Origin of the sequence: Legionella lytica, from assembly GCF_044626755.1 — a bacterium.
GTDB classification, from domain to species: domain Bacteria; phylum Pseudomonadota; class Gammaproteobacteria; order Legionellales; family Legionellaceae; genus Legionella; species Legionella lytica_A.
The window spans coordinates 1,671,224-1,728,894 of the sequence record NZ_JBGORX010000001.1 but is presented as its reverse complement, the minus strand read 5'-3'; the positions used below and the strand labels follow the sequence as shown (position 1 = coordinate 1,728,894).

Sequence of the window (57,671 nt, the reverse complement as noted above, 5' to 3'; positions counted from 1 at the left end):
CGCGAATTTTACCATAAGAGTCACTTTTTATCCATTATTTGCTCGTATTTTTTCCGAATCGCTTTTTTTCTGCCTTTTTATTGTTTTCGGAAAATGGCTTTCTATTTTTCGGAGGACCTTTTCTCAGTGGTGTTGGCAATGAGGAACTAGGAAGACGATGATTGGGTTCAAAATCATCAATCTCAATACGATCTAACTTGGATTTAATTAATTTTTCAATTGCTTGTAATTGCCCAACTTCATCAGCGCAAACTAGAGAGACCGCCATGCCAGATGCTCCGGCACGACCTGTACGGCCGATACGATGCACGTAGTCTTCTGCTACCTGTGGCAAATCAAAATTGACAACACAAGGCAGTTGGTCAATATCAATACCGCGCGCAGCAATGTCTGTCGCGACCAGGATATGTAATTCACCTGATTTAAAATCCGCTAAAGCTTTAGTTCGTTGCGATTGTGATTTATTGCCATGAATGGCTGCCGCATAGATATGTTCTTCAGACAATTGTTTTACCAGTTTATTTGCACCGTGTTTGGTTTTGGCAAAAACTAAGGTTTGTCCCCATTTATTTTTATGAATTAAATGGCTTAACAAGGCTGCCTTACGGCCCTTATCGACTGGGTGTACGGTTTGTTTGATTTTAATGGCAGTCGTATTACGCGGCGATACATCAATTTCCACGGGACTGTTTAGCAATCCTTTCGCTAAGGCACGAATACCATCAGAGAAGGTGGCGGAAAATAATAAATTCTGGCGGTTTCTTGGCAGCAGGCTAATGATACGTTTGATGTCATGGATAAATCCCATGTCTAACATGCGATCAGCTTCATCTAAAACCAGGGTTTTTATTTCATTGAATTGGATGGCTCGTTGCTGATGCAGATCCAATAAACGACCGGGGGTGGCTACTAAAATTTCAACACCACTGCGAAGTTTTATCATTTGCGGATTAATTTTTACCCCACCAAAAACTACGGTAGAACGTAGAGGCGTATAACCGCCATATTGCTTCACACTGTCATGTACTTGGGCTGCGAGTTCACGAGTAGGGGTGAGAATTAATACTTTAGCATGATTGCCTTTGGCTCGGGGTTGATCGTGGAGTTTTTGTAAAATAGGCAATACGAAACTTGCGGTTTTACCTGTTCCTGTTTGTGCCGAGGCAAGAAGGTCATGGCCACGTAAAATGGCGGGAATGGATTGCGCTTGAATAGGGGAGGGCTCGGTGTATCCGGATTCATTAATGGCGCGCAGCAAAGGTTCGATTAAACCTAAGGATGTAAAACTCATGGTATTTCCTTAAATAAAAATGGAGAGATAGTTCAAATCGTGTTTTAATGGGGCAATGTGAATAAAATATGAGTAATTGTACCATAGATAGGGGTGTTTAGGTAATTAATTTTATGTGCATCACATTTCTATGAGGTCCGATGCTGGGCTTACAGCCCAGCCTACCCTCAGTGTTTTTAATATAGCGTTAATCCCAAGCAACAAAGGCGTCAATATCCTTGGTATTTTTCCCAAGTTTAGGTTGGGGTTGGGGGTGAAGCTGGGGCTTGGAGCAGTGCATTGATGATTTAAACGTTTTCAATGCGCGCTCCAGGCTGACAAAAGTATAGCCATTTTCTTTATATAACTTAATAATATCCGGTAATACATAGGCATTAAGCAGATTCGCGTGAATTAATAAAATCTGCGCTTGCTGATTGTGGTGATTCTCTTCAGCACGTAAAGTTTGTTGCCAAATAAAATCCAAATAAAATGGTTTTAACTCTTCAAGGTAAGCGCGTCGATTTAACTCAGGCACCGCGAGTAATCTTTGGTTGAAGACAAAGTCTTTAGAATCTACGGTGATGGGGGCTACTTGGTAATTCTTTTTCGCGAGAAAACAAAGTATAGCCTCTTTCTTTTGTCCGGAGCTCATTGATAAATAAGGATAACGGAAATATTTAGGCTCTGTTAACACAGGGGATAGAATCGCATCAGCTTCACCAATTTCACGAATCGCCTCTTTCGTTCCAAGTCGGCCAAGATTGGCATGTGTTAAGGTATGATTACCTAAGCCAAAACCCGCATCACGAAACTTACGCAAGATTTCCCAGTTATCTTTACGTACCTCACCGGCAATAATAAAGCCTGTGGCGGGGACCCGCTGTTTATTCATGGTTTCAATCATCATATTTAAATGAAAGTTTCGATATTCGCCAACAAAGGGCAAATCATCGATGGTAATTGAGATGAGCTTTTTGGTGGAATGTGGTGCCTTATGGCTGCTTAGTTTTTTAGACTCATCAGCTGAGGTTTGCATTGAAGGCTGTGCAAAACTTACTGTGGGGAGGACTGAAAAAAGCATCAAAGCGGGAATTATATTTTTAATTATTAATTTAATTTTCATTAGTGCAAGATACAACAATATTAAAGAAAGCGGCATTGTAACAAAATTTAAGAACTTAATCTAAAGGGTAAAACAGGGACAGCATGTTAAATGAAATATGAGTAGTCCCCAAACAGCGACTACTCAGAAAACGAACGACTTATTTATTGGTGTAAGCTGGTCGAGGGGGCATCTAAAGGTAGGCTATCAGTGCTCGCTGTATCTGGGATGTCTGCTTTTTTGCTATCAGTAAATCTAAACAGACGAACGCCACTAGTAGCGTACGACGCCAAAGAAGCCAAATAACTTGTACCCGAACTTGTCGGTTGTTCCACTTGTTCACTTCTTTTCATCGCAATAAACATTTGCTTGCATGCGTTGTCACGACAAGAACAAATCGTTTCAAAGAACAAATTCAGTATTGCTGGTAAATTAAATCCTTCAATCTCGGTAAATGAATGAGCTTGATTGATTACTTTTACAGTAGATGTTTTTTGTTCAGGATTTTTGTTTTCCAGGGTAGCGTAGCGAATAAAATTATTTGCTGCCTGCAATAAAGCTTCATGATCATGAGAAGATATGTTTGCTGCATCAAGTAAGCCGCCGAATGCTTTATGGACTATAGAATTATCCGGAGAACGCATGCAGTGAATGATACTCTCTTCGTAGCTTTTTTGAATTTGTCTACGGACCAAATACATTGCCCCTGCCAGAATAGCAGTTTTTTCTGTATCCTTAATGGTTAAACTTTCCACTAGGTCGCCTAGTTTTTTTAGGAAATTAAGTTGGGGGGCGCGAGATTCTATCTCATTGACAGTTCCCTTCTTTTTGTCGTTTAACTCTTCAACTATTATTGAGTTGAGATTTTTCTTTAGTTCTTCAAAAGATTTGAATCGCTCTGTCGCGGAGGCAGGAGTTTCCATTTCTTCCGGAACTGTATACGCTGAAAGATTAATTACACTCTTTCCTTCGGCAGTGAGACCACCAACTACAGCCATACGTGCATTTTTTTCACATTCATAAGCCTTGGTGAGGATCCTTTCTAGATCTTCTTTAGGTAAGGCGGACAGCATATGTTCTTCTTTAAAACCTTTACGTGCACCAGTAGCAGGGAAGAGGTGAGTGTGCATTGCTACATTGAACGATACATAAAACGCTTCGTAGTCATTCGCACTTGGTTGGTTCTCAATAGCAGTAAACTTATCTATGCCAATAGCTTCAGCTAGCGCGGAGACGAGTTTGTAGGCGCGGTTACGCTTAATCCCACTAATATCTTGTTGAGCAATTAACATAGCTCCGTAGTATGCCATTATTTGACATTCTACTTTTTCGTTAAACTTCTCTTCGACTAGTTTTTTTACTTTTTCAGCTTCATCGTTGAGTTTGCTGGGAGTGTATTTGGGTTTTTCGCCATCGTTATGCTTTGTTTTGTCAATTTCTACTTTTAGCTTTTCATTTATTCTAGCGATTTTTACATCTCTATCCTTAGCTAAAATGTTAATTTGTTCTTCTATCTTCAGTAAAACAGCCTCCAGTAGTTTCATGGCCGAACGCATTTTTGATTCATCGAGTTTATCAAAAGCTAAGGCCGATTCGTAATTTAGTACCTGTTCCTTTGTACTGTTGAAATGATCTTTTAATTCCTTCAAAGTTTTTAACTTAAACGTCATGTTTTTCTCCCAAAATCCATTAAAAGTCATGTAAGTTTATCTTACAGGTACCCAGTGTAAACTAAACTAAACCGCTCGTCATGTCTTTTCATTATACAAATTATACATTTACAAAAAGTACAATAAATACAGTTATTTATTGATCAAAAAAGAAAGAATTTTACTCCATAAAACAGAAAAAATTATGAAAAAAATTTGTATTAATTTTAATAACGGGTAATATTCTCCTTCATTCTTTCAGAGGCTATTTACTTTTCTTCTGGTTTACGCTAAAGGAAATGCAAATAGCATTTTATGGTAAAATTTTTTTGTAGATCAGTTATTTTGACTACTATGCACTATCGAGTGGGGGGCAGTTTTGAATATAGAAACCGATAAACTATTGCAAAGGCAATTTTTTAATCATGCATTATTTGTCTTGTCTTTCCTGCTAATCTGTCGTGTTATTTCCATGTATTTTATTCCGCTTAATGATGTTTCTGAAGCGCGTTACGCTGAAATTGCACGTAAAATGCTGGAAACGGGAAATTGGGTCACCTTACTCCATGATTATGGAGTTCCCTTTTGGGCTAAACCCCCTTTGTCTACTTGGCTTTCTGCTTTATCCATGAAGCTCTTTGGCGTGAATGAGCTTGCAGTACGCTTACCTGGGTTGTTGTTATCTATCGGAACCTTATGGTTAGTCTGGGATCTAGCCAAGAAACATAGCGGCCATACCGTGGCCACCTTAACGGCTCTGATTCTTGCCGGCACGCTGTATTTCTTTTTGGATGCGGGAACCGTAATGACGGATCCGGCTTTAATTTTTTGCACCACCCTGGTTTTGGTTGCTTTTTGGCGTGCAGTGGTTGATGATCACAAACTCTGGTCCTATGCCTTTTTCGTAGGGGTGGGGTTGGGTTTATTAGCAAAAGGTCCTGTTGCTACAGTATTAGCCGGGATGCCCATTTTTTGTTGGGTTGTAGTGCGCAACCAATGGTGTAATTTATGGAAGAGATTACCGTGGTTCAAAGGAACTCTTCTGGTCTTAGCCATTGCACTTCCTTGGTATATCTTAGCTGAAATGCGTACCCCAGGTTTTTTAAAATACTTTATTGCGGGAGAGCATTTTCACCGCTTTGTTACACCGGGATGGACTGGCGATAAATACGGCTATGCCCATAAAGAGCATTGGGGAATGATCTGGGTTTTTGCTGCAGTAGGTAGTTTTCCCTGGGGATTGCTTGGTGCTACTTGGTTTGTAAGCTATCGCAAAACCTTGCCTTCTTTATTTCGTGATGAAGATGGATGGCTAGGGTTCCTATTTTTATGTACCGTAGTTCCCTTATTATTTTTTACTTTTTCTAGCAATATTATTTACACCTATGTATTTCCTTCACTACCCGCCTTTGCTTTGTTTTTCACTGAGTATTGGGTCAGGGCTGGAGCGATGTTACGTGCTAAGAAATTAGTGCTCGGTTTATCCTTAAGTTGCGGGATGCTGTTTTTAGCCGCTACCCTTGCATTTAATACCGTTCCGGAAGTCGTTTCTAAAACACAAAAAGCAGTTGTAGCGGCATGGCAAGCGCAAAATCCTGCAACTAACAGCAAACTTATTTATTGGGATTATAAAACGGAATATTCTGCTCAGTTTTATGCTGGAGGGAAGGTTGATTCTGTTTTTAAGCATAAGCAACTTTGCAAGTTACTTGCCAACAATCAGGAAAATTATATTGTGGTTAGCCCCAAAAAAATATCGCAAATAGAGCCTGATTTGTTAGCACGTATGCAAGAAGTAGAGAAAATTGTTAGTAATGGACAGTCTTTAGTATTGTTGCGTAGTGCAGCAGGAGTACACTGTTCGTAATCGGACTTAACTTAATGAATTATTACATTTTTTAGATAAATACATGCAGAATCCACTTCCAACAGAAAGCCGTTGGAGGTGGGGTGCGATGGATGTTTGGTTTAAGTAAGTGCTAGTCAGGGCAGGGCTTTGAGCTTGCAGAGCGTTGCTTCGTTACATATAAAGATACCAATTTGATTTGAATTTTGTTATACTATTGCGCAATTTTTAAGCCATAATGTGAGGAGTATTTGTGTCGCATTCTGTAGCAATGGATTCGAGAACTTTTGTACCTCGTGGTGATCTGATGGCTTGGGTTGTATGCCTTTCCGCCGGACTGTTTTTTTTATACGAGTTTTTTCAGCTCAATATTTTTGACGTCATTAATCAGCCCTTGCGTAATGATTTCAACATTGATGCGACGCAATTAAGCTGGATGTCTAGTGCTTATTTATGGGCTGACATATTATTTCTTCTTCCCGCCGGCGTCATCTTAGACCGCTTTTCTACTCGCACCGTTATTTTATCCGCTATGCTGGTCTGCATTTTTGGCACGGTTGGTTTTGCTCTCACGCACTCATTTATTCTGGCTTCATTCTTCCATTTCCTTTCTGGAGTCGGTAATGCCTTTTGTTTCTTATCCTGTGTCGTGCTAGTTGCTCGCTGGTTTCCACCTCGACGACAAGCTTTAGTTGTTGGGTCTTTAGTTACCATGGCCTTTATTGGCGGCATGATGGCGCATACTCCATTTGCATACCTTAATGAGCTCTTTGGCTGGCGCCAGGCCTTGCTTATTGATGGTGCTGTGGGTATTGCTATATGGCTATGGATTTACTGGATTGTGCAAGATAGGCCTCATGATGCTCCGTCGAAAACACAGAGTAATGAAGGGAATATCCTGGCACCCTTTATGAATGCCTTATCCAACTCTCAAAATTGGTTGGCAGGATTATACACGTCCTTTTTGAATTTGCCGATTATGGTGTTGTGTGCCTTATGGGGTGCCAGTTATCTGCAAGTGGTTCATCAATTGCCTGAAATGGCGGCGAGTAATGTAGTCAGTTTAATTTTGATGGGCAGTGTGGTTGGTTGCCCCTTGGCTGGTTGGTTGTCTGATTCACAGGGTCGACGTAAACCGTTAATGATTATTGGTGCACTGGCTACCTTATTGACCGTACTTCCCTTGTTTTTAAATATCGCTCTTTCTCAGCTGACCTTAAGTATTATCTTTTTTGCGCTGGGCTTTTTTACCAGCACGCAAGTCATTTCATATCCTTTAATTGCAGAAAGTAATTCTGCAGACACTACCGGCGCCTCTACAGGAATTGCCTCAGTAATTATTATGGGTGGTGCCGGCATAGGACAAGTATTATTTGGCTCGTTAATGGCTCATCATGCAAATGCAGCAACCACGTATACGGTTGCTGATTTTCAATTTGCTATGTGGATGTTTCCCATAACTGCGGTTGCGGCACTAATCGCCGTATTATTAACCCGTGAGACGTATTGCAAGCGTTAAATTCTGAGGAGTAAAAATGCACATGGTGGATGAATTTCAAGGATATGATGACGCAAAATCATCATTCCTACCCTGGATGGTATGTTTTGCTGCCACATTATTCTTTTTTTATGAGTTTATCCAAGGAAACATGTTTGCTTCCCTCGCGGAAACCATCATGCAAGACTACCAAATTCAAGCCGATAAAATGGCTTGGTTATCCAGTATTTACTATGTATCTAATGTGCTTTTTCTCTTTGTAGCGGGAATGGTCCTAGATCGATTTTCGATTAAAAATACGTTACTCGTCGCGATGTTTTTATGTGTTGCCAGTACCTTTTTATTAGCTCACTCTCATTCTTTTGCCATTGCCCTACTTTCTCGTTTTATCACGGGTATTGGTAGTGCCTTTTGCTTTTTAGGCCCTGTGCGTTTGGCATCTCACTGGTTTCCCCCTAAACGTATGGCTTTAGTAACAGGAGCTATTGTGACGATGGCAATGGCTGGTGGTATGTTGGCTCAGTATCCTTTAGCTAAATTGGTCAGTTTGGTGGGATGGCGTCAAGCAGTGCAAGATGTAGGGATTTTAGGATTTGCCATGCTGGTGGTGATGTTTTTCTGGGTTAAAGAAAGACCTCAGGTGGCAGTTAAAAAGTCTGCGCCTGCTATGGATGTAATGACCGCCGCCAAGAAAGCTTATCTTAATCCTCAGTACATCCGTGCTGCATTTTATGCAAGCTTAATGAACATGGCGATTGCTGTGTTTGGGGCGATGATGGGTTCTTTATACCTGCAGCAACGTTTGGAAATTAGCGGAGAGCAGGCGTCAATTATTAATACGATGCTTTTTTTAGGCGCGATTATTGGTTCTCCTTTAGCTGGATGGATCTCCGATAAAGTGGGATTACGCGTTTTGCCTATGAAAGTAGGTGTTCTGGTGTCCTTGCTCACTTTATTAGTTATTCTTTACGCCCCCGTATCTTTTGGTACCATGATCGTCTTATTTTTCTTCTTGGGATTATTCACCTCCACTCAAGTGATTAGCTATGCTTTAGTGGCTGAAAGCAGTTCTCCGGCAATGACCGCAACTGCTGTGAGTGTGGTTTCCATTTTGACTCAAGGCGGTTACATTGTTTATCAAAACATTTTTAGCAATTTATTAATCAATCATAGTGGGATGCACTTGGTAAACGGTGCCCCAGTTTATTCATTAAATGCCTATCAACATGCCGCAATTATTTTACCAATTGGTTTATTAATTGCGTTTCTCATGCTATTTGGTTTAAAAGAAACACGTTGTCAACAAATTGAGGAATAAGCATGGCTGGACGAGTTTGTATTTTACTTATGGATTCTTTTGGTATTGGGGCAAGCCTTGATGCCGCACGTTATGGTGATGAAGGCGCGAATACTTTTGTGCATATCCATGAAACCTGCGAGCAGGGTGGGTGCGATAAAGCGGGCTTACGCCATGGCCCATTAACATTGCCTAATTTAGCTAAATTAGGTCTTTATCATGCAGCACTTGCTAGTTCTGGATTAAGGTTTGTTGAGCTCTCGACCTTTGCAGACCCAATTGGTTATTATGGCTATGCCGTTGAACAGAGCTTAGGTAAAGATACCCCCAGCGGGCATTGGGAGATTGCGGGTGTCCCTGTAACCTTTGATTGGGGCTATTTTCCTGACCAACCCTCTTGTTTCCCTAAGCAATTAATTGATGCCTTCATTCAACGTACCGGTCTTCCTGGCGTTTTGGGCGAGAAGCATGCTTCCGGAACTACGATTCTCGATGAACTCGGCGAAGAGCATGTGCGTACGGGCAAACCCATTGTATATACCTCCGCGGATAGCGTATTTCAAATCGCAGCGCATGAAGAAAGCTTTGGTCTAGAGCGTCTATATGAGATTTGCGAGATAGCCCGCGAATTAGTTGATGAATATCAAATTGGCCGTGTTATTGCGCGCCCGTTTATCGGCAGTCCGGGCTCTTTTAAGCGCACTGCTAATCGCAAAGATTACGCAACCTTACCTCCTGCAAAAACCTTACTTGACTATTTAAAAGATGCAGGTCAAGAAGTTATTGCCATAGGTAAAATTGCGGATATTTATGCACATCAGGGCGTAACACAAACAATCAAAGCTGATGGTAATATGGCCTTGTTTGATGCGACTTTAGAGGCGATGAAAACAGCCCCGCAAGGGAGTTTAGTCTTCACCAATTTCGTCGATTTTGATTCTTCTTATGGACATCGTCGTGATGTGATTGGTTATGCACATGCTCTTGAAGAATTTGATGCACGCTTGCCAGAATTAGATGCTTTATTACAACCAGATGATTTAGTTGTTATTGCCGCAGACCATGGTTGTGATCCAACCCGTCCTGGTTCTGATCATACCCGCGAACATATTCCGGTTCTGGTTTATGGGCCTAGCTTAAAAGGACGGCCTATTGGTCGTCGCGATACTTTCGCGGACATTGGCCAGAGTATTGCTCAACATTTGGGATTGGATAGCTTACCTCATGGCCTATCTTTTTTAATTTAATCCCATTGTTTTTTTCTTTTTCATCCCCATTTATGTCTTAAGTATTTTTGTCATTCCCGCGCAAGTGGGGATGGCATGCCAACGTATAGTTAACCTAAATTCGAGGATTTTATTTTGGAACAGTTTCGTGGGACAACCATTCTTTCAGTAAGGCGTGGGAACCAGGTCGTTATTGGTGGAGATGGTCAGGTTACTTTGGGTAATACCGTGATGAAAGGGAATGCGCGCAAGGTTCGCCGTCTTTACAAAGATCAGGTCATTGCCGGTTTTGCTGGAGGTACTGCGGATGCATTCACGCTTTTTGAACGTTTTGAAAGCAAGTTGGAAATGCATCAGGGGCATCTGGTGCGTGCTGCGGTTGAACTAGCTAAAGATTGGCGAACCGATAGAATGTTACGACGCCTGGAGGCCGTGCTCGCGGTCGCTGACAGTAAGTCTTCTTTGATTATTACGGGTAATGGTGATGTCATTGAGCCTGAAGAGAGTTTGATTGCGATTGGTTCTGGTGGTCCATTTGCTCAAGCTGCTGCGCGTGCCTTAATGCAAAATACTGAATTATCTGCTGTAGATATCGTCCGTAAAGCACTGACTATTGCCGGTGAGATTTGTATTTATACCAACAACAATTTAACCATAGAAGAGTTAAACAATGTCAGCAAATAATAGTATGGTAATGACTCCGCGCGAGATCGTTCAAGAATTAGATAAGCACATTATTGGGCAAGATGATGCCAAAAGAGCGGTAGCAATTGCATTACGTAACCGTTGGCGCCGTATGAAGATTCAAGATGCAACTTTGCGTAATGAAATTATGCCGAAAAACATTTTGATGATTGGCCCTACCGGGGTAGGAAAGACTGAAATTGCGCGCCGTTTGGCTAAGTTAGCTCATGCACCCTTTATTAAAGTTGAAGCGACTAAGTTTACTGAGGTAGGCTATGTGGGGCGCGATGTTGATTCAATTTTGCGTGATTTGGCGGATATTGCGATTAAGCAAGAACGTGAATTAGCAATGAAAAAAGTCGAACACTTGGCTGAAGAAGCAGCTGAAGAACGTATTCTTGATGTTCTATTACCACCGGCTCGTGGTAGTTTAACTCCAAATGAAAAAGACTCTACTGCTCGACAAGTATTCCGTAAGCAATTACGCGAAGGCTTATTGGATGAAAATGAAATTGAAATTGAAGTCTCGTCAACTCCTGTTGGTATCGAAATTATGGCACCTCCAGGTATGGAAGAAATGACGAGCCAGTTACAGTCGATGTTTCAACAAGTAGGAACTCACCGTACCAAAACACGGAAAATGATGATTGGTAAGGCAATGAAACTGTTGCGTGAAGAAGAGGCAACTAAACTAATTAATGAAGATGATATTAAAATTCGTGCTATTGAGAGCGTGGAGCAAAATGGTATTGTCTTTATCGATGAATTAGATAAGGTCGCTAAGCGCTCAGAAAGCGGTGGCGGTGATGTTTCACGTGAAGGGGTGCAAAGGGATCTTCTACCTTTAGTAGAGGGCACCACGGTATCGACCAAATACGGAATGATTAAATCCGATCATATTCTCTTTATCGCTTCGGGTGCATTCCACGTAGCGAAGCCTTCTGATTTAATTGCTGAGTTGCAAGGACGTTTACCGATTCGTGTAGAACTGTCTGCATTATCAGTTGATGACTTTGTGCGTATTCTTACTGAGCCCACTGCTTCATTAACATTGCAATATACGGCATTGATGGCAACTGAAGGCTTGACGTTAAGTTTTGATGAATCTGGAATTCGCCGCATTGCTGAGGTTGCATGGCAGGTTAATGAGCGTATGGAAAATATTGGTGCTCGTCGCTTATATACGGTAATGGAGCGTTTGTTAGAAGTGGTTTCTTTTGAAGCTACTGATAAATCAGGCGAATCAGTGCACGTGGATAAAGCATACGTTGATAAGAACCTAGGTCAATTAGTTGCTGACGAGGATTTAGCACGTTATATTCTTTAATGTTCAAGCAATTCTTGCTTATTGGCATGAACAATTGCCGTCATTTCGAATAAAGGGAAGCAACCCAGAATTCTGTGCCCCGTAATTCTTGGTTGCTTCGCCACTTTGTTCTTCACAATGACGAGCTAATCGCTTAAGCACAAATTTTAATTTAAACTCTAATGCCGTCATTGCGAATGCAGTGAGCAAACAGGCGTGAATTCTTTGTTTACTCATTCCCATTCTAATGTATGATCCACCTCCTAGAAGAAAATCATGGAGTTATTGATGTCTGATCCTTATATTCTCATATTGTACTATTCACGAACTGGCTCCGTGGCTCAGTTAGCTCAATATATTGCCCGCGGAGTTGAGCGAGCTTCTGGAATTGAAGCACGCTTAAGAACCGTTCCTCCAGTGTCCACCACCTGTGAAGCCGTTGATAGTCCGGTTCCTGATAGCGGGGCACCTTACGCAACTTTAGATGATCTGCGTCACTGTCAGGGATTGGCCTTAGGTAGTCCCACCCGTTTTGGTAATATGGCTGCTCCCTTGAAATATTTTCTCGATAGCACTTCCTCTTTATGGTTAGCCGGAGATTTAATTGATAAACCTGCTTGTGTTTTTTCTTCATCCGCAAGCATGCACGGGGGGCAGGAAAGCACCTTATTGAGTATGATGCTACCCTTATTACATCAGGGGATGGTTCTCTTAGGTGTGCCTTACTCCGAACCATCACTAAACAATACAACGACGGGTGGAACTCCTTATGGGGTAACTCATGTTTCTGGTGTGGCTAATGATCGTGCTCTGAGCGAGGATGAAATTACATTGGCTAAGAATTTAGGTGAGCGCTTGGCACAGGCCGCTCTTAAAATGAGTAAATAAGATGAAAGTAATTTGTTTTAATGCCAATGGTATTCGTGCCGCTGCACGAAATGGGTTTTACGAGTGGTTGGCTGCTCAAAATGCTGATTTTGTCTGCATTCAAGAAACTAAGGCTCATGTAGAACAGTTAGTACCCGAAGAACAGTTTTTCCCCCGTGATTACTTCTGTGATTATTATTCAGCCGAAAAAAAAGGCTACAGTGGGGTGGCGATTTATGCTCGTCATAGACCCACTCGCGTCGTCAAAGGCATTGGTTATGATTATTGCGATAATGAAGGACGTTATATTCAATTTGATTATCCTAAATTAAGCATAATTTCCCTTTATCTGCCTTCAGGGACCAGTGGTGATGGGCGTCAGGAAGTTAAATACGCGTTTTTGGAGCAATTTGCAAAGCACTTAATGCAGTTAAAAAATGAAGGACGTGAATTGATTATTTGTGGGGATTACAATATTGCCCATAAAAAAATTGATTTAAAGAACTGGCGCTCGAACCAGAAAAACTCTGGATTTTTACCCGAAGAGCGTGCTTGGATGGATGAATTATTTGGTTCCATGGGCTTTGTGGATGCGTTTCGGGTACACAACCAGGAAGAGGAACAATATACGTGGTGGTCCTACCGTAGTAGAGCTTGGGAAAAGAATGTTGGGTGGAGGATCGATTACCAGGTGATTACCCCAGGGTTAACGGAAAGTGTGGTTGATAGCCGCATATTTCGTGAAGCTCGGTTGTCCGATCATGCACCATTCATGATTGAATACAAAGGAGATTGGCATGCTTAAATTAGCCAGTTGGAATGTCAACTCACTAAAAATCAGGCTAGAACAGGTACTGGCCTGGATGGATTCCTCACAGATGGATGTTTTGGCGGTGCAGGAAACCAAATTAACTGATGAAAACTTCCCAGAGTCCTCATTTACCGAAATGGGGTACCATGTTGTGTTTGCTGGGCAAAAAACCTATAACGGTGTTGCTGTAATTAGTCGCTATCCTATTACCGAGGTAATAACGGATATTCCCGATTTAGACGATCCGCAACGACGTATTCTAGCGGTAACGGTTGCCGGCATACGTTTAATTAATTTATATGTGCCTAATGGTTCTGAACTCACCTCGGATAAATACGAATATAAATTAAATTGGTTACAGAAAGTAACTACTTTTATTCAGCAACAATTAAGTACGTATTCGCACGTTGCGGTAGTAGGGGATTTTAATATTGCACCAGAAGACCGCGATGTACATGACCCAGTGGAATGGGAAGGTTGCGTATTGGTAAGCCCCCCAGAGCGAGAAGCTTTTGTTGGATTGTTAGCACTTGGTTTACATGACAGTTTTAGAAATTTTGAACAACCCGAAAAAACATTCAGCTGGTGGGATTATCGTGCTGCGGGTTTTAGGCGTAATAGAGGCTTACGTATTGACCATGTTTTGTTAAATCAGAGCTTGAATGCAGTGTGTCGAAGTTCGAATATTGATGTCGAACCCCGTAAAGCGGAAAGGCCCTCGGATCATGCACCCGCTTGGGTTGAGTTGGATGTGGCGGGGATAGGACAATAATATACTCGCGCAGTAGCGTGCTAGTCCATGTGGAAGTAACCTACCTGTATTAGCCCAATCCCCTGCACAAATACATTTCTATGCTATAGTAAATGATTGGGCACCGTTCCCATGCGAGCCAATACTAGAAAAAATTGCTTTACCAAAGTTTTTCTGCTATTGTTTCGCGTCATTTGTATAGAATATGGTGCTTGGCAATAGGGTCCAGGTGGCGATATTCATTTGAACTATAAGAGAGTAGTATTATGAAAGCAACGATTCATCCAAATTATGAAGTTGTTAAGGTTACTTGTAGCTGTGGCGAGACCTTTGAGACTCGTTCAACTTTATGTAAAGATTTAAGCATTGAAGTTTGTTCACAATGCCATCCTTTCTATACTGGAAAGCAAAAGTTAGTTGATACTGGTGGTCGTGTTCAGAAGTTCCGTGATCGTTACAGCCAACGTGCTGCTGCGGCTGCATCAAAAGAATAGTTGTAAAGCGCGCATTTTTTGCGCGCATTTAATTTAACTTATTGAAAAATTATTATCATCATGGTAGTTTTTTGTTAAGTTGTCAGGGCTTTGACGCTCAAATCTCCTCTCAATTCGTGTTTCCTCCGCGACTTCCTCCCCGGAAACTAGAAGTTCAGTAGCTAGTCTTGCTGCTTTAACTCATCTTTCGGAATAGTCGTGACAACTCGATAATGGCTGGAGTATTGAGTAAACCCTATTTTGTATTGGTTTTTATTTAAGAGAGTAAGTACCTTGGATAATGAAGTTTTAAAACAGTCAGCATTGGATTATCACGAGTTTCCCATTCCAGGAAAACTTAGTGTTCACCTAACTAAGCCAACTAACTCTCAGCATGATTTATCTTTGGCCTATACACCAGGCGTAGCCGCCCCTGTATTGGCTATAGCAGAAAATCCTGAAGCTGCTTATCGTTATACTAATAAAGGTAATTTAGTTGCTGTAATGACTAATGGTACCGCGGTACTTGGTTTGGGTGACTTGGGTCCTCTTGCCAGTAAGCCGGTAATGGAAGGCAAAGCGGTTTTATTTAAGCGTTTTGCGGATATCGATGTATTTGATATTGAAATTGATGCCCATGACCCCCAAGCATTTATTGCTACTGCAAAAAACATTGCTCCTACCTTTGGTGGAATTAACTTGGAAGACCTTAAAGCCCCAGAGTGCTTTGAAATCGAACAAGCGTTAATTGAGCAGTTAAACATTCCTGTATTTCATGATGATCAACATGGGACTGCCATTGTTGTTGCTGCAGGCTTGTTAAATGCATTAGATTTACAAAAGAAAACTTTGTCTGATGCAAAAATTGTATGTATTGGAGCAGGGGCTGCAGGTATTGCATCCATGCGTTTACTTGCTGCTTTGGGAGCAAATAAAGAAAATATGACGCTTTTGGATACCAAAGGTGTTATTCATTCAGAGCGTACCGATCTTAATCCTTATAAATTTGCTTTTTCCCGTACTACATCATGCCGTACGTTAGCGGATGCTTTGGTTGATGCGGATGTATTCATCGGTGTTGCCAAACCTAATTTATTAGATGGCGATTTATTAAATTTAATGGCCCCTAATGCTGTTATTTTTGCTTTATCAAATCCTGATCCGGAAATAAGACCGGAGGTTGCTCATCAAGTACGTAATGATGTAATCATTGCAACGGGTCGTAGTGACTATCCTAATCAGGTAAATAATGTGTTATGTTTTCCATATATTTTCCGTGGTGCACTGGATGTGCGCGCAACATGCATTAACCAAGCTATGCAAATTGCTGCAGTTGAGGCAATACGCCAATTGGTGCATGAGCCGGTTCCCCAGGTAGTGAAGGATAATTACCCAGGCGTTACAGATTGGGAATTTGGGCCTAATTACATTATTCCTAAGCCCATTGATCCTCGTTTAAAAGAGCGAGTTCCTGCAGCTGTTGCTCAAGCGGCAATTGCTAGCGGTGTGAGTCAAAAATAATCATTATTTAAAATAACGGTAACTTCTTGGTAGTTATCCTGGCTGCAGTATGAGATTTACAGGATGAAGCGTTCTGCTTAATCAACGAAGTACTTTGCTGTACCTGGGATAAAACCTTGGAGTTAATATAAAGAAAAGGCGTGGCTGTTTTGGGGCGCACGCTTTTACTTAACCCAATAGTTAAGGAGATGACTTTGCTTTCTGAGAATCGTAAGAATTACACCCTCATGGGGTGGTTTATTTGTGCTCTTGGGGCAATATTCTACAGTTATGAATATTTACTAAGAATTGCGCCTAGCGCGATGGAATCGTCTTTACGTACGCACTTTGATTTATCGGCGACAGGTTTTGGCCATATTTCTTCTATTTATTATTATGCCTATGTTCCTATGCAATTACCTGTGGGTTTGTTGCTTGACCGTTATGGTCCCCGTCGTTTATTAACTCTAGCCTGTGTTATTTGCGTACTTGGTACTTTCCTGTTCACAGGAACTGCAAATTTCTGGGTGGCTGCTTCAGGTCGTTTCTTAGTCGGTCTAGGCTCGGCATTTGCTTTTGTGGGTGTATTAAAGCTGGCAACGATTTGGTTACCTGAAAATCGCTTAGCCATGGTTTCAGGAATGACGGCAGCATTAGGTACTATTGGTGCGATGCTCGGTGATAACTTCTTAGAGATTTTTGTAGAAAAGTTAGGTTGGGTGAGAACACTTAATACGACTGCCGCTTTCGGTATTGTTTTAACGTTCATCTTGTGGGCAGGTATTCAAGATAAGAAAGGACGTCATAGACAAAGCGGAACGGTTTCTTCTTTCAAAAAAGGCTTTACTGATTTAGCAATTATTGCTCGTAACAAGCAAATTTGGGTTAACGGTCTGTATGGTTGTTTAGTTTATCTGCCAACGACTGTTTTTGCTGAATTATGGGGTATTCCTTATTTAAGACACGCTCACGGTTTATCTCCTCATGCAGCAGGTCTAGCCAACTCATTGCTGTTCCTTGGTTTCACCATCGGAGCCCCATTGATGGGTTATATTTCAGATCGCTTTGAGCGTAGAAAGTTCCCCATGCTTATTGGTGCTACTGGTGCCATGATCATGATGTTAATTATTTTGTATGTTCCTGGTTTAACCGAAACTAACGTACAAATCTTAATGTTTTTATTAGGTTTATTGTATAGTGCACAAGCAATTGTATTTGCTGTGGGGCGCGAATTAAGTCCTGGTGAAGCTGCAGGTACGGCGATGGCAATTACGAATATGATTGTGATGTTAGGGGCTATGTTGTTGCAACCATTGGTCGGACATTTATTAGATTTTAGTTTTTCAGCACGAACCGAAGCTAGCGGAGCTATTGTAGAAAACGTCCACAAGTTGTACACTGTGGCTGATTATCAGTTCGCACTATCGGTTATACCTTTAGGTATCTTTATTGCGGCCTTATTAACGTTCTTCTTACGAGAAACTTACGCTGTAGTAGATAAATAAATATGAATGCTAAAAAACAATTGATATTTGGTTCGTTCATCTGCTTTGTTGGGGCAGTGTTCTATTGTTATGAATTTATCCTGCGGATCATTCCAGGAGTGTTGCAGGCTGAACTCAGTACTGCGCTGGGGCATATTTCAGCGACTACATTTGGCCAAATATCGGCACTCTACTATTTTGCATATTCACCCATGCAAATGCCGGTGGGGATGCTTATGGATAGATACGGACCTAGAAGGTTGCTTACCTTTGCATGTATTTGCTGTACAGTAGGCTCATGGATGTTTACTTTAACTTCATCCATGTTTTTAGTTGGGGCCGGCCGCTTTTTAGTTGGGTTTGGCTCGTCCTTTGCGTTTGTTGGAGTTTTATCCTTAGCATTGCATTGGCTACCCCGACGTTATTTTTCGCTGGTCGCCGGCTTAATGACTACCCTTGGAATGTTGGGGCTGGTTTATGGTGAAGTAAAAATTACTGAATGGTCGCAACGTGTTGGTTGGGAACAAGTCTTATTGTTCATCGCCATTATTGGTTCTGGCTTGAGTGTTTTGATGTTATTAGTGATACGTGATGGGCCTACAGGCCATCAATCCAATAAACATCCTTTACCTGAATTTTTCCATAATGTTCTTAAAGTTTTAATGGCTCCTGAGGTATGGTTAATTGGTTTTGTGGGGGCTTGTCTTTATACTTCCTTATCAGTATTTGGGGAATTATGGGGTAAGACCTATTTAGAGCAGGCGCATCATTTAACTAAACTTGAGGCTGCGAGGACCGTATCTTCGGTATTCTTAGGCTGGGCGGTTGGTGCCCCAATAGCAGGTTACCTTTCTGACCGTACGGGAAGAAGACTATTGCCTTTGGTAGTGGGAGCAATTCTTTCGTTAATTTGTATTAGCTTAGTATTGTACATGCCTGGATTATCTTATACGTCACTGAATATCCTATTGTTCTTGTATGGTGTATTTAGTGCGACAGAAATCATTGTATTTATCATGGCTAAAGAATGTAGTGGGGCTCAGTTATCAGGTACTGTCTTTGCTGCGACGAATATGATTGTGACTTTAGGAGGCGTTGTTTTCCAACCCTTAGTTGGTAAGTTATTAGATTCCTTTGGTGACAGTGGTATCGTTGGCGGTGAGCACATTTATACGGTTGTGGACTATCAAGTAGCCTTATCGATATTACCGATTTCCCTTTTATTCGTTACTATTCTTGCGTTCTTTATTAAAGATCATTCCGCTAATTAAAGCATAGCCTGCTTGCAAGCAAGCAGGCTATGCTTTTATCCCTTAACTAAAAATAGCCAATAACTCTTTAACTGGTCGGCGTAATTCTGTTCGACAATTGATATACCGCGATACAGGAAAGCTTTTAATATGGGCTTTACGGTAATGATAGCGGGTAAATTCGGTATCATGATTGGATAAGATAACCGGAATGCCTTTGGCCGCAGTTTCTTTGGCCAACTCAGTCAACTCAATTTGATCCTCTGTAGTAAATAGCTTTTGGTTATAAGGTAAGAGCTTTGTTTTTTCTGAAAGCGGCACATAAGGTGGATCACAGTAAATTACATCACCGCGCTCTGCTTGCTCAAACGTTTGTCGAAAATCCTGATGAACAAATTGGGTGCTTTGGCATTTTTCATGAAACAGTTGCATTTCTTTACAGGGGAAATACGGTCGGGTATAAAGCCCAAAGGGAACGTTATATATTCCTTGGGAGTTATAACGACAAAGCCCATTATAGCCATGGCGATTTAGGTATAGGAATAAAGCTGCTCGTTGCGAGGAATAGGACGCTTGATTAAACTCGCCGCGGAAGGGATAATATTTTTCTTTGCAATTAAATTCAGGGATAAAATAGTTGCGGCACAACTCAATAAATTCGTCACCTTCCTGCTGCAAATAGGTAAAAAGATGCACTAAATCCAAATTACTTTCTGCTAATACATAAGACGAATAAGCTGTATTCATAAAGATAACCCCTGAGCCAGCGAAGGGTTCAATTAAACGCTTACCGGGAGGTAGAAAGGGGATAATTTTATCCAGACAATTATATTTACTACCTGCCCACTTTAGAAAAGGTCTTATTTTGATCATAATTTTATGGGGGATTAATTCAGAAGCAAGTATTGCTCATTTTGGAGAAAAAAAACAGGAATTTTATCCCGTGGCTTAATGTTTTTTTTAACCAGGTTTAAAGCTTTTAAGTTACTTAGTGTAAAGCGCTCTATTTTTGCTTTGCAGCCATACAACTAATCCTTCATAAAAGCGGTTCTCCTCCAAGGAAAAAACACACGAAGTGCTTTTTATGCGCATTTGATGTATAATTTAGTCTGTCGCTTGGGTTTGGAGATTACCAATTATGCATTTGATTGTTTATTTTTGTGGCACTGGTGATACGGGTTATACATTTTCCAGAGATCATGCAACTTATGCTGATGAATTAAAAGAGAACAATACCTATACCTTAGTAGTCAATGGTTGTCACCATCCCGAAGTATGCAATGACGGCACTATGCCTAATTTAGAGGCCTTCACTAATCGTTTCATTAAAACCGTATTTAAGAAGAACGAGCGCGGTGAACTCGTTTTAAGCAAACCAAATTCTACCGAACTTGCGCAACTTGGAGTGGGTATTCAAGAGCCGAGGAATCTATGGGTATTTGATTATGCAACGAATGAAGCAGTACAAATTCCTCCTCACCAAGAATTAACACCCTCCCAACAATACATGCGCACTGCAGATAGCAGATATAAGGCAAAACCTGATAATAGTTTTGAAGATATGGATGAAGCCATTGAGAGCATCACTTTTGCAGGTTACAGCCGTGGGGCCGTAACCTGCTTTAATGCTGCCCGAGCAAAAGAGCAACAGTTTCCCGATGTGGATGTACCCGTACGTATCGTTGCGGATCAGCCCGTACCCGGGACCGCGTATGCACTTCCAGGGACTAATGCCGCCAGAATTGCGGATTGCAGTGATTTGAAACAAGTAAAAAGAGTTGATTTAACCATTGCCGCCTACACTGGTGTTAATGCACTCAATGGAATTGTAGGTAAACTAAAACAGCTCATACATAATATATTTTTTTCCCAAATTATCCCTAAATTACCCAAAGAGCAATGTAAGCTCAATCTTATGGTGATGCCTCGTGCTAATCATTGGGAAGGACAGCTGAACGGCTCGCAGCATTTACATATGAATTTAACCCAACAATTAGTCGATGAAAAATTGCTTAATCCTTATGTTGCGGTGCAAAAAAGACGGGTAGTGATGGACTATTACCGTTTAAATAAACCATTATTTCCTAAGGCGGCTGAGGTACAAGGCACATTTGGAGCTACTGTTGCTGAGATGTATGATAATATTGACCCAAGTTATCTTACTGCATTAGAGCCTAAAGAATATCAAGAGTTTTTATATAAATGGTGGCAAGCCCAAGAAACTAAGGCCTCGTATTTTTCTACTCAATTAACCAAAGAATTAGATGCAGCGATCAAAGATACACCCGGGACAAGCTTATTAGATATTTTTAGAAAAGCCGATACGTGGCTTTTGATGAAAGAAGGACTTGGTAGTTCTCGATATGAGCAAGTAATAAAATTAAGAGAAAAGGTGCGTGCTGTTTTAATAAAAACGGTGGATATGGACGAACAGTTAAATGATATTCATAAAGAAGCTGTTCATTCCACACGCTATTTTCAACAACGATGGCAACGAGAAAGTAGTGCCGCATCTTGGTTTAAGACTAATGATACCGTGCAATTGGGCAAAGCGTTTACTGAGCATGCTAATGCACGTGAGCCGAGTAAAGAGAATGATGAAAAATTACTGGCGGCAATTGATAAATGGTTGGTGGTTAAGATGCCCATTAAAGGAGACTTGAAAAGCAAAAGCAGTCGTTTTGATTTGGTTCAGGGAATTAGGGAACGCTTAGTAGCGGAAATTCAACAATATCCTCAGCACAAATTAACGGATGAATTGATGGTTAATCTAAGGTGAGTACTACCTAAGCTGGGCTGCTATACGGCCCAGCAATCGCTATTATTGGTTATTCCCAGCACCTCGTTCCAATGCTTCATTAGGGTCTTCGTCAATACGCTTGGCAATGTCCTCTGCTGTTTTGGAGAACATACCCAAGGTAGAATATATTCCTTGAGCAATACGCGTTCCTGCAAGGCTACTTAGAAATTTAAATACCCTATCTTCAGGTGGAAATGTAGAATGAGCCAAGGTTTTTAATTGAGCCATTTGTTGATTTGTATTTTTACCATTAAAGAGAATGTCTAATGCTCCCTCATGGAATTTCCTAATCGCTTCTTTTTCTTGAGGTTCTCGTGCGTGATTCATTCTATCGACGGCATAATTATGTATTTGATTGATTAAATGACATTCCCTTGTGAATTTTTCTTGATCTTTGATAAATTTTACTTCATCGCTATGAAATTTTTTCTCATTAGTTGTTCTTTCTTTTTCTTTCGGTGGGGGAGCAAGCTGTTCCACCCGATGAACCAATTTCACCAGTAAGCTTTCCGTTTGACGGGAAAAATCAATTTCTCCGTAAAAACTAATATTATCGCGCTCGAAAATTATGTTCATAATATGAGATACATTGGCGCTGGGAACCTTATTATTTATTATATTGTGAACTTGGATACGCGCATTGTCATGATTCAGCGTGTCCATAGAGAGTGTTTTACCGCCAAAGCCATATTCTGGTTTTGGCGTTGCCAGGGGTTTATTTTTTAATTCTTCTATCAGGCGCTCAGCTAGCTCGGCTTGTTCTTGATAATGTTTTTTGATGTTTACTAAGGTTTCTTCATCCTCCGCATTTTGTGCATGTACTTTGCCGAAGTTAGGGTTTTTTATCAGCTCTCCTTCATAGATAAATTGGACTGGTGTAAATGCATCTTCAAATGCTGATAAGCGTTTACACAAGATGGCCCCGATAATATTTTCGGTTTGTACTTGTTGGGTCATTGCTTCATAAGCCCACAAGCCAAACCCTGCGGCGATATTGTCTTTGCTGATCTCTCGAGTGATATTATCGGTTTGGTGCGTTTGCAATGAGTGCGTATCCACCGTCATACCCGCTATTTGTTGGGGAGAGAGGTTATTGGTTTCTATGCGCATTGAACCATCTGTTCCTGCATATTCAATTTTGGTTTCTGGAGGAAGTGCGACGAGATAAACATACGAGTATTGATTTGGTTGGATTGATGTAGGAAAAAATGGGGCTACGTGCGGATGGGACGTAAAACATACGGCTTTCTCTTGATTGATTCCTGTACATGAACGGCTGTCACCATCAGTGATGTTGCCTAAATTATCTTTAGAACTTACCGATTCAATTGCATTGAAATACCATTCGGGATCGCTGGTCATGTGCCTGGGAGTGAATCCATGCCTGAATATGGTGCCCGGGGGGCGACTATCCCCGCGGAAATAAATTTTATCTTCATCAGAATAGACTCTGCCATTAGTACACTCAACGTGATTACTCATATTTTCATTAGACATTATTAAAACTCTTAAAATAGATGCCCTTAAGATTAGTGTAGTACATTAGGACGCACTGAGCTTTTTTTAAACGACCGGTTGATAAAAAACCATGCTAACCGGAACACTGGGGCGAAATTATATTTACACGATGAGCGGGGGCAGCTAAAATTGATTTTTGAAACAAAAATCAAATGAGGCTAAAATGAATCAACGTGGCGGCAAAAGAGCTGGTTCTGGTAGGCCTGTGGGGCAAGGTAAATATGGAGCGGAACCTACCAAGACTATACGGGTACCTATTTTTCGTATTGCTGAAATCCATGAGTTATTAAATAACGAATCTAAAAGCCATGCCGTGCCCGTTTATTCCAGTAAGGTGCAAGCGGGTTTTCCTTCTCCGGGAGATGACTACATCGAGCGATACTTAGATTTAAACCAACAATTAATAAAACATCCTGCCGCGACCTTTATTGTAATTGCTACCGGTGATTCAATGACGGATGCCGGTATTCATTCGGGTGATATGCTGGTTGTTGATAAAAGCCTCGAGGCGCAGAATGGGGCAATTGTGATTGCGGCATTAAATGGGGAATTAACAGTTAAGCGTTTATCTAAAGCATTCAATAAGGTTCAGTTGCTCCCCGCAAATCCCCGCTATAAGGCAATTGATATTACTGAGGGCCAGGATCTGGTGATTTGGGGCGTGGTAACGCATGTCATTCATAGCTTTATATAGGCTCGATTGCAGAGGCTTTATCTTATGTTTGCTCTAATTGATTGCAATAATTTTTATGCCTCCTGTGAGCGTCTTTTTAGGCCAGATTTGCGCTATAAGCCGATACTTGTACTTTCAAACAATGATGGCTGTGTGATCGCACGCTCTAATGAAGCGAAGGCATTAGGAATTGCTATGGGAGTACCGTATTTTAAGGTTAAAGCGCTGTGTCAACGAGCAGGGGTGCATGTCTTCTCATCGAATTTTGCTTTATACGGTGATTTATCTCATCGCGTGATGACAACGATTGAGCAGGAGTGGCCGGAAGTTGAAATTTACTCAATTGATGAAGCTTTTCTAAACTTAAGTAGTCTTCCTATAGAGCGGCATGAGGCTTTTTGCGCAGACCTCCAGCGAAAAATTTTAAAGGATACTGGTATTCCTACCTCTATTGGCATGGGCAAAAGCAAGACCTTGGCTAAGGCCGCTAATTATTTATGCAAGAAAACACTAAAAGTACCTACATTTAATTTAGTGCATGCAGACGCATGGTTAAAGCAAATTCCTATAGAAGAGGTCTGGGGTGTTGGTAGGAAATGGAGTAAGAAATTTATCCAACAAGGTATTTATACCGCTTATGATTTGTCTGTAATGGATATAAATTTATTAAAAATGCGCTTTAATGTGATGATCATACGTACGGCTATGGAATTACGTGGTATTTCTTGTGGGGATTTTGGACGAGATGAATCCAGGCAAAGTATTTTATCTTCTAAGAGCTTTGGTTCCTTGCAATCGGAATATGCAGCGGTGGCAGAATCTTTAAGTAGTCATTGTGCTCGCGCGGTTGAGAAACTGCGAGAGCAGAATTCTTTAGTACAGCAAATGTCAGTGTTCGTACAAACAAATCGATTTCGTGATGATTTAGCTCAGCATTTCCAATCTATTGAATTGCGCTTTCCTTATCCCACGGATGATGTGCGCACCATTACCCATTTAGCAAAACAGGGTTTATTGCGAATTTTTAAGGCAGGGCATTATTATAAAAAAACAGGTGTTTGTTTGGAGTTGTTATTGCCTAAAGCATCTGCTCAAATGGATTTATTCCATCAGCCTAGTGAGGAGAGTTTACAAAAATCTGAGGATCTGATGTTGGTTCTCGATAAAATTAATCGGCGTTTTGGCCGCCATACTCTTCATCTCGCGGCAGAAGGGAGCACTAAGCCATGGGATTCGCGCATGCAATTGCGTTCGCCCCGTTATACCACTCAATGGTCGGAATTGCTTAAGGTGAATAATGGAACCTAGGTGGAGTTCACCCTGAATGGGTTGGGGTTGTAAGTCCCGCAGTTGAATCGAATACATTTGCTGGGCCCCTACATGCTTAAGAATGCTTCGGTGGGGGGCTCTGACTCAAGCTCTGCCAGGAGATTTTTTTGCAGGGAATCCACTGCCGTTAATGTTTTTTTTAGTACAGAAGACAATGGGCTTAGGGTTAGAGTATTCCAAATAGGATGTTTTCTTGCAAAAAGAGCATTTGCTTTGTCTATTAGGTTGGATGTTTTTTGATGAAAATCGATTAGTTCATCCAGGCTTGTCGCACGTAATAACTGCCCCAAGAGAAGCTTATACTCTTCTTTTAATGCGATTTCTTTTTTTGAAATGGGGTTTGGAGGATTATTGGCATAATCATTGAAATACCTTTCTAAGGTAGGGCTCACCTGATTAAGCATGCGCGCAAAGAACATGCGTTGCGTGATCTGCATGAATGCCTCATTAACATTCTTTTTTTTAAGTCCCGAGGTTTCTAAAGATGCAATTTCGAGTTTTTGTGCCACTTGTTGAACTTGCTCTTGGGTGACCATGCGCTTTTGAGCTAAATCTGTTTTACAAGCGATGAGCATGATGGGGAGATTCGGTTGTACTTCCCGCAGGCTTTCGACGTAATTGTTTACTCTTGTCAATGAAAATGGATTGGTTACATCAAAGCAGACTAGGGCGCCATGGGTTTCTGGGAGGTATCTTTTTACCAGAGGCCAAAGCTTTAGGTCTCCCCCAGCATCCCAAATTCTTAAATCAATGGGCTGGTTAAACAGAACGATGGGGCATATTTTTTGGTCAACGCCGCAGGTTGCATAATAGCAATCAGGGTCAAGCTCCTTGACAAATTTTTGCACCAAAGTTGTTTTGCCAACGGCGCGATCACCAAGGAGCAGGAGCTTAAAAAAACGATGCTGTTCTTGCTTTTGCTGCATAGTACACCTCACACATTTTATGGGGGCGATTTTTTAGCGAGCAATAACCGCCGCAGTCATTCGCACAATGCACGTTTTTTTCCCGGCCTCGTTATAAATAATAACTTCCCAAACTTGAGTCGTTTTGCCGATATGAATGGGGGTGGTCACCGCGGTAACAATGCCTTCTTTGACGGCACGCAAATGATTGGCATTAATTTCCAGCCCGACACAGTAGTAGTGTTGTAAATCAACAACGCCATTCGCCGCAGTACTGGCAATGGTTTCAGCTAAGGCAACATTTGCTCCGCCATGTAAAAGACCAAGCGGTTGTTTGGTCCGTTCAGTTACTGGCATGGTGGCCTTTAAAAAATTATCTCCTAGTTCAATGAATTGAATACCAAGAAATTCAGACATGGTGTTTTTCCCAAATTCATTCAACTTTTCGAGAGAAACTTCTTTAAACCAAATAGCCATTTTGATCTCCTTTCTTCCTTAAGATAAGATAAACTGTATTATAGATAAAACCAATAAGAATATTTTATGAATAATCAATCGTGCATGCGTTGCTTTGTTTCAGGTAAGGTGCAAGGGGTTTGGTATCGCGCCTCGACAAAAGAACAAGCAATACACTTGGGAATTAATGGTTGGGCTCGCAATTTGCCCGATGGTCGAGTGGAGGTTTTTGCTTGCGGAGCGCAGGACAAGTTGGAGCAGTTGTATCTTTGGCTGCAGAAAGGACCACGCTTGGCTCTGGTGAATGACTGTTCTCGGGAGGATTTGCCTTGGGAGGAGTGTGAGGGGTTTGATACTTTTTAAGTGAGGGATCAGGCTACGTCATCCAATACCGTGAGGGCTCTCCTGAAGAGGGTAGCAATTAGCACGAGCCTTATTCAGGAGTTCTTTAATTAACGTAAAGCAATTCCGGCAATATCCACGAAATAGACATTTTGGCTGGCTAAGCCGATTTCATGTTTATTGATAATAAACCATAGTGCTTTTTGGGTCTGATAGATATTGCGGATAGAAAAGCCATTATCCCAGCAGGAGTCCGGTTTTTGTTTTAAGGTTAATTTGCTAACACCATTGAACCAAAACTCCAGATCTATTGAATTGGGGTTCTCTGAGCAATATTCAGAGGGAATGCTTTTTACCATGAATTTTTTAGTACCCCCATTGATAATATCAACCCAACCGGCAACTGATTCAGAGCGATTATCCGTAATCGCCATATGGGCTTCGGAGATGTATTGGTTTTCTATATCAATTTCATATTCTTTTAAAACAGAATTGTTTTTTTCCAGCAGATGGTCTACCAAATCGGCCAGTTCTTTTTCTCCACCGTCCATCCGATAAGCACCATCTTGGAATAAGGGTTCTTCAACGCCTGCTTTTTTTATGATTAAGCTTGCAAATGGAGCATGTGAGGAGGGGCCAAAATGGGTCAGCATAAATGCCGCGACAGTACCTTCTCGCGTGGTGCCAACAAGCGCGTAGCGGGCGATTGATGGGGGCACAGCATAAGCGTGATTAATTAAGAGAAATAAAACCAATAATAAATAAAATCGTATCACTTGAATCATATATCATCCATAACTGATTATCCTACGTAGCCAACCCTGAATTTTAGCCATTATCGCTCTGAGGTCAAGAGCAGTGTTTCCCTATCATTATCCAAAAAATAAACATTTGTCTATAATTAACTCATAATGATTGGGGGTATTTGATAGATGACCCAAGGATGGTGGAGGCATATACCATCATTAAGAAAACCAATGAGTTTCTACGCAGAATGCCAATCGCTTTAGGATAATATTGTTATGGACTCAAATTTTCTCACTCTATTTTTGGGCTTTATTGAGGGATTTGGTTTAATTATTTCCCCATGTATTTTACCGATTTTACCTGTATTTCTTGCTACCTCATTAACAGGCTCAAAAAAGCGACCTGTGGGTATGATCCTTGGTTTTACTTTCTTTTTTGCCCTATTAATTTTTTTTTCGCGTCAATTAGTACATTATTTAGGAATTAATTTTGAGCTCTTGCGTACTCTTGGTTACTTTGTTCTAGTGCTCTTAGGTTTGATTATGCTTTCGGATTACCTCACCGAGCAATTCAGCAGGGTTACCCAAAAATTTGCTCAGGCAGGCTCTGCTTTTTCTTCTTTGAATAAGGCTGAGGGGGGCTTTTTAAATGGGATTCTATTGGGTGGATTGATCGCCCTAATCTGGACTCCTTGCGCAGGTCCCATTCTCGCTGCGATTATTGTACAGACGGTGGTGCAAAAAACGACGCTATTGAGCTTTTTCACTTTACTCGCTTTTGCGTTAGGGGCTGTTATTCCCATGTTCATTATTTCTCTTTATGGGAAAAAAATAATAAGTACCTTTACTTTTTTTAAAACACGCACAGCTTTGTTCCGGAAAGTACTAGGGGCCATTGTGATTGCCAGCGTGGTGTATATGGTCTATTTCGAAAATACCTCCACATCATCGATTACTGTTCAGACGGGAATTAAAACGTCTAATGCGTTAATTAATGGCCTATGGCGCCCATATCCTGCCCCTCCGATTGAGGGAATTACTTCGTGGGTTAACTCTGCTCCTTTGAAGTTAAATGATTTGCAGGGAAAGGTGGTGTTGGTTGATTTCTGGACCTATTCTTGTATCAATTGTTTACGCACTTTGCCCTATGTTAAAGCCTGGCATGACCGATATCATGACAAAGGGCTGGTTATTATTGGAATACACACCCCTGAATTTGATTTTGAAAAGGATATAGGTAATGTCCGTGCGGCAGTTCAACGCAATGATATCTTGTATCCGGTAGCACTTGATAATCAATACGATACATGGATTAACTTTAAAAATCATTATTGGCCTGCCCACTATTTAATAAATAAAAAAGGTGAGGTGGTGTATGAGCATTTTGGTGAGGGAGATTATGACATCACCGAAAATAATATTCGTTATCTATTAGGTATTAACGACTTGACTACCTTAAAAAATGGCCTTGCGCAAACGAGCCCTGCATCGCAAACCCCAGAAACTTATTTAGGATATGAGCGCGCAGATCCTAATTTTAGTCCTAAACTAATACATGATAAGGTTTTTCAATATCAATTTCCGTTGCAATTAGCCGAGAATAGTTGGGCTTTAGATGGAGCATGGCTAGCCAATGCAGACAGTATTACCGCGACAAACGCAGCGGCCGTGTTGAAAATACACTTTAATGCTCGTAAGGTATTTTTAGTGATGGGAACGAGTACTGGCAAAGCAATTAAAGTGAAGGTAGTGCTTAATCATAAGCGGGTAAAAAATATTTTAGTTGATAAATATTCAATTTATGAGGCACTAAGCCAAGCACGATTTTCTAGCGGGGATTTGGAAATTATTGCTACAGAACCGGGTATTAAAATATATACGTTTACGTTTGGTAATTGATTTTAAGGAAGATGCTTATGCCTCATATGAAAGTTAATGATATTTCTATGTATTATGAAATTCATGGCCAGGGAGAGCCTATTGTATTTATAGGTGGATTTACCGCAGATCATGTTGTGTGGAGCGCGACCCTAGGCTATTTCAAGGACTACCAGGTTATTTTATTTGACAATCGAGGGGCAGGGCAAACAGATGCCCCTGGTGGGCCATACAGCATTGAGCAAATGGCGGACGATGTTGCCGCATTATGTGAATCATTAGGGATTTTGCGTGCGCATTTTGTGGGTAACTCCATGGGCGGCTTTATTTTACAAACATTGATGATGCGTCATCGCGACTTGGTCAAATCCGCGACCATCACTAATTCAGTTTTGAGTCCGCGTGCTCCTTTTCAAATTTATCTGGAGGCACTACGGGAGCTACGAAAAAGCAACGTCTCTGAAGAAGTATTAATCAAAATTGCCTGCAGTTGGTTTTTCTCATATCAGTTTATCGTGCAGCCTGGGATGCTCGAAGTATTAACGCAGATGGGTATGAAAAACCCCTATCCAATTACGGAGAAAGGCTTTGAGGGGCAGTATGCTGCTTTAGATAAATTTGATTCCAGTCTATGGGCGCAGAAAATTAATGTACCGACTTTGGTATTAGCAGGAGATCAAGATTTGGTCTTTAGGGAAAGTTTGGTAAAACAGCTTGCTGCTAATATTCCTAATGCCCGCTATTACTGTTTTGCGGATTGTGGTCATTTGCCCCAAATAGAATATCCAGAAAAATTTGCTGAATTTGTGGATATTTTTATTAAAAGCTTGGATTAAAAGAGGTGCCGCGAGGTAGTTAAACTGGTAACATAAAGGAGCTACCTTGGCCAAATTCCCGCGAGAGCCAGAATTTACTCGATGCATTCAACTATATCTTCTGCTTCCCCTATGTATCTTGGCAAAGTTTTGATTTTTATTTGCTTATCTTATTGATTTAAAAATTAATTTAAAATGGTTTGACGTGTATGGTCCAATACTAAGGTGTTTTTTATGGTATTACTTGAGCTTATTATTTAAAGCTCAGAGATTAGCACTTTGGCCATCATTTGCGACTTTACTATTCTTGATGGAGAGGGCAATTCTGTGCTTGCTCTGGTAAAAGCAACTCTACAGGCAGAGAAGAAAATTTAATGACGCAATTTTCCTACATTGCGGCGCATCATCTATTAAGAATGTAAATAATGCTCAAAACCGCAGTTCACCCCGGGAATCTCTATGCAGGAATGCTACCTTTCTGCTTTTTTGCCTCTTTTTTAGCAATAAAGATAACTTTAGTTACTTCAGCAACGACTTCCCCTGCTTCATTAGTAATCTCGACTAGAAACTCGGGGTGAATCTTTTTCTTTTCTTCTACCTCTTGGCGAATTTGTTCCACTTGCTCTAAGGATAATGAGAATTTGGCATAAATAGGGCCTTTTGCTGGTATTTTATAACGTATTGAGGCTGATTTATCCCAGACAATATATCCCTTACCCAATAATTGCATAAACATGAGCATGTAAAATGGATCTGTCATGGAATACATCGAGCCACCGTAATGGGTGCCTACATAATTTTTATTCCAAAAGCGCATTTTCATCTGTACAACAATGTTAGTGAAATCAGGGCTAAAACTTTTAACACTGATTCCTGCCCCAAAAAAAGGCGGCCATATCCACATCAATTTTAATATGGTTGAGAATTTCATAAGGGACTCATTGGGTAGTGATATTTTCTTAAATTATTAATTATAGAGTACCACGGCAAGGAATATATTTATAACTTGTATTTTTAGGCCTATGTCCAAAAATAAGTTTTTACGGAGAGAAGGGGATTGCAATTATAAGCTATTAATATCGTTATTAAGCTCTTTAATAATCTGCATCACCGAATCATCCATAATCGTTTTTTTGGTGTCACTGTAGATAAGATCAAACAAAGGACAGGAGCTTTCACTAATATGGCCCATTGGTTCTATAGAGCTGATATCCCTTTTGATTTTCGCAAGGATGTTCTTTTTATCAAATGAGAGATGTTCCAGGCCGATAAGCTTATCTATGGTATTAATTAAGGCGGAGGATTCAAAGGCCATGAAAATGCGTTCTTCTTTGAGTTTTTCTTTAATCAGTTGCAACATTTCGGGAGAAGCTTCATTTTGGAAAAAAAAGTATTTAGAATAAACAGTTCCTTCCGTATCCTCCTTGATTTTACTTGATATTCTTATTGCCTCAGCGGTACTTTGGTTTCTTAGGAAATCGCCTATGCGTTTAATCAATATGCTATTAAACTGATGGTAATTGTTATCTAATTCACTGGTAATTGAGCTAATCGTCAGCAGTTTCGCGCGCACATCAATAATACAATAGAAGATAAGAACTACTGCGGCATTAATAAACGTTTCCGAGATGATGGTCAAAAAATTTTCATTCAATGTGAAGAGGGGGAAACTATTTTTAAATAAGCTAAAGGTCAAGCTTGGTTTCGATGTCTCGGTCACAATAAAAATGAAATAAAAAACAAGACCTAATATAAAATATTTATGTCGAACTATTTTTTTCCAGAGCATTTCTTAGATATTACTTCTTAAAAAGGTTGAAAAGCATAGAGGAGTAAACTCACCCAACAACCTGCTAATTATAATTTAATGTGGCGCATACATCCAGCACTTAGCAACATCAAGGCCTACTTTCAACGTAATCCCCCAACAGATAGAGAAATTTTAGAACGTCTGAATTCTTTTTGTACAACGAAAAGATGTGCTATTATTTTATCATAATGAAATAATTAAGGCCTTTATGTATATTAAGAAGGATGGCGAGGAGATTAGCCTAGAGGTAAATGAAGAGGGCATCGTCAAAGATAGCGAGGGTACTTCATACTATATTACTGGCAATAACCATATCTCTCCGGCCTTAGCGGTATTTGCCGGGAACATTTTTAAAAAATTATTAGGTGACTATCAACCTGATTATTATTTCACCTCAGATAATGAGAGAGCCTGTAATTTACTAGACGATTTTGCGCATTTCCAGTTATCGCAAAGTTCTCCTCTTAGCGTTGAATATAAGGGGAGTGATTATCCTTTTGACCGAATTAAAAATTTTTCTGCCATCATTATAGCAGGTTATTATTTGGGCGAAATTGATTGGGATTTTACTAATATTGGACTTGTCCCGGCCCAGGGGAATGATGCTAACCGCTATGATTTAGTCGCTGTAAGAGTTGACCCTGGTCATAGTTTTCAGTTTAGGCGAGTAGTTGCCTTTAATATTGAGCACTTTGAAGAGGTTTTGAATGACCCGTTTCGCATGGTTATCGGTGGTATTAATTACCAAGCATTTAGAGATGGGCACACCGAAGGAATAAATGAGTATTATTTTAGTGATTTATTTGAAGATTTGTCAGCGACGAGTGATGAGTTAGAAAGCTCCGATGAGAGTGCTCAATGGGATAGTTTTACTACCACGGGAGCATTAGCTCCTTTAAATTATCTTGGTTATAAAATTCCTGAGCTTAAAGAGCTACTTAATAATGATGATGAAATTAAAGAACTAATGAAGAAAATTTTATATTTACCCGATGAATTACTTATAGAGCTTGCAAAGAAATCAGGTGTGGGTCAAAAGGAAATGGCCCCCATAATTAGCGTTCTTTCTCACCGACGCTCGCGTTTTGAAGATATTTTGAAAGATAATTATAGTTATTCCTTTTCTATGCAAGATTGGGATATTTATTTTCCTGAGGGAAAAACTAGTGATGAGCGGGGGAATGAACCTGCGACACTATCGTCTATTTCACCGTTCACCCCTATGATTGAATTCAGTACATCGAATGTTGAACCCATGGAGTTAGATGAAGTGTCAGCAGCCCCTGGGGCGTTCCAATTACTCAACGCAGGAGATTCAGGGGAAAATGAACATCCGCAGCCGCCTTTAGTTAAGCAATTAATATCTACTGAACGAATGAAGGAGAAGCATGTTAATTTAGAAGAAGTTCCAAGTAGACCCAAGAGAGCGAGGAATGAAAAAGAAAGCGAGGAGGAGTTGGCAGAAGAGGGGCCTGCAGTTAAAAAAAGAAAGCCTCAGTCACTTGGATTTTTTGTTAAAGCTCCTGAATCTGATGAGGATAGTGCCCAAAATGATATGGTACCGGATACTTCCTATAAAAATCCTTAATGGCCTGATTTAAGTGCGTTTATAAATGGGGGCAATAGGACCAAGATGCGCTAAAGCCAGAGTCACTTGCCTGGTGTTGGGATTTGCTTATGTAAGGTATTCGAGGTTCCTGCATCGTCGATTTGCTGTTCATAAATGAGCACCAGAACACTTCCTTGATGTACCTCTAAATGAATTTCTGCGGCTTTACTCCGATTAAAGCAAGAGCTTGTTCCTGGGAAGCTTAAATGGGTGGCATTGAGCTCCCATTGCAATCCTTTGGAGGAGAGAGTGGCTTGGGGGATACCCATTAGTGAAATTTTGGTTTGCATGGGCAATATACAATTTAATTGCGCGTCCTTATTCAGCACCAAACCAGTTATGGGTGGGGAATATAAAAGACAATTAGTTTCTAGAAAAATATTAATATTATTTAATATGTGATCTAAGTAGCCCCCATTAACTCCGACGACAATCGCCGGCAATAAGTCTTTTCCTTTTAGGTAGGCCAAGGCTTTTTGATAATCATTGCTGTTTTGCTCTGGAAGGCGTATGTGGGGATAGTTTTCCAATAGTTCAGGTAAAACCGAATCCAAATCACCGATGATTAACTCAGGATGAACTCCCAATTCATGCAGGCTATTTGCCGCACCGTCAGTGGCAATTATGGGTAGCTGCAGGTGCATGAAGAAGGATGAGGCAGGTAAGTCCCCATTAAGGCATAGTATAGAGCGATAGCTGGCTAAATTAAGGGCGTTGAGCATCATAGCGTTTCTTTAATAAGATTAGTAGGAGGCTAATCAGCAAACCGGCAATATTGGAGCTAATGACGAAAAAGGAATTGGTGCCACTGCCGTATATAATCCAGGCTATAGAGCAAATCAGATAGTTAATGAGCATTACCATCGATAAATCTTGGGTGGATTTGGTTTTAATGGATTTAATAATTTGTGGTAATAAGCCAATAAACGAAGTAACAAAAGCAACAATACCAGAACACATAATAAGAGACACATTTTCCTCCGCTCAGACGAATGAGATCAGGTTCTAAGGGTTGGTTTATCCTCTCAGCCAGATTGTTAATGGCACCCCTAATGTATAAATATTATTCTATCATGAATGATGTGGCCTGCCAATATGAGAGCAGCGCGGCGGAGATAGAGGGGACATTATTGACTGGTTAATCTTATTTGCAAGAAAATGCTTTAACTTGTTAGACTAGAGAAACGAAAGTTTTTATCCAGGAGGAACCTATATGATAACGATTGATCTGCTTAAAAATCATCAGCATACTTTGCCCGATTTAGCAAAAATATGGTATGAAGGCTTAGGACGTATCTGGTTACCTGAGGTGTCTCTAGAGCAAGCTGCAGAGCGCTTTCGAGATCACGCAAACTCGGATGCAATGCCATTGACTTATGTGGCGCTGCATGAAGGCAAAGCGGTAGGTATGTGCAGTTTACGTGAAAACGATGGTATTCGTCCTGATTTAACACCTTGGTTAGGTTCTCTGGGGGTTGATGAAGCGTATCGTGGCCAAGGTATTGCGCGTCAATTAGTGGAAGTTATCAAACAAGAGGCAAAGGAATTTGGTTTTAGCACGCTGTACCTCTTTGCCTTGGATCATACCATTCCTGAGTACTATCAATCGTTAGGGTGGGAAATCATTGGCACCGATAAATTCAGAGAACATCCCGTGACGGTCATGAAAATATCTGCATTTTAATCAGCTGATTTTATTCATATTTTGATTGTTTTGTATTAATTTTTTGTAGTTGGATTATATCCTAAGTTTACTTGCACTAGCGAAAATTAGTTCACTAGTTCGAAATATAATTTAGGAGAAACTCTAATGAATAAGGATATTTTTGACGGAAGTTGGAATGAGGTCAGTGGTAAAATGAAACAAATGTGGGGTAAGCTGACTGATGATGATCTCAAAAAAATCGAAGGTAATCACGAAGAGATCTATGGTAAATTGCAAAAGCACTATGGCTATACCATGGATGGGGCTAGAAAATTAGTACGTGATTTCCAAAAAAGTAAATTTCATTAAGAGTTTTAATGAAACAAGCAAAAAAGCCCACACCACGGTGGGCTTTTTTGTTTTAATACATCAGCGCAATAATCAGCAAACCCGTTGCGATAAATCCGATTAAGGCTAAACTCGAATTTCCGCCAGGAATAAGATGGCTTTCTGCTGCCATCACACAAGTTTTTCTCCCCTTCCACGCCATAATTGCTGGCAAGAGTAATAATAAAATCACACAGCAAACCCCTGCATAGCTCAATGCATGTAAATAGATTCCTGGATTTAACAGCACCACCGCTAGGGGAGGAAGAAAGGTTAAGGCTAGGATGTATTTGCCTTGGTTCCCTGATTTTTTTAGCTTTAAGCCATCAGCAAGAAAATCAAAGAGTCCTAAAGAAACGCCTAAAAAGGCAGTAAGCATGCAGATGGAGGTGAAAAATCCAAAAAAGCCACTAATCCATTGGCTTTGCACGGATTGACTTAGTGCTTCGGTTAAGCCACTGGTGGCATGTTCTGAACTCATAAGAGCGATAAGTCCCTTGTCTCCTTCACGAGCAACTACGCCCATGATCACCGCATCCCAAACAATGTAACACGCCAGCGGGATTAATGAGCCTAAAAGTATTACGCGTCTTAATGAACGGATATCATCGCCAAAATAATCTCTTAAGCTGGGGATAATGGATGCATAACCAAAGGAGGTAATTAAGATCATCAATGTTCCAGTAAATGCGCGAGCAGACCCACCGGTTAATCCTTCAGATGAGGCATGGGGACTAATGATTACCACTAATAGGGCATAAATGCCCAGCTTACCAAACATTAATCCACGATTGACGTAATCTACGGAGCGAATCCCTTTGTATACAATTAAACTAAAAAGAATGGTGAAGAGGATGGAGGTAAGGCTGGTGGGTAAATTAATACCTACCTTATGCAGTAAGTCGTTAAAAACATCACTTCCTCCGGAAATGTAGGCAGAAAGTAAGGTGTAGAGTAAAAACAGGTAGGTGATCCAGGCAATAATTTGTCCGGGCAGACCTAAAGTTGATTTTGCCATAGAAATCATATTACTGCCCGCAGGAAGACGCAGATTGACTTCGAGAACTAACAGAGCGCCTGCCGTCATGACTAACCAGCAAAAAAATAAGAAGAAAATAGAATTAGTAAAACCTACTTCAGCTGTTGATACTGGCAAGGCCAGCATTCCACCACCTATCGAGGTACCTACAATGAGTAATATCCCACCGATTAATTTTGAATTGGTCATGTGATATACGCCAGAAATGCTCAAATATAGAGCAATATGCTACTTTATTTTTCAATTAAAGTCAAGATTAGACCTTTTACTGGCCTACTTAACCTCCCCATAATCCCCAGAGTTCATGTGCTAAAAGTAATATGGAAATTAGGAGCACGGCAATCTGAGTTATTTTACCACCAGGAACAATAAAGGTTGAGCTGTGGTTTTTCCTTCCAAAATAACACATTAATGCCGGTAAAAATAGTAGCAAGATAATGCAGAAAATGCCGGCATAACCTAGGGCATGAATATAGGCGCCAGGATAATAGATTACGATTAATAATGGTGGCACAAAGGTTAATAAAAACAATCCAACGCCATGACCACCATGGGTACGTAATTTCAAGCCATCAGCGAGAAAGCTGTATAAACATAAAGAGACCCCTAAGAAAGCAGTAAGCATACAGATGGAGGTAAAGAAATTAAATAAGGCACTAATGGTAGGGCTTTGCACTCGGTTTGACAGCAGGGAGGCTAGGGCGCTGGTCGTGTGCGGGTTTTGCATCAAGCTCTCAAGGTTTTGACTGCCTTCAGCAGGAATCGCACCCATAATTACCGCATCCCAGGCTAAATAACAAAATAAAGGGATTAAGGAGCCAATAAGAATAACTTTTTTTAGCTGTTTGATGTCGTCATCAAAATACTCTCTTAGATTGGGGACGATAATCGCAAAGCCAAAGGAGGTGATTAAAATCATTAGGGTGCCACCAATATAACGTATATCCCCATGCTGGAAATTATGTACGTCAATGTAGGGTGCAATCAGAACAATTAATAAAAAATAGACGGCTAATTTACCAAACATCAGGGCACGGTTGGCATAATCGACATAACGAATTCCACCATACACAATAAGCCCAAACAAAAAAGTAAATAAACAACTGGCTTGCCAATCGCTAAGGTGCAAACCGATTTTATCGAGTAAGCTATTTAAAACATCAGCACCCCCTGAAATATAGGCGGAGAGTAGGGTATAGAGTAAAAATAAATAGCTTATCCAGGCTGCGAGTAAACCATAGTTCCCTAAGGTGGCTGACGCCATAGAGACCATATTTTTACCTTTGGGTAGGTACAGATTGGCTTCCAGGATAAAAAATGCTCCTAAAGTCATAAAAACCCAGCATACGAATAAAAAAGCAGAGGACTGCCAAAAACCAGTGGCGGCATTGGCAACAGGAAGGGCGAGCATGCCACCTCCTATAGAGGTTCCAACAATTAAAAGAACTCCACCTAAGAATCGTGAATGCATTAGTACACCTTAAAACATCGTTGAATTGTAGCCCGTATTAGCGCAGCGTAATACGGTGATTTTGCTCTATCCTATCCCGTATTACCTGCTGTGAACAGAGGAAGATAGGTTTTTCTTATTTCATCGCGAAATTTACTTTATTGGGCCTCATAACACAGCATTTTTGCGGAGTTCTGCCAATAAACCATTGAATTTCAATGCGTCGATTAAATGCACTTCCATGGATAAATGCATTATCGCCGACGGAGTTCTTATCGCCATAGCCTTCCGGTTTTAAGCGAGTGGCCTGAACGCCATTAGCCCATAAGAAGGTCATCATACTTTCTGCCTGGGCCTGGGATAATCTGGTTTTACGGTATTCGGTGCCTACATCATCGGTAAATCCTGCAACATAAACGGGGTTATCAGGATAGAGTCTCAATAGGTCAATGATATGGTTAAGACCAACATAGCGTATTTCATTGAGACGAGGGCTTTCAAACATGAAATACTTATCGGTGGGGATAATCAAGGTCATGGTATCGCCGTATTGCACAAATTGAATATCGCATTTGGTCAAATTTCTGATAATACGGTGCCTGGGATTGGTGCCTGAACCCAAGATAGCACCTACAGTGCCCCCTACAGCGGTACCTGCCAGGGCTCCTGGAACGGTTCCTGTGGCCGCAGCCCCAATCGCTGTTCCCATCGTGGCACCAATTATTGTGCCACGGGCAACCTGGTTTCGAGGTTTAAAATTATTATAAGGAGGATGTGCACAACTACTTAGTAGACAAGCAATTAGGCCACTGTAAATGATTTTTGTTCTTGTTAATTTGAGTGGCATGTACACTCCTTAGTTTACGCGATTTTATCATTATTAAACATCTAGTTAAATTTCGCAATGTAGAGACGTGACTTGGAGGGGAGAATTATTCAGTGCAGCCATTAAAATGTTCTAATGGCTGCAAAAATGTAAATTAATAAGTAAGCTGGCTATCGACTACCTCAACAAGTTGCTCTGGCATTTCGGGTGCTTTAGGTTGGAAAAATGAAAGCAATGCTTTTTCTGTAACATATTCTGTGCTATGGCGAGCAGTGCCTTTAAACTCACCAAAACACTCGAGGCAATTGCTCGTGGTTTTCAAAAACATGCCACCCACGGCTATTGATACGGCCAGGCCTAAAGTGGGTTGTACAATCAACATGGGTAAGGCAACCAGGAAAATAGAGGCATACATCGTGATGGCGGCTGATGCCCAGAATGTAAGTTCGCATATTTTATAACAGTTATGGAAGAAGGCACTAATTCTTCGCGCATCGTATTCGCGACCTATCGCTTCATTTGATGCTTTAAAAAATTCGTCTAGTGGACCTAAGACCACGGGTTTTTGGGTTCCCATTTGATGGGCAGTTTTTAATAAGTTAATATAGTTTTGATAACTATGGATGACTGCATTTTGCGTTTTTTCATTTTTTGCGGCACGCAAAGACGTGTTGTAATAGTTTTGGATTACATCGATGTGTGCTTTTATTTCCTCGGCAACGTCTTTATCGTTGATTATCTCGGTAAGTGTAGCTTTTACTGTTTCTAATTGGTCATGGAAAGCATTAATACGGGTTTTAGCGTCTGTATAATATAAGGGCATGATCGCTCTCTTTTAAAAATTAATAAGGTTTGTACACATTATTACAACAGTCGGCTAGACGACATCAAGTGGTTTTATAACACAAAGAGCGAAAAAACCAAAGTAAATGGTCTCTTTTTGCACTCATGATGGATTAGCTTGGAAGCGACATAAGCTTTGAAACGAGCATTGTTGGCAAATTGTTAATTGAGCTGGCTGGGGGGCGCAATGACCTTGTTGAAACTCTTCTGCTAAATGAGTTAATTGATTGTGCCAATGGTCCCGACAGTCTTCCCAAGTCTCATCTTTTTTTAATGTGCTAATACCACTAATTGCATGTTTTTCTTCACTAAAACCACTGCAAACAATTTTTCCGGCTTTTATTTGTATTAAGAGCAGGGCATTAATTTCTTTATCTAATAATGCATACAGTAATAATTGTGGTTCTTTCGGGCGCTCTTCATACCAAGGCTTGCTACTAGGAAGGCTGCTTTTATAATCTATGACCCATTTTTTATCTGCAACTTCATCAAGTCTGTCCACACGAACATTGAAGTCCAGGCCGGCCAAATTAATGGTGAATGACTGCTCCAAGGCGGAGATAGTAAAAGGACTACGTTGCTTTTCCCATTCCAGATAACTTAGGGCTAAGCGTTTAAGACGGGTATATTCCACGGTGCGTACCAGTTCAGGGAACGTTTCTGGATGCTGTTGGGTCAAGGGTTCCAAAGCCATATGAATTGCGGCATCAATATGCTCGTCTAGACTGGCAGCATTTAAGGTAAATAACGCCTGTTGGTTTTGTAGTTTTTGCCATAACAACTCCATGACCTTATGGATTATTTGCCCTCTGGTTTTTGCATCCAGCCCATCCGTGGTTTGTGATGATTCTTTGGCACGTAAACGATGCTCAGCAAAGGATCTAAACGGGCATTTGGCCTGATTCGCGAGTAGTGCTGTCCCTCCAGAAATTTGCTCTTCGGCTTTGATGGGCAGCAGAAACGATTCGTCAATAGCGATTAACTGAGTTTCTTGTAGAAGATTAGTTTCTGCTTCTAAACGAACAAATTCAGGATGCCCGGTAATTAAAGAGCAAGGTAAATTAGGGGTATCCCCTTGTAATTCGGCATAACTAAATACTACTGAGTTGGCACATTGTTGCAAACGGTTTAGTGTTTGTTTTGCAAAGTGCAATTCTCGCGCAGGAAGACTATGGGGCATATGTCGGTCACGTTGTAGCTGGGGTGGGATAAACGCTGATAAACTTACTTTTTGTGGTAAGCATTGATCGGTTAGGCCCGTCATCCATAGGTGATCAAACTCACAGCCTGAAGCTTCCAATAAGCCGGATATTTGAATGATCGAGTCGGTTTTTTGAGCTTGGAAAATCGTGTTTTCTACCAGCTGTTCAAAAGTCTCTAATGCTTCTGTTTTCGTTAAACGAGGGCAGAGTATACTTAGCTGCCGCAATTCATCAAAAAGAAGGGAAAATCGGGAAAAACACTGATAATTAGCAGAACTTAATCCATAATCTCCGGGAAAAGCAAGAGTGTTTAAACGTTTTTGGAACAGTTCTATCCAATCCTGCACGGAGGCGTCGTTTGGGTAGGTGCTGATTTGGCTAATTAGGGCCGCAAGCTTAGGCGTATAGGTTTCCAGCTCGTTAATAAACTGGGTAAAGGGAATGTGTTGATCTTCTAACAGAACACTATTTTGCAGATATTCAGCTCGAGCAAGGAATTCTTCTTTGGCACCACCAAGGTATGGTGATTGCAGTAGCAATGCCGCTTGGTGCGCACTTATGGATTTGGCATCCAGATTTAGCCAGCAGAGGGCATGAGCAACTAGTGGGAATTCATTTAAGGCCTGCCCTAAAGAGACATTCAACACCGCCGGATCAAAATACTGTGCCAAGAGCCGGCGAACTGCCGATGGCTTTTGTTGTAAATCAGGAATCACCACGCCAATACGCTGACTCCCTTCCTGGATTTTTAAGTGTAACCAGCTGATTAATTGTTGATACTCTTCTTTTTCATCGTGTGCTGCCAGCAATTTGACATCAGTGACTCGCGTGGGTAGGTCGTATTGGTACTGGGGAAATCCTTGTTGCTCCAGGTGTTGTTGTAGCAGGCTTTGTTGTGGGGTGAAATCATCAAAGCATGCCCAAATTACCGGGCCAGATAATAAGGGGCTGTAAGCATTAATTAAATAAGGGACGAGCTGGCATTCGGCAATTAAATTTTTTTTATTCAGGTCTTTATTAAATGCTTGCCACCATTGTTGAAATTGCCGTGTTTGTGGTGTGTAGTGAAAATGTGGATCATCTGAGGCAATTTGCCATAGCTCACAACGCTCCCAAGCGCTGATTACCGCCTGCAATAAGCCTTCGCTGTAAGTAATATTCGTACGTGATTTAATTAACTTACGCCAGAGATACTGGCATTGATGGCTATTTAATAGGGTAGGGCATGTTTCTACTGGGGCAGTAAAATTAAGCTGAGCATAGGCTTTTACCAAGGCAACGCCATAGGGCAGGCAAATAGGTTTATCTATCGTGTTGCGGTTTTGCGTATGAAAATATTGCCGGGTTATGGCATCACTAAGTCTGTTGTTGGGCGTTATAACCGTTGCGCCTTCGGCTAATAAAGCAAACAGTTGTTCTTTATTGTTTAAAACGTGCATCAATGAGCCATACCCCATATTTAGGGGCCATTTTGTCTCTTTGTGGCAAAATGTAAATAACCCCTGGTTTTATATTTTCTTATGATGCGTTGTATGTACTTTATGCAAGGCTTTACCCCGAGCTTGAGCGGATACGAATCGTGGCAGACGCATGTTCTTTCTTTTATCGGTATGTAAGACATCGTATACCAGCCATCCACGTAAATACATAGCGGCACCTCCTGCTGCAATAGCAAGTAAGAAGCCGAAGAGTATATAGCTGTATGCGAGAATGACAAGATAGGAGTAGGCTAAATTTTTAAAACTACTGACTGAAAATAAGGCTGCACTTCCTTTGTCCATAAAGAAGAGCAGACCTAGGGCAAAAAAAGGTAATGATACGAGAACCATTAAAAAACCGATAACAAAGGTTTTAGCCATATAAGGTTTCGGACAGTGAATGATTTGTTTACCAAATAGTGCGCCCGTGGCAGAGGCAACGATCATTCCCACGATAATTGCTTCAAAGAGTGGTACGTAGTCTTCAATTCCTATTAGTGAGAGAAATGCATCAATCAAAATGGTTCCAACTACGGATAATAATCCAAAGTATATTGCACCCAGCAAACGAGGGTGGGAAAAATACAGTGCTTGATCGTGTGTTTTCATGATCTGCTCCTAAGCAACGCGCATATATGTATAATTTTAGTACATTTGTTGGGTTGAGTTTGACTTAACGGTGAATAAAAGATAAAGAGGTATCAAAATGCCCTGTAAAAAGTATATAATGGAGTACAAATAATTATAGATTTTAAGTTATGCAAAAATTTGGACACTTCATTTTAAAATTATTTGGCTGGAAAGTCGTTGGTAAGTTACCTAAAGATAAAAAATATTTGGTTGTGGTTGCTCCACATACCAGTAATTGGGATTTCCCGATTGGACTATTTGCCCGTTTTTCCCTTGGCGTAAAAATTAATTTTTTAGCAAAAAGCCAGCTCTTCTTTTTTCCGTTAGGCCTTCTTTTAAGAATATTAGGCGGAGCACCTGTCGATCGCTCTAAAAAGAATAATGCGGTTGATAAAGTGGTGGATTTATTTCATTCTCAAGATGAATTTCGACTCGCGATTACCCCTGAAGGTACACGTGGACCGGTAACTCGATGGAAAGAAGGCTTTTACCATATTGCTTGTAAAGCACAGCTTCCTTTAGCTATGGTTGCTCTTGATTATGCGTCGAAAGAGGTGCGCATTCGGGAAGCATTTTGGCCTACTGGCGACATCAGTGTGGATTTTCCACAGATACTAGATTACTACCGCCAGATAAAAGGATGTTATCCCAAAACCGTGCCAGAGTATTTACCTTACAAGAAAGATTAATAGAGAACCAAGATACACTCGTCCCGCATGTAGTAAGGGACTTTTGATAAGTTTTTTGCTGCATTCAGGAGCTCCGTCGTCGTAAATTCTTCAGGACGCCGTGCCATAGACTAACATTACTTTTTTATAAAAAGCCAGGGATTCAGGTGACGTGAAAAAGAACATAGTATTAACCGCCAGCTTATTGCTGTCTCTTCATTGTAATGCTGCTGATCTAATGAGCGTGTTTCAGCAGGCATTGACCCACGACAATATATACCAAGAGGCTATTCTCAGAACTTTATCTAATAAAGAAGATATTGCTATTAGCAGAGCAGATCTGTTACTCAATGCGAATCTTGAACTTCAGCCTTCTGCAGATAAACAATACAGCTATGGCGCGATAGTGCCCGAAATCCAGCCTCCACGTAATACTTTACGCAGTTACGAAATGCGGCTTAGCATCACGCAGCCCATCTTTAATTTTGGTGCTTTTTCTCGATATAAGACTTCTAAAATAGCTGCGCGCGAAGCTGTAGCACGCCTGAATTCTGAGTTACAAGATTTAATGTTACGGGTTAGCGATGCTTATTTTAACGTGTTACGCAGTGAAAAAAGAGTAGCTTATCTTAAGGCGCATCAAAAAGCGTTAATGAGGCAATTGTATGATGTGGAGCAAAAACTTAAGGTAGGAAAAACCACTCAAAGTTATGTCTATGTGGCAAAGTCCTCTTACAGTGCGGCAGAGTCTGATCTTATTTCGGCAGAGACTCAGTTGGCCTCCGATAGGGAGTATTTAACGCAACTTACCTCTTTTGAATATTCTTCTTTAGCTGATCTGCACAAGAGAATACCTTTGCTTTCTCCGCAACCCGCCAGTATGGATAAATGGGTGCATAAGGCCCTAAGCGGAAACTGGGTGGTTAAGGCTAATCAATTAAAATTACAATCGTCTCGGGAAAAAATAAAGGCCCGCTATGGTGAGCATTTACCCACCGTTAATGCTAAATTATTGTACGATGATAATGCATTTCACTATTCCGAAGGAAGTTTGATTGTTGCCGCAGGTTCCAGCCGCGTACGTAACGCTGGCGCATTTCTTAATGTAAATGTCCCCATTTACTCCGGAGGATTGGTAGTTGCTGCTACACGTAAAGCTAAATATAACTTTCGCATCGCTCAGCAGAAGCTGGAACATTCTGTTCGCGAGGTAACTTATGAGACGCGTAAAAGTTATCGCAATATTTCCGCAAATATTAAGAAAATTCGCTATGCAAGTGATGCAATTCAATCAGCGCAAAGCTCTTTGGATGGCCTAAGACAGCGTTATGTCTCTGGGGCAGGCAGCTTAACTGATGTTTTAACACAACAAACGCAATTACTGGATGCTCAAATGCATTATGAGTCCGCTCGCTATGATTATATTATTAACTTATTACGGTTGAAAAAAGAGGCAGGTACCTTATGTGCGGAGGATATGCTGGCGGTGAATCGATGGTTACAACATAGTGAGAAATCTTAAGTAGTGCCAATCTAGTCTGTATTATCACAGCGTAATACGAAATCTGTACACCATACCGTCTGATATCGATTTGGCAGTTAATCCAAAGTCTTACGATAAAACTTATAGCTAATAAATATAAGTACTATAGCAAATATAATAATGGGCCATATATTAGGTAAAATATCAATAAAGCCTGAATTCTTTAACATGACATCCCCGCTAATTTTCAGAAAATAGGTGGCGGGAAATAAATCGCTAAGCCATTGTGCCCAAGTAGGCATGGAAGCTGTGGGAAATAAAAAGCCTGAAAATAAAACTGCAGGGAGCGTATAACTTCCGGCGATTTGTGCTGCTTGGAATTGGGTTTTTGCAATACATGAGGTTGCGATTCCAAAGGACAGGTTCGCAATAATAAAAGGAAATGCGGCAAGAGCAAGCAATGGGATGCTGCCGTAAAAAGGAACTTTAAAAAGAAAAATCGAAACAAACAATATAGAAAAAAATAGAATATAGCCTAAAAGAATATTAGGTAATAGCTTACCGATGATGACTTCAAGGGGATAAATGGGGGTGATCAATAACATTTCCATAGTACCACTTTCGTATTCTCCGGTAATGGAAATGGCCATTACTAAAGCCAGAGATATGGTTAATATAGTGGCTAATAAGCCTGGGAGGGTATGATATTGAGCTTTAACCGCGGGATTGTATTTGGCATGGGTATCGATAACAAAACCTGGTTCTTGGGGTTCAAGATATTTTAAAGGCCCATACGCAATTTCTTTTAAGGTATTTTTTGCGATTGCTGCAGAAGCATGGAACGCATTATTAATCACAGTAGGATCGCTGGCATCTCCTTCCAAAAGGATATGCGGTGAATCATTGCGAATCAGATCGCGAGTAAAATCCTGGGGAATATGGATGACAAAATGGACAACCCCTTTTTTTAATAAATTATCCGCTTCAACTTCGTCTTGAATGACGTCTTTAATCTTAAAGTAACTGGTATTACGAAACGATTGTATCAAGCTGTCGGTGATTGGGGATTGGTCTTTGGCGACCACAATAGTCGGGATATGGCGTGCATCGTGATCAATAATCAGACCAAACAATACCGCTTGCAAAAAGGGGGTAATAAGCACAAAAATGTAGGTGCGGTAATCACGTAATATTACTCGCAACTCCTTTTTGAACATGCCCCATAGCCGCAAAGAGCGATAATTTTTAAAGTCCATAGCTTAGGATTTCCCTGCTTGATGTTTTGTCATCCAGACAAATACGTCATCCAACGAAGGTGGAATCATTTGCCAGGTAAAATTTGGATTTTCTAAAAAAGGTTTAATGGCTTTGTTTAAGGTTTCCTGATTTTTGCTGCTGATGTGCAGTGCATCTAGGAAAGTAATGACTTGCTCGACTTCAGGGAGTGCTTCGAGTTGTTTGGCCAGTAATAGGAGGTTCTTTCCTTGTACCTTCCAGGTGGTAAGATTGATATCACGAATGATTTCTTTAATTTTTCCACTAAGCAGCAAATTTCCATCAGAAATATAGGAAATACGATGGCATCGTTCAATTTCATCCATATTGTGAGAACTAAGTAATATGGTCATTCCTTCTGAAGACAAATCGCGCATGATTTCCCAAAAATCCATACGCGATTCTGCATCCACACTCGCTGTTGGTTCATCCAAGAGTAATAAAAAGGGCTGGTGTATTAATGCGCAAGCCAGGGCAAGGCGTTGTTTCCAGCCACCAGAAAGTCCTCCTGCCAATTGCTCTTTCCTTGAGCTAAGTCCGAGATGAGCCATGATTTGTTGGGTTGCGCGTTTACGGTTAAAAACCCCATAGAGTTCCGCCATAAATAAGATATTTTCGTAAACTGTAAGTTGCTTATATAAACTGAAATGCTGAGGGATATATCCCACATGGCGGCGAATTGTTTTCGATTGCGTTAATATATCATAGCCAAGACACGTTCCTTCGCCATGATCTGGGGTTAAAAGGCCACATAGCATGCGAATGGTAGTCGTTTTTCCTGAGCCATTAGGCCCGAGAAAACCATAGATTTCTCCTGGCCTGACTTGCAGGCTGACATTAACAACAGCAGGCCGATGCTCAAAGTTTTTTCCTAGGTTTTTAACATCAATAATTAAATTATTTTCGTCCATATTTAGTTATTGTTATCCATAAATACAGTAACTGGTTGGCCAGGATGGACCGCCGCGTTATTTTCTGTGAGTGGAAGAGCTTCAACTCTGAATACCAGTTTTGTTCGCTCAGCATCACTAAAAATCACCGGAGGGGTGTATTCTTCTTTTGGTGATATGTAGCTAATTTTTGCTTTGATTACTTCCGATTGCCCATCACGGGCAACCTGCACTAGCTGATTGAGCTTGATGGTGCTGAGTAATGGTTCCGGAACGTAAAAAATTACTTTTGATGAGCCTGCGGTAAGTAATGAGAGTACAGGTTTATTGGCGGGTACTTGCTCGTGTTCGGAGTAATAAGTTTGAAATACTAATGCATTTACAGGTGCGATGACGGCTTTTTGTTTTGATGACCATTGTGCTTGGCTTTGTTTTGCTTGTACTTCTAACAGGTTGGCTTCAGCCGCTTTTTTACTGGCTATTGCTGTAGTTAAGTCATCATTGCTTTTTTCTAACTCTTCTTTGGATATGACCTGCTTTCTAAATAAAAATAGATTGCGTTCATGGTTCTTTTTTTGTAAAGAGTAGTTGGATTCATGTTTTTTTTGTTCATCACGAGCTTGTTGTACACGTGCATCGGCCGCGAGTAGTTCGGTATTTTCTGGGGAGGGCTCTAAGGTAAAAAGTGGGTGTCCTTGTTTGATTGTATCGCCGGCGGTTACATTGAGCTGTTTTAATTCTCCGGAATAATAAGCTGAAATATAAGTAAATTTTCCTTGAACATAGCCAGGAAATGAAACCGGTTTGTCATTTTTACAATTGGTCAGTGTCAAACAGGCAATGAGGGTTAAGATAAAAACTCGATATGTATTTGCTTTCACAAATGGATTATCCTTTCCAAAAATGTGTTATTTTTTTGATAAATTTTTTCAAAATTGGGGTTGAAGGAGGTTTAACTGGACCTGTAATTAAGTCAAAATCCCTAAATCCCAAATTGTGCAGTTTTACCATGATTACATAAATTTCATCATTATTTAATTCTATTAATCCACTATTTAATAGATTTTCTAGTGTATTTTTAGCATTAATTTGTGTAAAAAGCACCTGCTCAAGACGAGAAATCTTAGGTTTATTTTGCTCATGGAGAAAAACTACATTTTGACTCAGCTGAGCAGGTTCATTAGCTACGGGGTTTATATGCGTTTGTGTTTTTTCTACCAACTCTTTAATCTTATCTGTAGGTAAATTACTTAGCGCATGTCGCGCTAGATTCATGAATACAAATCGCTCACTAGTCTGTTGGAGTGAAGGATAGAGTGTTTGATGCGTTTTTAAGAAACTATAAAAATTAAGCAAGTCAACACGTAATAAAATCATATTTGTTTTTGCGATAACTGATGCGACTCTCACTCCTTGCTGGGAATGAAATCCAGAATCATTGAGACCAATTGCATTATTAGGGCCCAAGGTGATTACGTGCCGAGGATTAGTTTTTTTGATTCTTCTTAAGGATTTGGATACAGAAGCAGTTCCTGAAACAATGAGAAAGAAGCCATCAAAATAATCCCCTTCACTGACTATAACTTCATTGGGTTGCACGTGAACTTCCTCAACCAACAGGGCGAGTTGATGAATTGAATCTGGGGGCAGCAAACAAAAAATTGGGTATTTTACAATATGCTGTTTACGCGCTTCGATAGGAATATAGTTTTCTACAGCAACTTCTTTCATCAAACAACCATCGCTACAACTTTTTGAGACTATGGTATGGAGTATAGAACAAGAGACTTGACTTTCCAGTTTATTTTGATTTTAATTTTGGCATTTAGTTTGCTTTATTTTCTTTTTGTTTGATTTTATTTCTTTTATTAGGGCCGAAAAATATTTAAAGAAAGAGATTTTAGCCCGTATTATCTTAGTCTAATACGGACTGGTTCGATTTTTTTGCAGCAGAATTATCTTTTTAATGCTGTTTTTCCTGGATAGGGAAGAGAAGAAATCTCATTTATGCGCAGCAATTGATTGTATTTGGCAATTCGATCAGTACGGCATAAGGACCCTGTTTTAATTTGCCCGCAACCCGTTGCCACTGCTAAGTCTGCGATAAACGTATCTTCTGTTTCTCCAGAGCGATGCGACATCACACAACGATAGCCATTTGCATGGGCTAATTGAATAGTTTGTCTCGTTTCACTCAAGGTGCCGATTTGATTAACTTTAATAAGAATGGCATTGGCAATGCCTTGTTCAATGCCTTCGCGTAGAATTCTAGGATTGGTAACAAATACATCATCTCCAACTAATTGAATTTTGCCACCCAATTGACGTGTTAATTCGTTCCAGCCAGCCCAATCCTTTTCATCCAGACCATCTTCAATACTGACAATGGGGTAGTTGGCAACCAAATCCGCATAGTAGCTAACTAATTGTTCTGAGCTGAATTGCTGGTTCTCTGAGGCCATATGATAGCTGTCTTGCTTATAAAGCTCGGAGGCGGCCACATCAAGGGCCAGTACTATTTCATCGCCTAATTTAAAGCCGGCTTTGCTAATCGCTTCGCTAAGCAGATCTAGGGCTTGGCGATTGGATTTAATATTGGGAGCAAAGCCTCCTTCATCTCCTACAGCGGTATTCAAACCTTGTTGTTTTAATACTGATTTCAGCACATGAAAAATTTCTGTTCCCATGCGTAAGGCGGTAGGAAAATCAGAAGCCCCCACAGGCATAATCATAAACTCTTGAATATCTACATTATTATCAGCATGCGCGCCACCATTTAACACGTTCATCATGGGCACAGGCATGCTCATTGCTTCGCCTTGATTCAACGCGGCATATAAAGGCTGATTTAGGGTATTTGCTCGAGCTCTGGCAGCGGCAAGAGAAACGGCGAGCAGGGCGTTGGCTCCTAAACGTGATTTATTTTCTGTGCCATCTAATTGACATAAAGCGTGATCTAAAGCTTCTTGATCCTCAACAGAATTATTTTTTAATGCCTGATTAATCTCAGTATTTACTGAAGCAACAGCCTGTTGTACTCCTTTTCCACAATAACGTCTGGGATCATTATCACGTAATTCACAGGCTTCCCGGCTTCCGGTGGAGGCTCCCGAAGGCACACTTGCTCTTCCCATTAGTCCATTATTTAAAATAACGTCTGCTTCAACTGTAGGATTACCACGTGAATCTAAGATTTCACGGGCATGGATTTTAGTTATTTGCATGTTGTTTCCCGATTATTATTATTTTGATTTCGCAATGACGGCATTTTTTTCTTAAAAATGTACAGCACCTAATTTTCTTAAGGCTTGGGTTAATGGAAATAGTGGAAGTCCAAGAATCGTGTCCTCATTTCCTTTTACTTCTTGAAATAACCATTTCCCTTGATTTTCATAGTGATAGGAGCCGCAGCTATGGTAGGGCTTTTCGCTAAGCAGGTATGCTTCAATACTCTGCTTGTTTAACGGGTGCATGGTTAAATCAGCTACTTCATGGTGTTGCCATAGTATTTGGTTATTTTTTGCAATACAAAGACAGGATATTTGCTGATGAGTTTGGTCGCTTAAGAGACTTAACTGCGTAATCGCTGTTTGATGGTCCAGTGGTTTATTTAGTAAGATATTGCCCAGTAAACACAATTGATCGGCGGCTATAATAAAATGTTCTGAGTAATGTTGGCTTACATCCAATGCTTTATGAGCGGCCAGTGCATAACCTAGTTCGAGTGTGTTTTCCTTAGCAAAAGACTCTTTAAGGACTTCTTCGTCGCACTGAGAGGGGATAACCGTAAATTCAAGTCCCAGCGACTGCAGCAATTTACTGCGTATGCTGGAACCCGAAGCAAGGATTATCGGTTGCTGCTGGAAGAAGTTAGACATAAATAGCTACCGTAGCCATTAATAAGAATCCAATAATTACAAAACTAAAATCACTCAGATTGCAGCAGCGCTCTACCATAACGCAGCGCTCTAATCCATGTAGGGTACCCAAATAAAGGAAGGTACCTGCTGAAGCAGCCATTAGAATAGGATCAAAAATAGAGTTTGTTTCCACGCCATGGCCAAAATACCAACCAAAATAAATCCCTAAAGGAGTCATGAAACTAAACAGAATAAAGAAGATCAGACTTTGATTCATCGTCATTGAGCTTTTATTTAGTTGCACAGCAATCGCAAAGCTTTCTGCCCATTTGTGGGTAATGATTGCCAAAAACAGCATAATTATCACGGAATTGTAATGAGCTAACCCTAAGGCTGCACCGAGCATGATGGAATGAACCGAGAGCATTCCCCAGGCTAATAAAGCAAAAGCAGGATGTTCTGCATTGTGGTGATGGTAGAGCTCTTTACCTAAATGTTCAAACCATAGGAAAATTAGAAAGACGGCACCGGTAATAATGAAGGCAAAGGGATAGTTATAGCCCATAGTTTGAAACATGGAGTTTGCCTCAGGCAGCATATGCAGTAAAGCGGCGCCTAAAAATACGCCTGTCGCTAAAGTTTCTCCCACAGGAAAATCAATATGCTTATCATCTTTTATGCGTTTTTTAAAAGGATACCAGCCAGCCAGCAAAATCACGACGAAAATGGAGCATCCAAAGAGTATTTTTAAACTGGTAGCAGAGAACATGAATCATGCCTATCTTGAAAATCGTAAAGTTTTGGGGGCATATTTTACCTAAAAAAAGCCCTGAGGTCACGTAAATATAGAGTGGGGCTTACTCTTAATTTCGATGGGTTACGAGCTTTATAGAAGCTCGATTACCTAGGTTTGAACGTGGTACGCATGATGGAACATACATTTACTATGTACTTCCTGATATTAGGCTAAGCTAGTCAGTCAAGAGTAATTATTCTCGATGCATGACCTCATGCAAACTAAACAAGCGAATTTCATTAATATCTGATTGCAGTTTCAAGGCCAGGATTACTTGTTCGTGCAATTCCTGCCATTGGTTAAAGTGCTCTTTGCAAACGATATCAATGCTAATTTTTCCATCCAGATAATGCAGGTTCCAAAAGAGTATCTGAGGGAAATTAAGGTGTACTTCAGTGAGCAATTGCTCATAGATTACCTTGCGGCTGGGTAAGTGGAGTGAAGGGCTTGAGACTTCGTCATCCTCTGGGTCTACATGGACAATAACATCGGTGACACTATCAATTTGGTTAACGAGCGCTCGGTGTACATGCTGCGCAATGTAATGACCTTCAGAGACTGATATTTTTGGGGAAACCAAAATATGGACGTCAATAAGCACATTCTCACCCATAAAGCGACTGCGCAATTGGTGGATTTTTTCCACTCCCGGTACATTTTGAATCACTTGTTCAATTTGAGCTAAGAGGGCAGGGCTTACAGCGGTATCGACTAATTCTTTAATGCTGTGCCAACCATAATCCCAGCCCATTTTTGCAATCATTAGCGCCACAATAATCGCTGCGACGGTGTCAAGATAAGCGTATCCTGCCAAGCTACCTACTAGTCCGATTAATACCACCAGTGAGGACGCTGAATCGGTACGATGATGCCAGGCATTGGCAATGATTAATTTAGAGCTAATGCGTTTACCTACGCGTAAGGTGTAATGAAATAAGATTTCGTTTGCCAGAATAGAGATACAAATGACTGGCAGCGACAGCCATTGGGGCATGGTGTAGCTGGCATGCATAAGCTCGTATACAGAATCCCAGGCAATACCAATACCTGCAAGAATAAGTAATAAAGATAGTAAGAATGTTGCTGCTGTTTCAATACGCTGATGGCCATAAGGATGGGTGTCATCTGCATCAAGGCTGCCGTATTTGGAGGCTAATAGCACCATGCCATCGGTAATGAGATCTGCAAAAGAATGCAGCCCGTCAGCAATGAGCGCATGAGAGTGAAATAAAGTGCCACCGATTAATTTAATTACCCCTAAGAGCGCATTAGAAATGCCGCCTATAATGGTGACTTTTTTAGCTTGCCAGTATCTGTCTTGGGTCATAGAAGAGTCTGTTTTTTGATCTGTGGGTATTTAAACATGGTTAGCAATGATTGTGTATTAAAAATTTAAAAACCATGATTTTATACAGGTTGTTTTACATCCTATGCACAGACTTATCCACAGAATTTGTGGATAAGTATTTTGAGCGGTAAAAGCAAGAAAATAGTATACTCACCTAGTAAAATAAGGGTTTTGTCGTGTTTAAGGTAAATAGTGTCTTTTTATTATTCGCTGTGCTTAGAGGAGATATCCACAGAAGTGTCTGTTTGGTGTGGAAATCAGGGCTGGGTATATTAACAAAGAAAAAAATAAAAAACAGTCTTGACTTGGTGTTTTTTTAAAATATTTTTGAAATGCAGCCAACCTGCTTCTAACGAAGAGCGATTACTGCGAATCTTCTTATTTAAAGTACTTTCGAATTACAGGTAAAAGCCCAGGGCTCTCTTCACCTATGATGAAGCCCTGGTAATTCGTGAGGGTGAGAATTATGAGAGGGGAAACTGCGGCCATTCGTCCTTTTAAGTCATCCTTGCAAAAATTGTTCGAAATCGCCTAACCAACGCTGGGTAATCATTTTGGCCGTGGCCGGTGCGTTTCGTACTAGATTTTTAGCAATGGGAGGTAACAGCGCTAGTAACTCCCGATCACGATTGAGATCGGCAATTTTAAATTGTCGGTATCCAGTTTGTCGGGTGCCTAAGACTTCTCCTGCGCCACGTAGCTCCATATCCTTTTCCGCAATAATAAATCCATCATTGGTTGCGCGCATGATTTTTAGACGTTCCGTACCCTGAGGAGATAGGGGGGCTTGATACAATAAAATACAATGCGATTGAGTGCTTCCTCTACCAACACGTCCACGTAACTGGTGTAATTGCGATAAGCCTAAACGTTCCGCGTTTTCAATGATCATTAAACTGGCATTAGGCACATCAACGCCCACTTCAATCACGGTAGTTGCCACCAATAAATTAATTTCTCCCGATTTAAAGGCGGCCATGGTTGCTTCTTTTTCAATAGCTTTCATGCGTCCATGCACTAACCCAATGCGTGCATTGGGAAGTTGAGCTTGTAGGTTTTCGGCGGTTTCGGTCGCAGCCATACATTGAAGTTTCTCTGATTCCTCAATAAGAGTACAAACCCAATACACTTGGCGTCCGTCGGCGATGGCAATTTGTAAACGTTCAACAATTGTTTCACGTTTGTTCTGGCTTAAGACGGCAGTTGCAACTGGAATCCGTCCTGGCGGTAACTCATCAATAATTGAGCTATCTAAATGAGCAAAATGCGTCATAGACAGCGTACGGGGAATGGGTGTTGCGGTCATTAATAATTGATGGGGGATGAGTTGATCCTGCTGCCCTTTTTGTTGTAATGACAAGCGTTGTTCAACGCCAAAGCGATGTTGCTCGTCAATAATGACCAGGCCTAAACGTGCGAAACGGACTTCTTCTTGAAATAGTGCATGAGTACCAATAACCAGTTGGCAACTGCCATCCGCTAAAGCGGCAAATGATTTGCGACGTTCAGCGATTTTCATTTTACCACTAAGCCTATAAATCGTGATGCCTAAAGGCTCAAGCCATTTAACCAGGTTCGTTGCATGCTGCTCGCTTAATAAATCAGTAGGGGCCATAAAGGCAACTTGTTGGCCATTAGCGACGGCTTGCAACGCGGCTAATGCGGCCACAATGGTTTTTCCTGCGCCGACATCCCCTTGAACTAAACGCAACATGGGTTTGCTTCGTGTTAAGTCGTAGCTGATTTCCTGCACTACACGTTGTTGTGCTTGAGTGAGCGGAAAAGGCAATGAGTCAATAAAGCGTTGGTTTAATGCCTTATCCACAGGTAAGGGATTCGCTTGTAAGGCTTTACGTGACTCGCGTGCAAATTGTATACTAAGGCGCTGAGCCAGCAATTCATCAAAGGCTAAGCGTTTTAGAGCCGGGTGCTTTCCTTCTTCCAGGGATTGAACAGAAATGTCCGGGGGCGGATTGTGTAATAGTTTAATTGCCTCTGCTAAGGGATAAAAATGATGGGCTTGCAGTAAAGTTTCATCCATCCATTCTAATTGTTGCAGTTCTTGCGCGCATTGGTTCAAAGCAATAAGCACAATTTGTCGAATTCGCGCTTGACTTAAGCTCTGTGTGGAAGGGTAAATAGGGGTTAAGGTTTCATTGACAATGCATTCTTCATTTTCATTTAATAATTGATACTCTGGGTGAGTCATGGTTAATTGACCATTGAATTCGCGCACTTCACCAAAAGCATGAATCATGGTGCAATTGTTTAGACTGGTGATTTGTTGCTTATTAAAATGAAAAAATTGCAGTTTAATTATGCTTGTTTGATCATCAACATAGCAATGTAACATCGGGCGTTTACCCGATTTCACTTCCGTTTTACATATTCGCCCGGCAATGACCGCCCAATCATTAGGGCGTAAATCTTGAATGGGGGTAATTCGGGTGCGGTCTTGATATTTATAGGGTAAATGAAAAAGTAAATCCTGTACGGTATGGATGCCGCATTTCGCCAATTTGGCGGCCAGTGCAGGGCCCACGCCAGTTAATGAGTCGCAAGAGTTGGATAGCACAATAGTTAATTAATGATAAAAATTTTGTAGCAGTTTAACTCGAATTCTTGCTTTATGACACAGTCTCAGAAGGACGGATTAATTTTTTTCCTTGATACAGTTGGTCAAAAAAGCTACACTAACAGTATTTGGCACAAGGATCATCCATAGTGTTTTTTCCAAAAAACGTTAATACATTAAAAGAGCACATGGCTCTAAATGCTATAGAAAACACCTTCTTAACTGATTTCTTAGCTTTGGAAGTTGAGGAAAAAATTAAATCGGTGCAGAATTTAATTGAGCACAATCAGTTTGATTTTATTGTGAAATTAAGCTGGAACAGCAAAGAATTCAGTAAGACTTGTCTTGAAGCTGAGTTTCAATACAGTTGGGAAAGTCTCTGGAGTACCTTTGGTACGATATTGACGGGCGACGCTCAAGTGGCGTTCTATGTGCAGCCACACCAAAAAGCCTTTAATTTATTTTTAGGCGCTTATTTTTATAACCAATCATTGGCTTTTAAGGATAGGAAGACTCCTTCTATTGAAAAGGGTTATTTATTAGAAGCAATTAAGTACGGTTCAATTCACGCCTTACAGCGGTACTGTTTTTCTGTTTATGAAGGCCTGGATAATGAACAAGATGACCCCGAAGCCGCGAGTAAAATACACGCGCTCATAATAACGATTAAAAAGTTCTTACCTTTTTATACATCCTATGCTTGTTTGATGTTGAGCGAAGCCTACGCTCGGTACGCTATGTTTCAACCGGAGCAGGCATCACAAGCCACACAAAGTGCACTAAACGCCTGCGAGAAAGCACGCGAATTGTATAATAAAGAAGATCCTGCTGTTTTTAATGCTAGCCTGGGTCGTGGTTTGTCTGCCAGTAATACTCTGGGCTGTGCAACCCCTGAAGAGGCTGCAGCAGCGATTAAAAATCAATTGTTTCGCGATGAGCCCGCGTTCACCTCTCGCTTTAGTAACTGGTAAAGAGAATATTATATGGTTTGTTCCACACGATGCTCCGGTTCATTAATGTTATTTTCCTTTGGAGGAGGAGCAAAAATAGATTTATTCATGGATTGCACTAAAAGTCCAATGTGTATCTGAGGTTTTGTCGTCAGACTGGGGTCGATAGTTACTGGTTGCACGTCAGGAACAGTAAATAAATCATCCAGGGAATGGGCGTTATCTGTCGCCGGATTCTCTAGCTCTGTGGCAAAACCAAATAAACCAAGCTCATCGTCGGTGTCCTCTGAATTATCCACTTGTATAGTCGGTGTAAATTGCGTGCGTAAATGTTCAATTTTGGCATCAAGTTCTAGTGGTTCAAGAAGCTCAAGCTTAACCTGGTTGGGAGAAATGAGTGATAATAACTCCATGGAGATTAAGCCTTG

Annotated in this window: 54 protein-coding genes and 1 riboswitch (1 of these 55 cut by a window edge); of the genes, 25 read left to right on the top strand and 29 right to left on the bottom strand. The window is 40.8% G+C overall.

All coding sequences use genetic code 11. The features are described from left to right. Positions 1-34: 34 nt before the first annotated feature. From ACD661_RS07285 to ACD661_RS07275, 3 genes are all read right to left on the bottom strand, one after another. Entirely contained in the window at positions 35-1,291 is a 1,257-nt protein-coding gene (locus ACD661_RS07285; RefSeq protein ID WP_400187162.1) for a DEAD/DEAH box helicase, read from the bottom strand. A 187-nt stretch (positions 1,292-1,478) separates the two neighbouring features. Then, positions 1,479-2,309 carry a polysaccharide deacetylase family protein gene (locus ACD661_RS07280; protein ID WP_400187243.1) on the bottom strand — a complete coding sequence of 277 codons (831 nt, stop codon included), beginning with the start codon at positions 2,307-2,309 and terminating at the stop codon, positions 1,479-1,481. 230 nt (positions 2,310-2,539) lie between these two features. Beyond that, positions 2,540-4,045 (bottom strand): hypothetical protein, encoded by a 1,506-nt coding sequence (locus ACD661_RS07275; RefSeq protein ID WP_400187161.1) that lies wholly within the window; start codon positions 4,043-4,045, stop codon positions 2,540-2,542. A gap of 358 nt (positions 4,046-4,403) precedes the next feature. Here ACD661_RS07275 and ACD661_RS07270 point away from each other — a divergent pair, with 358 nt between their 5' ends. The 6 genes from ACD661_RS07270 (at position 4,404) to hslU (ending at position 11,902) form a co-directional block, all read left to right on the top strand. Then, entirely contained in the window at positions 4,404-5,891 is a 1,488-nt protein-coding gene (locus ACD661_RS07270) for an ArnT family glycosyltransferase (RefSeq protein WP_400187160.1), read from the top strand. A gap of 232 nt (positions 5,892-6,123) precedes the next feature. After that, entirely contained in the window at positions 6,124-7,389 is a 1,266-nt protein-coding gene (locus ACD661_RS07265; protein WP_472975192.1) for an MFS transporter, read from the top strand. Between the two features lie 16 nt (positions 7,390-7,405). Next, entirely contained in the window at positions 7,406-8,686 is a 1,281-nt protein-coding gene (locus ACD661_RS07260) for an MFS transporter (protein WP_400187159.1), read from the top strand. 2 nt (positions 8,687-8,688) lie between these two features. After that, positions 8,689-9,912, top strand: a complete 1,224-nt coding sequence (locus ACD661_RS07255) for a phosphopentomutase (RefSeq protein ID WP_400187158.1) — start codon at positions 8,689-8,691, stop codon at positions 9,910-9,912. Between the two features lie 114 nt (positions 9,913-10,026). Next, positions 10,027-10,575 carry an ATP-dependent protease subunit HslV gene (hslV, locus tag ACD661_RS07250; protein ID WP_133135901.1) on the top strand — a complete coding sequence of 183 codons (549 nt, stop codon included), beginning with the start codon at positions 10,027-10,029 and terminating at the stop codon, positions 10,573-10,575. A 4-nt stretch (positions 10,576-10,579) separates the two neighbouring features. After that, positions 10,580-11,902 carry an ATP-dependent protease ATPase subunit HslU gene (hslU, locus tag ACD661_RS07245; protein ID WP_400187241.1) on the top strand — a complete coding sequence of 441 codons (1,323 nt, stop codon included), beginning with the start codon at positions 10,580-10,582 and terminating at the stop codon, positions 11,900-11,902. A gap of 18 nt (positions 11,903-11,920) precedes the next feature. Here the strand turns inward: hslU and ACD661_RS07240 are convergent, their stop codons facing one another. Beyond that, positions 11,921-12,118, bottom strand: a complete 198-nt coding sequence (locus tag ACD661_RS07240) for a hypothetical protein (RefSeq protein WP_400187157.1) — start codon at positions 12,116-12,118, stop codon at positions 11,921-11,923. 51 nt (positions 12,119-12,169) lie between these two features. Here ACD661_RS07240 and wrbA point away from each other — a divergent pair, with 51 nt between their 5' ends. The 7 genes from wrbA (at position 12,170) to ACD661_RS07205 (ending at position 19,038) form a co-directional block, all read left to right on the top strand. After that, positions 12,170-12,769 carry an NAD(P)H:quinone oxidoreductase gene (wrbA, locus tag ACD661_RS07235; RefSeq protein ID WP_400187156.1) on the top strand — a complete coding sequence of 200 codons (600 nt, stop codon included), beginning with the start codon at positions 12,170-12,172 and terminating at the stop codon, positions 12,767-12,769. 1 nt (position 12,770) lies between these two features. Beyond that, on the top strand, positions 12,771-13,553 hold the full coding sequence (locus ACD661_RS07230; RefSeq protein WP_400187155.1) for an exodeoxyribonuclease III: 783 nt from the start codon (positions 12,771-12,773) through the stop codon (positions 13,551-13,553). Further along, on the top strand, positions 13,546-14,331 hold the full coding sequence (gene xth / locus ACD661_RS07225; RefSeq protein WP_400187154.1) for an exodeoxyribonuclease III: 786 nt from the start codon (positions 13,546-13,548) through the stop codon (positions 14,329-14,331). Before ACD661_RS07230 ends, xth begins: the two co-directional genes overlap by 8 nt. A gap of 245 nt (positions 14,332-14,576) precedes the next feature. Then, entirely contained in the window at positions 14,577-14,804 is a 228-nt protein-coding gene (gene rpmE / locus ACD661_RS07220) for a 50S ribosomal protein L31 (RefSeq protein ID WP_400187153.1), read from the top strand. Between the two features lie 273 nt (positions 14,805-15,077). Then, positions 15,078-16,304 carry a malic enzyme-like NAD(P)-binding protein gene (locus tag ACD661_RS07215; RefSeq protein WP_400187152.1) on the top strand — a complete coding sequence of 409 codons (1,227 nt, stop codon included), beginning with the start codon at positions 15,078-15,080 and terminating at the stop codon, positions 16,302-16,304. 194 nt (positions 16,305-16,498) lie between these two features. Further along, entirely contained in the window at positions 16,499-17,788 is a 1,290-nt protein-coding gene (locus ACD661_RS07210) for an MFS transporter (protein ID WP_400187151.1), read from the top strand. Positions 17,789-17,790: 2 nt separating this feature from the next. Beyond that, on the top strand, positions 17,791-19,038 hold the full coding sequence (locus ACD661_RS07205; RefSeq protein ID WP_400187150.1) for an MFS transporter: 1,248 nt from the start codon (positions 17,791-17,793) through the stop codon (positions 19,036-19,038). Between the two features lie 42 nt (positions 19,039-19,080). Here the strand turns inward: ACD661_RS07205 and ACD661_RS07200 are convergent, their stop codons facing one another. Next, a complete protein-coding gene (locus ACD661_RS07200) occupies positions 19,081-19,890 on the bottom strand; it encodes a DNA adenine methylase (protein ID WP_400187149.1) in 810 nt (269 codons plus the stop codon). 265 nt (positions 19,891-20,155) lie between these two features. Here ACD661_RS07200 and ACD661_RS07195 point away from each other — a divergent pair, with 265 nt between their 5' ends. Then, positions 20,156-21,796 (top strand): hypothetical protein, encoded by a 1,641-nt coding sequence (locus ACD661_RS07195; protein ID WP_400187148.1) that lies wholly within the window; start codon positions 20,156-20,158, stop codon positions 21,794-21,796. Between the two features lie 42 nt (positions 21,797-21,838). On the opposite strand, the gene ACD661_RS07190 is transcribed toward ACD661_RS07195, so the two are convergent. Then, complete coding sequence (locus ACD661_RS07190; RefSeq protein ID WP_400187147.1) at positions 21,839-23,314, bottom strand: hypothetical protein; 1,476 nt, start codon at positions 23,312-23,314, stop codon at positions 21,839-21,841. Between the two features lie 184 nt (positions 23,315-23,498). Between ACD661_RS07190 and ACD661_RS07185 the strand changes: the two genes are divergently transcribed. Together ACD661_RS07185 and ACD661_RS07180 are read left to right on the top strand one after the other, a co-directional pair. After that, positions 23,499-24,029, top strand: a complete 531-nt coding sequence (locus ACD661_RS07185) for a LexA family protein (protein WP_400187146.1) — start codon at positions 23,499-23,501, stop codon at positions 24,027-24,029. Between the two features lie 24 nt (positions 24,030-24,053). Continuing rightward, the gene (locus ACD661_RS07180; RefSeq protein ID WP_400187145.1) at positions 24,054-25,316 is read left to right on the top strand and encodes a Y-family DNA polymerase; all 1,263 of its coding nucleotides are present in this window, start codon (positions 24,054-24,056) and stop codon (positions 25,314-25,316) included. A 68-nt stretch (positions 25,317-25,384) separates the two neighbouring features. Here ACD661_RS07180 and ACD661_RS07175 read toward each other — a convergent pair whose 3' ends face one another. Continuing rightward, on the bottom strand, positions 25,385-26,263 hold the full coding sequence (locus ACD661_RS07175) for a Rab family GTPase (RefSeq protein WP_400187144.1): 879 nt from the start codon (positions 26,261-26,263) through the stop codon (positions 25,385-25,387). Between the two features lie 33 nt (positions 26,264-26,296). Then, positions 26,297-26,719, bottom strand: coding sequence for a hotdog fold thioesterase (locus ACD661_RS07170; protein WP_400187143.1), 423 nt, complete (start codon positions 26,717-26,719; stop codon positions 26,297-26,299). 66 nt (positions 26,720-26,785) lie between these two features. Between ACD661_RS07170 and ACD661_RS07165 the strand changes: the two genes are divergently transcribed. Next, positions 26,786-27,061, top strand: coding sequence for an acylphosphatase (locus tag ACD661_RS07165; RefSeq protein ID WP_400187142.1), 276 nt, complete (start codon positions 26,786-26,788; stop codon positions 27,059-27,061). An 89-nt stretch (positions 27,062-27,150) separates the two neighbouring features. Here ACD661_RS07165 and ACD661_RS07160 read toward each other — a convergent pair whose 3' ends face one another. Beyond that, positions 27,151-27,825 (bottom strand): hypothetical protein, encoded by a 675-nt coding sequence (locus ACD661_RS07160; protein ID WP_400187141.1) that lies wholly within the window; start codon positions 27,823-27,825, stop codon positions 27,151-27,153. Between the two features lie 237 nt (positions 27,826-28,062). On the opposite strand from ACD661_RS07160, the gene ACD661_RS07155 reads away from it, so the two are divergent. Both ACD661_RS07155 and ACD661_RS07150 read left to right on the top strand, forming a co-directional pair. Beyond that, entirely contained in the window at positions 28,063-29,685 is a 1,623-nt protein-coding gene (locus tag ACD661_RS07155) for a cytochrome c biogenesis protein DipZ (protein WP_400187140.1), read from the top strand. Positions 29,686-29,702: 17 nt separating this feature from the next. Further along, complete coding sequence (locus ACD661_RS07150) at positions 29,703-30,500, top strand: alpha/beta fold hydrolase (protein WP_400187139.1); 798 nt, start codon at positions 29,703-29,705, stop codon at positions 30,498-30,500. Positions 30,501-30,936: 436 nt separating this feature from the next. Here the strand turns inward: ACD661_RS07150 and ACD661_RS07145 are convergent, their stop codons facing one another. Next, complete coding sequence (locus ACD661_RS07145; RefSeq protein ID WP_400187138.1) at positions 30,937-31,410, bottom strand: DUF4442 domain-containing protein; 474 nt, start codon at positions 31,408-31,410, stop codon at positions 30,937-30,939. Positions 31,411-31,542: 132 nt separating this feature from the next. Beyond that, complete coding sequence (locus ACD661_RS07140; RefSeq protein WP_400187137.1) at positions 31,543-32,118, bottom strand: hypothetical protein; 576 nt, start codon at positions 32,116-32,118, stop codon at positions 31,543-31,545. Positions 32,119-32,497: 379 nt separating this feature from the next. Here ACD661_RS07140 and ACD661_RS07135 point away from each other — a divergent pair, with 379 nt between their 5' ends. Further along, positions 32,498-33,877 (top strand): hypothetical protein, encoded by a 1,380-nt coding sequence (locus ACD661_RS07135; RefSeq protein ID WP_400187136.1) that lies wholly within the window; start codon positions 32,498-32,500, stop codon positions 33,875-33,877. Positions 33,878-33,939: 62 nt separating this feature from the next. Here the strand turns inward: ACD661_RS07135 and ACD661_RS07130 are convergent, their stop codons facing one another. Both ACD661_RS07130 and ACD661_RS07125 read right to left on the bottom strand, forming a co-directional pair. Beyond that, entirely contained in the window at positions 33,940-34,620 is a 681-nt protein-coding gene (locus ACD661_RS07130; RefSeq protein WP_400187240.1) for a thiamine diphosphokinase, read from the bottom strand. Next, positions 34,604-34,858 (bottom strand): SemiSWEET family sugar transporter, encoded by a 255-nt coding sequence (locus tag ACD661_RS07125; RefSeq protein ID WP_400187239.1) that lies wholly within the window; start codon positions 34,856-34,858, stop codon positions 34,604-34,606. Before ACD661_RS07125 ends, ACD661_RS07130 begins: the two co-directional genes overlap by 17 nt. Then, positions 34,857-34,959, bottom strand: a riboswitch (TPP riboswitch). (Overlaps the previous gene by 2 nt.) 152 nt (positions 34,960-35,111) lie before the next feature. Here ACD661_RS07125 and ACD661_RS07120 point away from each other — a divergent pair. Continuing rightward, the gene (locus tag ACD661_RS07120) at positions 35,112-35,582 is read left to right on the top strand and encodes a GNAT family N-acetyltransferase (protein WP_400187135.1); all 471 of its coding nucleotides are present in this window, start codon (positions 35,112-35,114) and stop codon (positions 35,580-35,582) included. Between the two features lie 126 nt (positions 35,583-35,708). Continuing rightward, positions 35,709-35,912 carry a CsbD family protein gene (locus ACD661_RS07115; RefSeq protein WP_400187134.1) on the top strand — a complete coding sequence of 68 codons (204 nt, stop codon included), beginning with the start codon at positions 35,709-35,711 and terminating at the stop codon, positions 35,910-35,912. Positions 35,913-35,964: 52 nt separating this feature from the next. Here ACD661_RS07115 and ACD661_RS07110 read toward each other — a convergent pair whose 3' ends face one another. From ACD661_RS07110 to ACD661_RS07085, 6 genes are all read right to left on the bottom strand, one after another. Continuing rightward, the gene (locus ACD661_RS07110) at positions 35,965-37,158 is read right to left on the bottom strand and encodes an amino acid permease (RefSeq protein ID WP_400187133.1); all 1,194 of its coding nucleotides are present in this window, start codon (positions 37,156-37,158) and stop codon (positions 35,965-35,967) included. A gap of 88 nt (positions 37,159-37,246) precedes the next feature. After that, positions 37,247-38,440 carry an amino acid permease gene (locus ACD661_RS07105; RefSeq protein WP_400187132.1) on the bottom strand — a complete coding sequence of 398 codons (1,194 nt, stop codon included), beginning with the start codon at positions 38,438-38,440 and terminating at the stop codon, positions 37,247-37,249. A 115-nt stretch (positions 38,441-38,555) separates the two neighbouring features. After that, entirely contained in the window at positions 38,556-39,266 is a 711-nt protein-coding gene (cmpA, locus tag ACD661_RS07100) for a C-OmpA-like family protein CmpA (RefSeq protein ID WP_400187131.1), read from the bottom strand. 133 nt (positions 39,267-39,399) lie between these two features. Then, positions 39,400-40,068, bottom strand: a complete 669-nt coding sequence (locus ACD661_RS07095; RefSeq protein WP_400187130.1) for a DUF5638 domain-containing protein — start codon at positions 40,066-40,068, stop codon at positions 39,400-39,402. Between the two features lie 123 nt (positions 40,069-40,191). Next, positions 40,192-42,729 (bottom strand): PD-(D/E)XK nuclease family protein, encoded by a 2,538-nt coding sequence (locus ACD661_RS07090; protein WP_400187129.1) that lies wholly within the window; start codon positions 42,727-42,729, stop codon positions 40,192-40,194. Between the two features lie 69 nt (positions 42,730-42,798). Then, positions 42,799-43,377: a hypothetical protein gene (locus ACD661_RS07085; protein ID WP_400187128.1), complete on the bottom strand. Its 579-nt coding sequence runs from the start codon at positions 43,375-43,377 to the stop codon at positions 42,799-42,801. A 149-nt stretch (positions 43,378-43,526) separates the two neighbouring features. Between ACD661_RS07085 and ACD661_RS07080 the strand changes: the two genes are divergently transcribed. After that, positions 43,527-44,087 carry a 1-acyl-sn-glycerol-3-phosphate acyltransferase gene (locus tag ACD661_RS07080; RefSeq protein ID WP_400187127.1) on the top strand — a complete coding sequence of 187 codons (561 nt, stop codon included), beginning with the start codon at positions 43,527-43,529 and terminating at the stop codon, positions 44,085-44,087. A 151-nt stretch (positions 44,088-44,238) separates the two neighbouring features. Beyond that, positions 44,239-45,588 (top strand): TolC family outer membrane protein, encoded by a 1,350-nt coding sequence (locus ACD661_RS07075; protein WP_400187126.1) that lies wholly within the window; start codon positions 44,239-44,241, stop codon positions 45,586-45,588. Positions 45,589-45,665: 77 nt separating this feature from the next. Here the strand turns inward: ACD661_RS07075 and ACD661_RS07070 are convergent, their stop codons facing one another. The 9 genes from ACD661_RS07070 to recG form a co-directional block, all read right to left on the bottom strand. After that, entirely contained in the window at positions 45,666-46,805 is a 1,140-nt protein-coding gene (locus tag ACD661_RS07070) for an ABC transporter permease (protein ID WP_400187125.1), read from the bottom strand. 3 nt (positions 46,806-46,808) lie between these two features. After that, positions 46,809-47,735: an ABC transporter ATP-binding protein gene (locus ACD661_RS07065; protein WP_400187124.1), complete on the bottom strand. Its 927-nt coding sequence runs from the start codon at positions 47,733-47,735 to the stop codon at positions 46,809-46,811. A gap of 2 nt (positions 47,736-47,737) precedes the next feature. After that, on the bottom strand, positions 47,738-48,595 hold the full coding sequence (locus ACD661_RS07060) for an HlyD family secretion protein (protein ID WP_400187123.1): 858 nt from the start codon (positions 48,593-48,595) through the stop codon (positions 47,738-47,740). Between the two features lie 7 nt (positions 48,596-48,602). After that, the gene (locus tag ACD661_RS07055; RefSeq protein WP_400187122.1) at positions 48,603-49,445 is read right to left on the bottom strand and encodes a cyclic nucleotide-binding domain-containing protein; all 843 of its coding nucleotides are present in this window, start codon (positions 49,443-49,445) and stop codon (positions 48,603-48,605) included. A gap of 224 nt (positions 49,446-49,669) precedes the next feature. Continuing rightward, positions 49,670-50,938: a phosphopyruvate hydratase gene (gene eno / locus ACD661_RS07050; protein ID WP_400187121.1), complete on the bottom strand. Its 1,269-nt coding sequence runs from the start codon at positions 50,936-50,938 to the stop codon at positions 49,670-49,672. A gap of 51 nt (positions 50,939-50,989) precedes the next feature. After that, positions 50,990-51,592, bottom strand: a complete 603-nt coding sequence (locus ACD661_RS07045) for a Maf family protein (protein WP_400187120.1) — start codon at positions 51,590-51,592, stop codon at positions 50,990-50,992. Further along, positions 51,585-52,343, bottom strand: a complete 759-nt coding sequence (locus ACD661_RS07040) for a ZIP family metal transporter (protein ID WP_400187119.1) — start codon at positions 52,341-52,343, stop codon at positions 51,585-51,587. The genes ACD661_RS07045 and ACD661_RS07040 overlap by 8 nt, the downstream gene beginning before the upstream one ends. A 220-nt stretch (positions 52,344-52,563) precedes the next feature. Next, positions 52,564-53,697, bottom strand: a complete 1,134-nt coding sequence (locus ACD661_RS07035) for a cation diffusion facilitator family transporter (protein ID WP_400187118.1) — start codon at positions 53,695-53,697, stop codon at positions 52,564-52,566. Between the two features lie 523 nt (positions 53,698-54,220). After that, positions 54,221-56,293, bottom strand: a complete 2,073-nt coding sequence (gene recG, locus ACD661_RS07030; protein ID WP_400187117.1) for an ATP-dependent DNA helicase RecG — start codon at positions 56,291-56,293, stop codon at positions 54,221-54,223. Positions 56,294-56,442: 149 nt separating this feature from the next. Here recG and ACD661_RS07025 point away from each other — a divergent pair, with 149 nt between their 5' ends. Beyond that, complete coding sequence (locus ACD661_RS07025; protein WP_400187116.1) at positions 56,443-57,264, top strand: DUF5630 domain-containing protein; 822 nt, start codon at positions 56,443-56,445, stop codon at positions 57,262-57,264. An 8-nt stretch (positions 57,265-57,272) separates the two neighbouring features. Here the strand turns inward: ACD661_RS07025 and ACD661_RS07020 are convergent, their stop codons facing one another. Continuing rightward, positions 57,273-57,671, bottom strand: the 3' portion of a protein-coding gene (locus tag ACD661_RS07020; RefSeq protein WP_400187115.1) for a hypothetical protein. The gene runs 1,302 nt beyond the window's last position; only the last 399 of its 1,701 coding nucleotides appear in the window; its start codon lies beyond the right edge, outside the window — the gene reads right to left on this strand; the stop codon is at positions 57,273-57,275.

Bases quoted from the DNA above. Each gene is read 5' to 3' on its own strand.
- ACD661_RS07035 (WP_400187118.1), bottom strand. From the start codon at position 53,697: ATGACCCAAGACAGATACTGGCAAGCTAAAAAAGTCACCATTATAGGC.
- ACD661_RS07160 (WP_400187141.1), bottom strand. From the start codon at position 27,825: ATGATTCAAGTGATACGATTTTATTTATTATTGGTTTTATTTCTCTTA.
- ACD661_RS07165 (WP_400187142.1), top strand. From the start codon at position 26,786: ATGAATAATCAATCGTGCATGCGTTGCTTTGTTTCAGGTAAGGTGCAA.
- ACD661_RS07040 (WP_400187119.1), bottom strand. From the start codon at position 52,343: ATGTTCTCTGCTACCAGTTTAAAAATACTCTTTGGATGCTCCATTTTC.
- ACD661_RS07205 (WP_400187150.1), top strand. From the start codon at position 17,791: ATGAATGCTAAAAAACAATTGATATTTGGTTCGTTCATCTGCTTTGTT.
- ACD661_RS07055 (WP_400187122.1), bottom strand. From the start codon at position 49,445: ATGAAAGAAGTTGCTGTAGAAAACTATATTCCTATCGAAGCGCGTAAA.
- ACD661_RS07275 (WP_400187161.1), bottom strand. From the start codon at position 4,045: ATGACGTTTAAGTTAAAAACTTTGAAGGAATTAAAAGATCATTTCAAC.
- ACD661_RS07045 (WP_400187120.1), bottom strand. From the start codon at position 51,592: ATGTCTAACTTCTTCCAGCAGCAACCGATAATCCTTGCTTCGGGTTCC.
- ACD661_RS07175 (WP_400187144.1), bottom strand. From the start codon at position 26,263: ATGCAGCAAAAGCAAGAACAGCATCGTTTTTTTAAGCTCCTGCTCCTT.
- ACD661_RS07280 (WP_400187243.1), bottom strand. From the start codon at position 2,309: ATGCAAACCTCAGCTGATGAGTCTAAAAAACTAAGCAGCCATAAGGCA.
- ACD661_RS07230 (WP_400187155.1), top strand. From the start codon at position 12,771: ATGAAAGTAATTTGTTTTAATGCCAATGGTATTCGTGCCGCTGCACGA.
- ACD661_RS07105 (WP_400187132.1), bottom strand. From the start codon at position 38,440: ATGCATTCACGATTCTTAGGTGGAGTTCTTTTAATTGTTGGAACCTCT.
- ACD661_RS07185 (WP_400187146.1), top strand. From the start codon at position 23,499: ATGAATCAACGTGGCGGCAAAAGAGCTGGTTCTGGTAGGCCTGTGGGG.
- ACD661_RS07080 (WP_400187127.1), top strand. From the start codon at position 43,527: ATGCAAAAATTTGGACACTTCATTTTAAAATTATTTGGCTGGAAAGTC.
- ACD661_RS07065 (WP_400187124.1), bottom strand. From the start codon at position 47,735: ATGGACGAAAATAATTTAATTATTGATGTTAAAAACCTAGGAAAAAAC.
- ACD661_RS07180 (WP_400187145.1), top strand. From the start codon at position 24,054: ATGTTTGCTCTAATTGATTGCAATAATTTTTATGCCTCCTGTGAGCGT.
- ACD661_RS07070 (WP_400187125.1), bottom strand. From the start codon at position 46,805: ATGGACTTTAAAAATTATCGCTCTTTGCGGCTATGGGGCATGTTCAAA.
- ACD661_RS07090 (WP_400187129.1), bottom strand. From the start codon at position 42,729: ATGCACGTTTTAAACAATAAAGAACAACTGTTTGCTTTATTAGCCGAA.
- ACD661_RS07115 (WP_400187134.1), top strand. From the start codon at position 35,709: ATGAATAAGGATATTTTTGACGGAAGTTGGAATGAGGTCAGTGGTAAA.
- ACD661_RS07150 (WP_400187139.1), top strand. From the start codon at position 29,703: ATGCCTCATATGAAAGTTAATGATATTTCTATGTATTATGAAATTCAT.
- ACD661_RS07135 (WP_400187136.1), top strand. From the start codon at position 32,498: ATGTATATTAAGAAGGATGGCGAGGAGATTAGCCTAGAGGTAAATGAA.
- ACD661_RS07260 (WP_400187159.1), top strand. From the start codon at position 7,406: ATGCACATGGTGGATGAATTTCAAGGATATGATGACGCAAAATCATCA.
- ACD661_RS07240 (WP_400187157.1), bottom strand. From the start codon at position 12,118: ATGAGTAAACAAAGAATTCACGCCTGTTTGCTCACTGCATTCGCAATG.
- ACD661_RS07125 (WP_400187239.1), bottom strand. From the start codon at position 34,858: ATGTGTTCTGGTATTGTTGCTTTTGTTACTTCGTTTATTGGCTTATTA.
- ACD661_RS07145 (WP_400187138.1), bottom strand. From the start codon at position 31,410: ATGAAATTCTCAACCATATTAAAATTGATGTGGATATGGCCGCCTTTT.
- ACD661_RS07190 (WP_400187147.1), bottom strand. From the start codon at position 23,314: ATGTCTAATGAAAATATGAGTAATCACGTTGAGTGTACTAATGGCAGA.
- rpmE (WP_400187153.1), top strand. From the start codon at position 14,577: ATGAAAGCAACGATTCATCCAAATTATGAAGTTGTTAAGGTTACTTGT.
- ACD661_RS07110 (WP_400187133.1), bottom strand. From the start codon at position 37,158: ATGACCAATTCAAAATTAATCGGTGGGATATTACTCATTGTAGGTACC.
- xth (WP_400187154.1), top strand. From the start codon at position 13,546: ATGCTTAAATTAGCCAGTTGGAATGTCAACTCACTAAAAATCAGGCTA.
- wrbA (WP_400187156.1), top strand. From the start codon at position 12,170: ATGTCTGATCCTTATATTCTCATATTGTACTATTCACGAACTGGCTCC.
- ACD661_RS07255 (WP_400187158.1), top strand. From the start codon at position 8,689: ATGGCTGGACGAGTTTGTATTTTACTTATGGATTCTTTTGGTATTGGG.
- eno (WP_400187121.1), bottom strand. From the start codon at position 50,938: ATGCAAATAACTAAAATCCATGCCCGTGAAATCTTAGATTCACGTGGT.
- ACD661_RS07170 (WP_400187143.1), bottom strand. From the start codon at position 26,719: ATGGCTATTTGGTTTAAAGAAGTTTCTCTCGAAAAGTTGAATGAATTT.
- ACD661_RS07085 (WP_400187128.1), bottom strand. From the start codon at position 43,377: ATGAAAACACACGATCAAGCACTGTATTTTTCCCACCCTCGTTTGCTG.
- ACD661_RS07195 (WP_400187148.1), top strand. From the start codon at position 20,156: ATGCATTTGATTGTTTATTTTTGTGGCACTGGTGATACGGGTTATACA.
- ACD661_RS07155 (WP_400187140.1), top strand. From the start codon at position 28,063: ATGGACTCAAATTTTCTCACTCTATTTTTGGGCTTTATTGAGGGATTT.
- ACD661_RS07130 (WP_400187240.1), bottom strand. From the start codon at position 34,620: ATGCTCAACGCCCTTAATTTAGCCAGCTATCGCTCTATACTATGCCTT.
- hslU (WP_400187241.1), top strand. From the start codon at position 10,580: ATGGTAATGACTCCGCGCGAGATCGTTCAAGAATTAGATAAGCACATT.
- ACD661_RS07095 (WP_400187130.1), bottom strand. From the start codon at position 40,068: ATGCCCTTATATTATACAGACGCTAAAACCCGTATTAATGCTTTCCAT.
- ACD661_RS07200 (WP_400187149.1), bottom strand. From the start codon at position 19,890: ATGATCAAAATAAGACCTTTTCTAAAGTGGGCAGGTAGTAAATATAAT.
- ACD661_RS07285 (WP_400187162.1), bottom strand. From the start codon at position 1,291: ATGAGTTTTACATCCTTAGGTTTAATCGAACCTTTGCTGCGCGCCATT.
- cmpA (WP_400187131.1), bottom strand. From the start codon at position 39,266: ATGCCACTCAAATTAACAAGAACAAAAATCATTTACAGTGGCCTAATT.
- ACD661_RS07120 (WP_400187135.1), top strand. From the start codon at position 35,112: ATGATAACGATTGATCTGCTTAAAAATCATCAGCATACTTTGCCCGAT.